This window comes from Chitinophaga sp. RAB17 (assembly GCF_052114225.1).
GTDB lineage: Bacteria > Bacteroidota > Bacteroidia > Chitinophagales > Chitinophagaceae > Chitinophaga.
The window spans coordinates 346,029-403,699 of the sequence record NZ_JBFREI010000006.1; the positions used below are offsets into that span (position 1 = coordinate 346,029).

Sequence of the window (57,671 nt, forward strand, 5' to 3'; positions counted from 1 at the left end):
TGATCTGGGGTATACCACCAAAGCTGCCGCTGTATTGTATCCGCGGCTGAACAGGCCTGTAGCCCCCAACGATATCCCAGATAAAGTATGGGATGAACAGCGACAGCTGCATATTACCTACAATGAAACCGCATATACGACAGATGTGATAGGGGATGATACCTATCGCCTCCGTGAGCTATGTGAATCGAAAGCATATGAAATAGCAGGTATTTCTCTCCCTCCCGGTTTTTATCTGCATAAAATAAATCTGGCAGGTGCTCCGGGGGCTACCGTCATCCAATATGAAGAAGAATTTACGGGCGGTGTTCAGAAAAGATTATCCGCTCATGGGCGGATCTATTATCTGAAAGATGATCTCTCGGGTCCATTGGCGTTGGGAACGCTTGCGGCCTTGGGTTTTGTACATAAAAAATACCAACTCACGTTTACCCAAAACCTGGTCACCAAATATTATGGTACGGAAGTAACGCCGGTGATGCTGGCAGATGCTGGCTACACACATACGGAAGCTGATGCACATTGGTGGGCGCCTTCCGGGATAGATCTTTTTTCTGGTACACCGGCAGCCGATTTTTATATCCCGGTGGGAACAAAAGATGTATTCGGACGTGAACATCACATACAGTATGATGCGCTGCATATACTGGTGGAAAGCAGCACAGATGCTATCGGTAACACGGTGACAGCAGATAATGATTACCGGGTACTGAAGCCGTGGCTACTGACAGATGTCAACGGAAACCGCTCTGCGGTGGAAACAGATGAATTGGGCTTTGTTGTTAAAATAGCTGTCATGGGGAAGGCGGGTAGCAGTGATGGGGATACCCTGGCAGATCCTACCAACCGCATGGAGTATGATCTTTTTAACTGGGTAAATAATGGAAAACCCAATTATGTACACTGTTTCAGCAGGGAACAACATGGTGCCTCCAATCCGCGGTGGCAGGAAAGTTACGTTTATTCCAATGGCAACGGCGGTGTGATCATGACTAAAAATCAGGTGAACCCTGGTAAAGCCAAAGTCTGGAATCCTGTTACCCACACCGTAGATGAAGTAGCCGCCAATCCCCGCTGGATCGGCAACGGCCGCACGATCTATAACAATAAGGGTAATGTGGTAAAAAAATATGAACCTTATTTCAGCACCACTTCTGATTACGAATCTGAAAGTGAACTGGTGGAAACCGGTGCAACGGCAACACGATATTACGATCCTACCGGCCGGTTAATAAAAACGGTATTTCCCAATGGCACTTTTTCCAATATTGAATTTAATCCCTGGTATTTTAGCTCTTTCGATGTAAATGATAACGTGGTGGCCAGCCAATGGTACAGTGATCGTGGTAGTCCTTTACCGGCAGACCCGGAACCATCTGATCCGGAAACAAGGGCAGCATGGTTAACGGCCCGGCATAACCATACACCAGCTACTTTTCATGCAGACTCTATTGGCCGGCCTTTGATGACGATATCAGATTACGGTGGTGGTAAAACAACGGCTGTATGGGTAGAAACAGATGCATTGGGCAGGTATTCTAAGTCCTTTGATCAGCTGAACCGCCTCGTTAGTCATGGTGTGAGCAACCTGGCCGGTGCACCTATGTATTCCAATACTGCTGAGAAAGGAGACAAATGGGTATTCCAGGATGTACAGGGCCGCATTTATAAAATGTGGAATACCGCTGGTCAGTATTACCGCTTTGACTTTGATGCATTGGACCGGCCAGTGAGCAGTTACCTGAAAGTAGGTGCTATTGAATGGTTGTTTGCGCGTGTGGTGTATGGTGATCTGTTTCCCGATGCACAGGCTAAATTACTGAACATGAAGGGAAAGGTATACCAGGTATATGATCAGAGCGGTGTAAGCACTGTTAAGCAGATTGATTTTAAAGGTAATATCACCGAGGCGGAGAAAAGGTTAACCAAAGATTATAAACAACTCATAGACTGGACCCCTTTAAAAGGGCTCATCGTTATAGCGGATATTCTCACTGCCGCTGAGCCACTGCTGGAAACAGCCACTTATTCTTCCACCGGAACATTTGATGCGCTGAATCGCCCTGTTACGGCTACTTTGCCAGATCACTCTGTAGTACAGCCAACGTATAATGAAGCTAATTTTATTGCCACCCTGAACGTAAAAATTGGTGGCACCGGTGCTTTTATTCCATTCCTGAAAAGCCAGGATTATGATGCAAGAGGACAACGGCAAATGGCACAATATGGTAATGGTACGGTGACAAAATATTTCTATGATCCGCTGACCTTCCGTTTAACGGACCTGTTAACACTGCAGAAAGATACGGATACCACTCCGGCAGCCCTGCAAAACATTTCGTTCACATACGATCCGGTGGGTAATATCACCCAGATCAGGGATGATGCGCAGCAAACCCACTTTTTTAAAAATACCGTGGTATATCCCGAGTCGCTGTTTGAATACGATGCTATTTATCAGCTGACTAAAGCCAGTGGAAGAGAGCACTCGGGATTGTCGATGGATACGCAGCGTAATAATACAGATATAGCCTTCATTCCGCAATTGCCGGAAATGAATAACAGTACAGCGGTGCGGATATATACAGAGCAGTATGCTTTTGATGATTGCGGTAATATTCAGTCGCTGAAACACAGCGCTACCGGGGCTACCTGGCAACAACGTTATCGCTATGAATATGAAGATGATCCTTCCAATGTCACGAATCGGTTGAAGGCGACCAGTATGCCGGGAGATGCACCGGGGGTATTCTCTGGTACCTATGTGCATAACGCCGGAGGCAATATGACTTCCATGCCGCATTTACCTGGTGCCAACAGCATCACCTGGAATTTCCAGTCGCAGCTAAGTGAGGTGAACCTGGGAGGCGGTGGTCATGCATATTATGTGTATGGTTCCGGAGGACAACGGGCGCGGAAAATTATTGAGCGTATTGGTGGAAGAAAACTGGAGCGTATTTACTTCGGTGCTGTAGAGATCTACCGTGAAAGCACAGGTATGGGAGCGCCTGATTTTGAGCGCTACACTTTGCGGGTGGCCGATAATGCCGGTGTTATTGCCCAGGTGGATACCAAAACCATTGATACATTGGGTAGCGATCCGGGTTCGGCGCTAAATGTGCCGGTGATACGTTATCAGTATGGCAACCTTATTGGTTCAGCCGTGATGGAAACCAATGCTGCCGGGGAAGTGATTTCCTATGAAGAATATCATCCTTTTGGTACTTCGGCCTACCGCATTGCGAAACCGGGGGCTGACCTCAGTATGAAACGTTACCGGTTCTGTGGTAAGGAAAGAGATGAGGAAACCGGCTTTTATTATGTAGGCGCGCGCTACTATGCGGCCTGGCTGGGGCGCTGGACCAGCAGTGATCCGGCGGGATTTGTGGATGGTCTGAATTTGTATTGTTATTGTACCAATAATCCTGTGATGAAACATGATCCTACCGGCATGGACGGGGTAACGATTCGCGGTCATGCCACGGGTCATGAAACGGAAGCTGATATTGCCCGGGTTTTAAGAAGACAGGGCTACGGTTTCCGGCGAATGCCTACCTGGGTACCAAATGCCAGTGGTACTGGTGGAAGATGGAATTTCGGTGATGACAATCTTTACCGGTTGCCACGTGGACGTCGCAGCAGTTCTCATAGCTCAGGCGCCACTCACCCAGGTGGAAGCGGGGCCGGCTCCGGCTCTGGTGGTGGTACTACGCCGCCGCCAACAGGAGGTTCTTCCGGAGGTGCGCCAGGAGCGCCTCCTCCGGATACGAACCCACAAAGTGGTTCCACCGGCACACCAGGTGGTGCGGCTGGCGGATCTCCGGGTGGATCTCCAGGCGGTAGCCCTGGTGGCAGTCCAGGTGGTAGCCCAGGCGGTAGTCCTGGTGGCAGCCCAACGGGAAGTCCCGGCGGTAGCCCGCAGGGAACGCCGGGAGGTAGCTCCAGCGGTACGCCCGGAGGTACCGGCAGCGGTGGAGGCGGCGGAGGAGAACGTTCTTTCTGGAGCCGCGGTGGTGCCACATTACTCACTGGTTTGTTATTGCTGGGCGCAGGCTTGCTGACCATCTTTACTGCCGGTGCAGCCACACCTTTGCTGGTGCTGGCGGCTGGTGCCATGGCCACAGCCGGAGGTATTGCAGTAACTACTGCCAGTGCCGTACAACTGGGCGTTTCCTACAGTGGTGGTACTACTGCTGCGCAGGACCAGGAAATGTCGCATGCACTGAGTACGGTGTCTTCCCTCAGTTCTCCGGGTGGACTGGTAGGCGGTACAGTAGGTGCGGCAGTAGATGGAGAGAGAGGGCTGGAAAGAGGCGCATTGATCGGCAATGTAGCAGAGCTGGGAACAGGCGTCGCCAGGTTTGGTATATCCAGGTTCTCCGGAGGATCTTATCGGATGCTATCTCCCGATCCGGCGCTCGCAGGACAGGCAAGCACTTTTGCCCCCACTGTGCCAAGAGGTGTGCAGGTGTTAAGTACACATGGCATACCCGGAATGGTGGATGTAGGAGGTACTATGGTACCGCTGGCAGAGCTGGCGCCTACCATACAAAGTACTGCAGGAGGCCGAGCGGTAGTACTTGCCTGTAACGTAGCACATGACCCTGCAGCAGTGCAGGCACTGGCAAATGAAACCGGACGGAGTATCACTGCTTACACCAACTTTGTAGGTGCTAATGATTATAGCAATATTGTGAGCTTTGCGGGCACACATCTCACAGGCCCGGTATTACCGCCTGTTGTGACAGGACTCGCTACTCCAACAGTATTCAATCCAACTTACCTGAGTCCATTTCTTAGCCTGACACCTAATGTGGTTGCTCCCGCAGCCGCCACGGTAGGAGGCGTACAGGCGCAGCAATAAAAACGTATAGTCGGTACCGTGGTAGCCAACAGGCTGCCACGGTACACTGTAAATCCATCTTCATTGTTCTAATTCCAAAAAAATGAAAGCAAACCTCATCAAAGGGCACATTAAAAGTTCCCGAACAGGTCACCCCCTCCAAGGATTGAGGATTGAGGCCTGGAGCACAGAAGCACTCATCAATGTGCCGCTCGCCAAAGGAATGACCGACGAAAATGGCCGGTTTCTGCTGACTTTCAACGAAGGCCTGGTGCAGGAATTACTCCGGCATAATCCGCAGATCTATTTCCGGATCTGGCATGAAGAAATTATACTCTCCGGCAGCCACGATACCAAAAGCTGGAATGTTCATGAAGCAGTGGAAGAAATAGTACTGGAGGTAGAAGCGAAAGGTAGTCGCGCGAACGTACAAAGCGCCATCGTAACAGGCACCGTTTTTCAACCCGATAATACACCGGCCCCCGGCCTTACGGTGAAAGCATTTGATAAAGACCTCCGCTCTGAAACTGCTTTAGGAGAAGCGATCACCGACTCCGACGGAAAATACAGTATTCCCTACGATCAAAAGGTGGTGGAAAAAAATGAGTATGAAAGCGCAGATATATTGATGAGAGTATATCAGAAAAAACAACTACTATTTGAAACAGGGATTAACGATGTTGTATTCAACGCGCCCAGTAGAGTGAATATCGATATTCACCTGAAAGAAAGAGCCGGACGTACGCTCAGTGAATACGAAAACTACCTGCAGATACTATCTCCCGTAACAGGCAAAATAACACTGGATACCCTGGAAGAAACAACGGCGCACCCGGATGTAACTTTCCTGAGCAGGGAAACAGGTATCGACTATAACCGCATCGAATACCTGGCGCTGTCCTTTAAAATTCAGGAACAGTTTCAGTTTGAACCGGCCTTCTTCTATGGCTTGTTCAGGGAAGGTACCTTACTGAAGAATGATCTGCAGCAATGGTTGACCACACGTGTGGCCATCAGCATTTCCTCCGATGTGAAAGCATTGGTGTATGAAACGGCATTGATAGATTCCGATATCATCAAGGCAGCTATTGCGGATGCTATCGCTGCCAATATCATCCCCGACATCAGTAAAACGTTGCCCCGTCTGCTGCGCCAGTTACTTGACCTGCGGGAAGAAGCAAAGAAATATATACAGGAAGAAAGACCACAGCAGTGGGCTAACCTGATTATGGGTAGTATCAGGAACGGATCTTACCAAAGCCTGGTAGAGCTGATCAGTAAAAATGCCTTTGGCAATCTGCCGCAACTGCTGAACAACCTGGTAGCTGCCAATCCTTTTCTGAATGCCACCGCAGCACAGGGAGCAACGGTAGATATTAATATCGCCAGTTTGCTGGGTACCGATGAAACCCTGATACAGCACGTGAAAGAGACAGCTAATATAAAAGAAGAAAAAGACGTATCTCAACTGGCGGCACTATCTACCGAAGAGTGGAAAGATTTGCTGAACCGTCTTCCCAATCAGCAACTAAGATCCAGCATGACCGCCAGTAAAGATGCATTACACACGCATGCTACTATACTGCAAAGCCGGTTCCGGCAAAAATATCCGCATGTAGCGTTCATGGCTGATTTCAAAAGAGATCAACCTGTGGCAACGGATCAACTGAAACAGTTGCCGGATGTAGATCTTGGCGGTAAATCCATAGATGCACAATTGAAAGATACCCAGGTGTCTGACAACGACAAAGCACAACTGCGCTCCCTGCAAAGACTGTATAAGCTCACACCTGATTATAGTAAAGCAAAAAAATTGCAGGATGATCAGTTAACAGCAGCTTATCATATAGTAGGACTGGGGCAGAAACAATTCGTTACCAGGTATAGTAAAGACCAGACGTTTACCGAAAAGGAAGCAGCCGACGTTTATCAGAAAGCGGTGAACATCCATACCGCCGCCATAACACTCGGCGCTGAACTGAAGGAATATGCGGGTGCAGGTAAACTGAAAGCGCTGAATGGAGAGGCATTGTCGTTGAAGATAGAACAGATATCGAAAGATTTCCCTAACCTGAAAAGCCTGTTCCAGGAAATAGATCTTTGCGAATGCATGGATTGCAGATCGGTATACGGCCCGGCTGCTTATCTGGCAGATGTATTGCAGTTCCTGAAGAATCGCTTACTGGCCAATGGCACCAAAACAGCTAAAGACGTATTGTTTGCCAGACGTCCGGACATCGGCGATATCGATCTCAATTGTGATAATGCCAATACCCCTATTCCTTATATAGATCTCGTATGCGAAGTATTGGAAGATGCAGTGAATCCCGACTTAGGTATATTACTCGACAATACTTTTACCGCCGACATGGTAAAAGGAAAAATCAATGCCCACCTGCTGAAAGGCCTTACAGATAATGGTATAAAGAATGTGACTGATGAGGCCTTGCTGTATCCGAAATATTCTGCTGCCGGTGTAGATACTTATATGTTGCGGGATGCAAAAAGTACGACCAAAATATCCGCAGAAGGCACGGGCTGGCGGGTAAGACAATTGCGGCAAACACACCTGAGTGCTGCAGAACTAAATGCTGCGCCGGAATATGTAAATGGGGATGCGTATGATACGCTTGCTGTCTCACACATTTCCTTCGGGCTTCCTTTTGATATCTACCAGGAAAGAGGCAATAGCCTGCTGGAAATTGTAGGTATTGAACGGGCTGATCTGATGAACACCCTGGGTAATACCGCAGGTCCGGATGCTCCTTCCAAAGCAGCTGTGTACCTGAAAATATCGCCGGCAGAAAGAACCCTGATCGTTACCTCCGATACCACTACCGCGGGACAGGCTGTCTACTGGAGCACAGGCGCTCTTCCACTGCTGTCTACCCTGCAGGAGGTAGATGTGTTTTTAAAGAAAAGCGGATTGAGTTATGTAGACCTGCAACAATTGCTGAATCAATCTTTCATTAATCCCGGTAACACCCTCTTTATCCAGCACCTGGATAATACCTGTGATACGGCAAAGAAAATAATTGCCAACCTCGATGAAGCGGCATTGGATCGCATGCATCGTTTCCTGCGGTTATACCGGAAAGCAGGAGTTAGCATGGATAACCTGAACAGTATGATCATGTATACTGCGTTGGGTAATCAACAACTCAATGATGCCACGTTGGTGGTGATAGTAGATCTATTCAAACTGCAAAACAGTCTTGGTATTACACTGGAACAGGCATTGTCTTTTTATGGACAGCAACCAGCTGCATTATATACCTCCGTGTACCTGAACAGGATCGCGACCAATCCCATAGATGAAGCATTTACAATTAAAAATATCGCGGCTAATGAGCTGTTGCCCTTGGGTACCCGTGATACGTTAAATGCACATCTTACTACCCTGAGATTAAGCCTGAAGGCGAAGGCGGATGATATTACTTTTCTCATTAGCCGGTTAAACCCGGCAGATACAACGCTGACGCGCGACAACCTGGCCTTCCTGTATCGTCATGCGTTGCTGGCCAACCTGCTGGGATTGAAGTTGCCGGATATGTTTACATTCAGTACGTTGTCTGCTTTACCGTTATTTACCACACCTGCTGATACGAGCGCTTTTGTGGCCAGTGTACGGTTTATGCAGACGGCAGGTTTCACGGTGAGTGAATTGCAATGGTTCCTGCAGAATAGTGATCCCAGCGGTTTATTAGCGATGCAGGATGCTACCATTACCACCTGGCTGACTGCTTTACAGACGGCGTATCAACAGGCCTTCAATGCTACCCGGTCGGGATTTAATGCTGCATTGTCTCCTGATGAAAACAAGAATGGACTCAAACAACAAATGAGCCTGTTACCCGGTCTGTCTGCTGCTGCGGTAGATAAGATCATGGCTATCATCAGCAGTGCTTTCGCGGATACACTAACTCCACAGGCGTATGTAGATGCCAACCTGGGAGGTTATTTCAGTACCCTTGATATCCAGGCTAAAATTACCGCGTTACTGGCGTTGTTGCCGGGGGATCCTGGTCTGCCTGCCGCACAGAACGCATTGATACAATCATTCAGTACCCCCATCTCCGTTTACCTTTTTCATGCCGGTAAACAAACAGCTTTGTACAATGCGGTGCAGGGTACATTTGGTACAACGGATGTGATCACCCAGGTACTGCTGCAATATGGGTCACTGAAATTCCCCGGCCCTGCTGCATTGCTTGGAGACATCCTGTCGGACGACTCGCTGATTGATGCCTTAAATACACCGCCTGTTCCGCCGGTGATAACACCAGCTGCATTTGATGCACAATACCGGGCCACCCGCCTGCTGAAGTTGATGGTCAGTTATCTCAGTAAGATCAGCATTTCCGCGAAAGACCTGCAATGGTTCCTTCAAAATAATGCTACTATGGGCTGGCTGGAACCTGATACGCTTCGGTATACGGGAGATGTGCCGGCGGCTGATTTTGGTAAATGGGTAAAATGGCAGGAAGCACTGTTGCTGATGCAAAATTATGGAACGGTACAAAGCCCTGTTGATGCCAATGTGGTATTATCCTGGACGGACGTATGGGGACAGGTGGCATCGGGCGCTTCACAGCCGGATACTTTCCAGGCGCTCACGTTGTTCACAGGATGGGATCCTGCAGACATCAGCGACCTTACTACCTGGTACGGCTATACGTACCCGGCGGATTTTAAACTTCCGGCTACGTATCTGCGACTGGAAGCTGCTACGGCAGCATTAAGGTTGCTGGGCGTGCCAACAGCCACGGCTACACAGTTCATCCAGCCTGTACTCACGGAAGTGGAAGCAGGTCTGATCACACAGGCGCTGCGTAATAAATATGATGACAAACAATGGCTGAACGTTATTCAGCCGGTGGAAGATGCATTGCGCCCGCGGAAAAGAGATGCACTAGTTGCCTACCTGCTGGCATCCAACCCTGACCTGAACGGATCCAATGATCTGTACGACTATTTCCTGATGGACGTATTGATGCAACCCGGGCAGCCAAGTTCCCGTATCGTCATGGCACACGGCATACTTCAACTATTCATACAACGCTGCCTGATGGCACTGGAGCCCGATGCTATTGCAGATGTAACGAATGATGACGGTTGGAGCCAATGGATTTGGATGAAGAATTTCCAGGTATGGGTAGCCAACCGGAAAATTTTCCTGTACCCGGAAAACTGGATACAGCCTGAACTACGTGCCGACCAATCCTATTTCTTTGCCGACCTGATCTCTGAACTGCAACAAAATGAAGTGACAGATGACAACGTAGAAACAGCGGCCATACATTACCTGGAAAAACTGGATGATGTAGCCACCCTCGATGTAAGGGCCTGCTATTATGATGTAAGCAGTTATACCATGCACGTTATTGCACGGGTGCGCGGAGGCAGTACCTACTACTATCGCACAGGGGTGAAAGAACGCAAGTGGGAGCCATGGACCAAAGTTGATGTAGATATTTCCGGTGACCACCTGCTGGCGTACATGCTTAACAACCGCCTGTTCCTGGCCTGGCATCTGCCCACCGAAGAAATACAACAGGGCCAGAGCGTGTCTATTCCCAGCACACCTATCAACCAGGCAGCGCCAGCGCCATTGAAGCGGTATAAAATACAGCTGGCCACCAGTGAATGTATCAATGGGGTATGGCAACCCAAACGGACTTCGCAGGATGTATTGCACACAAACTATTATGCTGATCTCAATCCGGTGAAAGATACCTTCCGTATGCTGGATTTCGACATGGGGGCAGTGGGCTATGGTATTCTCTGCACTTTTGATAACCATGCCATTGGTATGTTCAATCTTACCGGATGTAAAGGTTATCCTGAAGTGGCCTACTGGGGCGAACAGTCGCTTCCTTATCTCGATTTTATCCCGGATTTTATGGACACCAAATTCCTGCAGATGCAGTACCGGGAAAACGATAGCAGATCGCTTGATACCCTCTCGATGAGGAGCATATTAAGTCCTTACAACTTCGATCCTGTTCTTAATGCTACCCCGGGTATCTTCCGGATCACTTATCCACACGAGTTCTCACTGATCGACTGGATTTATGTAGCACTCGAGCTGATGTCAGCTAAGAATAGCTACCCTACCAATAACGAGTTCGGTGGTCATAGGAGATTGGTGCTGCCGATGGCTAGTTTTATGCCGTTCTTTTATGCCGATGGATCCAGGGAGTATGTGATCATACCTGGCTTCTTCGGTGAAGATGGCACCAATGCACGCACCTTCAGTGATATCTACAAATTTGTTACTGACCTCATTGCGTTGGTAGTCAAGTATGTTAAAATCCTGATAGCAGATCCTGCGCATGACTTCAATAAAATGTTGCAGCAGTTGCACGCAGATACAGAATATATCCGGCTCACAGCGGAATGGGATTTTTATAAGAAACATAAGCCACAGCTGATGTTCCGCAACTTCTATCACCCATTGGTATGTTATATCAAGAGTACCGTGTACAAGGGTGGATTGCCGGCTATCATGACGTATGATGTACAATCGAAGGTGAACAGCTTTAAATTTGATACCACCTATCAGCCGCAATCGCCGGTAGCAACCCCTTACCCCGTAGAAAATATCGACTTCGATGCGGACGGAAGTTATTCATCCTACAACTGGGAATTATTTTATCACCTGCCTTTCTTCATAGGCAACCAGTTGAGTCAGAATCAGCGGTTTGAAGAAGCACGTAAATGGTATCACTACATCTTTAATCCTATTGGCGGCGCAGGTGGCAGTGCTCCGCAGAAATACTGGATCACCAAGCCTTTCCATGAATTCTTTGATTACGTGGATCAACGTATCGATACCATCATGAATGATATTGCGAGCGACCCTACGGGTACGGTCTACAAGGATCTGGTTAATGCAGTGGAGAGCTGGCGGGAAAATCCGTTTATGCCACATGAAGTAGCCCGCACCCGGCCACTGGCCTATCAAAAGGCGCTGCTCATGAAGTACCTCGATAACCTGATCGCCTGGGGTGACAACCTGTTTATGCAGAATACCATGGAATCACTCGTACAGGCGACACAGTTATATATCCTGGCAGATAAGCTGCTCGGACCAAAGCCAATGATCATTCCTCCTGCGGTACCCGTTCCGGATGAAACCTACAATCAGCTGGAGGTGAAGTTGGACGCTTTCAGTAACGCCATAGTAGACCTGGAAAACCTGGTCCCCGACCTGAATGTGTTGCCGCATAAGGGAGCAGAATTACCTACTCCGCATAATACGGTGTCTTCCCTTTACTTCTGCATACCTGCCAACGAGCAATTGTTGTCTTACTGGGATACGATAGATGACAGGTTGTACAAGATACGGAACAGTGAAGATATCAACGGCGTACACCGTGTACTGGCATTGTTTGCACCGCCGATAGATCCCGGTATGCTGGTGCGCGCTGCCGCCGCCGGTTTGGATATCAGTACTGTTACCAGTATGCTCAATGCACCATTGCCGTTATACCGTTTCCGTGTAATACTGCAGAAAGCCACTGAACTGGCAGAACAGGTGAAAGCCACTGGCGCAGCCTTGTTGTCTGCTTTGGAAAAGAAAGACAATGAAGCGTTGGCGCTGTTAAGAGCGGGAGAAGAAATAAAATTACAACAGCAGTTACTGTTGATCCGACAAACGCAGGTGGAAGAGGCTACACAGTCGATCGAAGCATTAAGGAAAACCAAAGCGATTTCCCAGAAAAAATACGATTACTATAGCAGCCGCGATTTTATGAATGGTTGGGAAATAGCACAGGCAGGTATTTCGGCAGGTGCTATTATATCTGAAATAGTAGCCACCGTACTGGATGCCACTTCCGGCGGCACCCATATGATACCGATTATCACCGGTGGTGGTGCAGGTTTTGGAGGCTCACCAGTGGTGACCGTCTCTTTTGGTGGTAATAATGTGGGTAGTTCTACCGGGCAATTCGGTACCCTCTTCCGTGGCATCGCCGGCATCCTGCATTCTACCTCCAGCCTTATCGGTAACATAGGTGCTTATCAGCGTAGAATGGACGACTGGGGCCTGCAGAAAGACATGGCTTCCCTGGAACTGGAACAAATGGACCAGCAAATAGTAGTGGCGGATATCCGCAAGGACATTGCCGTCAAGGAAACAACTACCCAACAGCTAAGGATACAACAGGCACAGGAAGTAAATACATTCATGACCAGTAAGTATACCAATAGAGACCTGTATGCATGGATGACAGGGCAAATCAGTACGCTCTACTTCCAGTCATATCAGCTGGCATTTGCCATGGCCAAACAAGCGGAACAATGTTATCAGTTTGAACTGGCGGCAGACAGCAATGTGATTCAGTATAACTACTGGGATACTATGAAAAAAGGACTCCTGTCCGGTGACCGGCTCCTGCTCGATGTGAAACGGCTGGAATCCAACTATCTTCATAATAACCAACGTGAATTTGAACTGACCAAAAATATCTCAGTAGCAGCATTGTCACCAGAAGCCCTGTTGCAGCTACGTAATACAGGTCAGTGCGATATCAATATTCCGGAAATGTTATTCGACATGGACTATCCGGGTCATTATCTGCGTCGCATTAAAGCCATTTCTGTGAGTATACCTTGTATCAGTGGACCACTGGTATCAATATCCTGTACATTGTCGCAGGTTAGCAACAAATACCGCAGGAATACACAGCTGAACCCTGCAGGAGCAGATGCGTATGATAAATACGTGGAAAAAGCAGGAGGAGACGACCGGTTTACATATAACCTTGGCGCTATCCAATCTATTGGCACCAGCCATGCGCAGAATGATACAGGATTGTTTGAACTAAGTTTCCATGACGACCGATACCTGCCTTTTGAAGGGACCGGTGCCATCAGTTCCTGGCACCTGGAAATGAATGATCCATCCTCGCTGGCACAATTCGATTACCAGAGTATCACGGATGTGATTATACAGATAAGTTATACATCCCGGCAGGGTGGTGGATTGTTCAAAAAGGAAACAACCGACTATCTGAAGATACTGTTTAAGAAAATTGTAGATAGCGTGCCGGCGGCTGGTCTCTTCCGCATGTTTGACCTGCGGCATGAAATGTCGGATAACTGGTATGCATTTATGAATGGCAGTGGTACCTTCAGTGGCAGCTTAACAAAAGCAGTATTACCTTACTTCACACAAAACAGTGCGATCAAAGTAACGGTACAGAGCGTAGCATTATTTGTACTCACCAGTAACAGTGGCAACCTGATGGTGTCTGTCAATGGCGCCCCTGCCCAGGCTATGACGAAGAACGCCGGTAAATTTGGTACGCAGATTCAGTTGATAGATCCGGTTAGTGCGATTACAGGTAATGTAAAACTGGCCAGTGATCACATCGACTATAGCTTTGCAGTACAGAATTTTGCTACGGTAAAAGGTACGATTGCAGGTGCGTGGATGGTAGTGAATTATACGATGGAATAGTCGTGAAGTCGCTGCCACCCGATTTTTCATTTGAGGTAGCGTAGCGAAGTCAGTGCATTCTTTTGCTCCAGACAGAACGAAGACCTGGACGGATAATAAAACAAGACCAGATGGTAGTAATACCACCTGGTCTTGTTTTAGTTTATCAGGTCAGTCAATTATTCGGCTTTACAGAATAGAGAACAGAAAATCCCTGTTTTTTTATATTTTCGCCCCATGAAATGGCTGCTCCTGTTGTTTTCATTGTATGTAGTGATACTTTCCGGCATCCCTTGCGATTGCCAGGAAGATAACTTCATGTGTACAACGGGTGAGGCGACGAGCGGTCATCATCAACATGAGACGGACCACCAGAAGCAGGATTGCCCATGCTCTCCATTCTTCGCCTGTAGCACCTGCCACGGAATAGTATTGCCAGAGGCCACCATCTGGACTACAAAGCCGGTATATACCACGAAACAATCCGTCTTTCGCCCATTTAAGGAAAACGCGATCTCTCAATCCCGCCTGCCCATCTTCCAGCCGCCCCGGTTGTTATAGTTGCAGTGACCGATGCAATAACGATAAGGGATCACCAGCGAATGGTGAAATATATTTTATTTACTATCAAACAAAGAATGAAACATATATCTTTCTTAGCAGTTTTGCTATGCTCATTTGTCATGGGCCTGGCACAACATAAAATAATTGTGTCTGTTAGAGATGCAGATTCCAGAGCGCCATTGGCTGGTGCTACTGTACTTATAAAGGGCAACAACGGAACACAAACGGATGCAAAAGGAATAGCTGTATTCGCAGATATCAAAGATGAACAGCATCAGTTAATAGTGCGTTTTGTAGGTTACAGGGAATATGATCAGCCGCTTCATTTTCCACTTTCAACAGATACGCTCACGGTATTGCTGGAGCATGAAGGAGAAGACATAGAAGAAGTGGTTATTTCTTCCACCCGCAGTACAAGAACCATTCAGAATATTCCTACAAGAGTAGAGTTTATAGGAGGGGAGGAGCTGGAAGAAAAAGGAAATATGAAACCCGGGGATATCAGAATGATGCTGAATGAGAGCACCGGTATTCAAACACAACAGGTATCCGCCACCTCTGCCAACGCGAGCATACGCATTCAGGGACTGGATGGGCGATATACACAGGTATTGAAAGACGGATTTCCTTTGTATGCAGGTTTTTCCGGAGGGTTAGGATTGTTGCAAACACCACCACTGGATTTAAAACAGGTAGAAGTAATAAAGGGCGCTGCCTCAACTTTGTATGGTGGCGGTGCTATAGCCGGGCTTGTGAACCTGGTGTCAAAGGCGCCAACGGCAGAAAGGGAGCTACGTTTCTTTCTAAATGGTACTTCTGCCGGCGGACTAGATTTGAGTGGTTACTACGGGCAGAAATTTGAGAAGGTTGGTGTAACAGTCTTTGCTTCCCGCAACAGTAATCAACCATATGCCCCGGGGAACACGCCATTCACCGCTATCCCGAAATTCAACAGATACGTTATTAATCCAAAGCTGTTTATATATTTCAGCCCTAAAACGAAATTGAATATAGGTGTAAACGGTGTGTTTGAAGACAGGACCGGTGGAGATATCAAATATATCAAAGGGCGTGGCGACAGTACACATAGTTATTTTGAAAGAAATAAAAGTACAAGACTTTCTACCCAGCTTGCATTAGAACACCAGTTGAATGAACATAGTACACTGACGGTAAAAAATTCGTTCAATAATTTCCAGCGCACTATCACCATTCCGGACTACGTCTTTGATGGTAAACAACTTTCGTCCTACTCGGAAGCAACCTATAGTAATCAGCATGAAAATGTGGAGTGGATCGGGGGATTAAATTATTATACAGATAATTTTAAAGAGCATTCCATAGATTCATTTCCCAAAAGGAATTATAATCAGCAAACGGTAGGAGCATTTATTCAAAACACCTGGAAGGCTAACCAGTGGCTGCAGCTGGAAACCGGCATCCGGGGCGATTATGTGATAGACTATGGTTTTGTATTGCTCCCACGGATCTCTGCGCTTTTCAAAATTTCGCCGAAAGTTAATTCACGCATTGGCGGGGGCTTAGGATATAAAACGCCTACTATTTTCACAGAAGAAACAGAACGGATTCAGTTCAGGAATGTATTCCCGGTCAATGCAAACAACAATGCCCTTGAAAAATCATACGGTGGAAACTTCGACATCAATTATCGTACGGCGTTCTTTGCTGATAAATTAAGTTTAAGTATTAATCAGCTGTTTTTTTATACGCGGATAAATAATCCGTTATTAATGGGAGCCGCCACGGTTAACACATATCACCTGGTGAATGTGAATGGCTATATGGATACCAAAGGCTGGGAAACCAATGTAAAGCTGGGATACGGAGATTTCAAACTATTTATTGGATATACTTTTACAGATGCACAGATAACGGAGCAGGGAGTAAAACGTGACAATCCTTTAACGGCCCGTCACCGGCTGAACAATGTGCTGATGTATGAAATAGAAGATAAATGGAAAGTTGGACTGGAGGCATACTATTACAGTAAGCAGCCATTGAGTGATGGTACTACGGGAAAACAATACTGGTTATGTGGGTTTATGGCTGAAAAATTATGGGAGCGGTTTTCAATATTCGTGAATTTTGAAAATATGCTGGATACCCGGCAAACGCGCTTTGATAGCATTTATACGGGCACGGTAACCCATCCCGTATTCAGAGACATTTACGCCCCGCTGGATGGGTTTGTAGTGAATGGTGGATTGAAATTAAAACTATAAAGTAGGGGGCATAGCGCCCCCTGCTTTTAAATGATTACTGTGACATATTTGCAGTGAGTTACTTTACTTTAGTAATAACCCAATCAACCGTTTCTCTCTTAATCATTTTTTTAACCCAACCCTGTTTTATGAGCAAATACATTCTCTCCTTTCTATTGTTGAGTACTACCATATTCACTGCATGTAAGAAAGAGCAATCCGGCACCTCAGCCGATAACGCAGTCGCACCTGCCGATAAAGTGCAAACAACCAGTCACCAGGACGAAGTACTTACACCTGCAGGCTGGGTGCATAAGTCACTGGTACATCATGTTGAAACCGGCGAATATCTGAGTGGAGATGGCAACAGGCTTCGTAAGTATGACCGCCTGGGTAAAGTGGTAGCCGATTACGGTGCTATTGAACAAACAAGTGGGAACACGCCTTTTTTCCCTGGTAATGCAAAGAAATCCGGAAAGGATATATTCCCACTCGGTTCCGGCTGGATCACCTACACTTACTGGACGAACACTTCGGCTACGCCTATTTCTTATTTTAATACTAACTGGACAGTTCCGCCTGCACCGGCGGTAAATTCCGGTCAAACGATCTTCCTCTTTAATGGTTTACAGAATGCCAACAACATCCTGCAACCTGTATTGCAGTGGGGACCGTCTGCCGCCGGTGGTGGTAACTATTGGGCGATCGCCAACTGGTATGTAGGTAATAATTCCGTATTCAGCAACCTGATACGGGTAGCTCCTGGTACTAATCTGCAGGGTATCATGAGTCTTATTGGAGGAAGTGGTAGCACTTATAGCTACACTTCTGCTTTTGCAGGTTATCCCTCCATTACGCTTACCGTTAACAACATTCCCAAGCTTTACTGGGCTGCTGAATCATTGGAAGCCTATGGCGTTGCAACTTGCTCCAACTATCCGAATACGGCTAAAACAAGGCTCAGTGCAATTGAGCTGAAGGTAGGCAGTGCACAGGCGCCGTTGTCGTGGAGCGTGGCCAATGCGGTCACCGATTGTGGACAACACGCTACTGTTGTTACACCGGGTACCCCTAACGGTATCGTGGATATTTATTATTGATAATGACTTAAAACGGTTCCGGGCCATGAAACCTTGCGGGCCTTATGCCGGCAAGGTTTCATTTCTATCATAACACATCATCATTACAGGGCCGGCGGAGCTTTCAGGCGGATCAGGCATCTGGTATTTCAGGCTCAACCAGCTTCGCTAATTTCTCCAGTGACTCCTGCCATCCCAGGTAGCACATTTCTGCGGGTATGGCAACAGGAATGCCTGTTTGTGTAATTTTTATTTCTGTACCTACTAACGTTTTCCGAAGCAAAACGGTGGTGACCATTTCACCGGGCAGGTTCGGGTCATCAAATTTATCGGTGTACCTGAGCGACTCGTTGGGTTTGAGTTCCAGGTATTCTCCACCGAATGAATGACCGTTGCCGGTGGTGAAATTTTGAAATGACATCTTAAAGGTACCTCCCGGTTTTACGTTCATTTCGTGAACGGTACAAAGAAAGCCATATGGAGGCAGCCAGGAAGCAATGGCCAGCGCTTCGGTGAATGCGCGGTATACCTTTTCCGGAGATGCTTTGAGAACCCGGTGCAAAGAAACATTATTGTCTGACATAACATCATATTTTCATTTCCTACTCGTCTGGCTTTTCGGTTCCGCCCGTTTTTGTAGTGGTCGCTGCTCCACTTAGTTTTACCTGTTCATTTCAGTGTTGTAAAGATGGAAGGAAAATTTGATTTCGACAGAGGCTAAATACGACAGTCTGCGGGTTATTTGCGACCATATTTCAGAAGCATTTCTCATAACGGTTATAGCCCCCAAATTTCTATCTCCTGAAAATTTAAAAAAAAATTTGAGAAACCAATCAGTTGCGCATATATTTGCAACCGATTAGTTGCGTAATTAAAATAATAACGATGAAAAGTAAAATTCTCTTTATTTTATGTCTATTGACCGGCCTTCTCTTTATTAATGCAGGCCTGGATAAATTCTTTCACTATATGCCGGTTCCCAAAGACATGCCTGATAAAATGGTGAAAGCAGGGATGGCGTTTATGGAAATAGGCTGGCTCATGCCATTGGTTGGCGCCATAGAAGTGCTCGGTGGCTTGTTATTGATACCCGGGAGGACCAGGGCGCTTGGCGCAATTGTGATCTTACCTGTTTTAACAGGCATTCTCCTTGCCTGCATCAGTATGGCTCCATCAGCTTTGCCTATTGCATTTGCGTTGATAGCAGTCATTTTTTGGGTAATAATTGATAACAGGGGAAAGTACCTGCCCATGATAGGAAAGTAATTTGATGGTACCAGGCCTGATGCCCACAATCGGGCCCCGGTACATAAACGATACTTTAATGAGAAGAGATATTTTCCAGGCCATAGCCGACCCTACACGAAGGGCAATCATCGCTTTGATTGCAGTACATGCAATGACACCTAATGCTATCGCTGAGCATTTTGATACCACGCGGCAGGCAATTTCCAAGCATTTGAAAATATTGACCGAATGCGAACTGGTAAAACAGGCATATCAGGGAAGGGAAATTTTCTATCAGCTTGAAATTGATAAAATGAAGGAGATTGACAAATGGCTGGAACAATTCAGGAAGATTTGGGAGAGCCGTTTCGATCAACTCGATCAACTATTGGCAACGATTAAAAAACAAAAGAAATGAAAAACAATTTGCAATTCGACTTCCTCGTAGATAAGAAAGAAAATACGCTGACCATCAGACGTGAGTTTTTAGCCGACAGGCAATTGATCTGGGATTGCTATACCAAAAGTGAATTGCTTGACAAGTGGTTTGCGCCCGCTCCACTCACCACAAAAACTAAATCAATGGACTTCCGTGAAGGGGGGCACTGGCATTACGCTATGGTAGAACCCAACGGTACAGAATATTGGGGATATACAACGTATCTGAAAATAAAGCCGATTGACTACTACACTTCCTTAGATGCTTTCTCTAATGCCGAAGGTGAAATAAATAAAGACCTGCCCAGCGCCGAGTGGCTGGTGACTTTTATTGACAAAGGTGAAAACGCTCTGGTAGAAACAATCGTCACCTACAAATCTTTAACAGATCTGGAACAGGTGGTGCAGATGGGCATGGAACAAGGGATGCTGGCAACCCTGGAAAAATTAGACCAATTATTATTAACGATAAACAAGTAAAAATATGAGCAATAAGGTTACAGTTACCGCCAGCATAAATGCAGATACTCATAAAGTCTGGGATTATTATACCCAACCGGAACACATTACAAAATGGAATTTTGCAGACCCTTCCTGGCAATGCCCGGCAGCTGCAAATGATATGCGCATAGGCGGTAAATATTCGGCAAGAATGGAGGCGAAAGACGGGAGTTTTGGCTTTGACTTTGAAGCTACTTATAATGAAATTGTTGACGGTGAAAAATTTACCTATACTATGCCGGATGGCAGACAGGTAACCGTTAACTTTAACAAGGAGGGAGATAAAACCGAAGTTGTTGTAACATTTGACGCGGAACAGGAAAATCCGATTGAGATGCAAAAGGGTGGCTGGCAGGCAATTCTCAACAATTTCAAAACATATACGGAATCAAACTAAAGCAGATATTCAGTGTAACCTGATATGCAGCATAAGCCAAAAAGCCGGCAGATATTGTATCTGCCGGCTTTTTGGCTTATGTCGTAATAAAGCGTCGTAATCCTAAAACATGTTCGGCATTGCGATAAGTTATTTTTTCCAGATCGTATCCATGTAGGCCACATACATACCGTTGAATTTAAAATTAAAAAAGTGACTGATGGTGATATTATAACGCCGGGACGATATGTTTTTCCTACGCTTTTTTCATATTTTTTGATTTAAAAAAGGGTGATGTAAAGGGAAATGTACCGGGTGTGCGGAAAGATATCTTTCCTTAAAGAGTAATATGATGGCAGCAGCAGTCAGCAAAAGCGTGGATGGAAAAGCGGCGCCCGCCCCAAGCGGGGTTATTGCCAGCAGAAAAATTATTCCGGCAATTAATCCCAGTTTCAGCAGTGCATCCCTGGCAGCAATGAAAATGCCTGTTGCCAGCTGACATAAAGAAATAGACACGACAATAGCGGTGGTATTATCACGAAATGCGCCATAAATGAACTGTTCGTAAGCGGCTGAAACAGTCATTGCTCCATATGCCATAAACAGTTCTGGTGACCGGATCGCCATGAAGGCATTGAAGAGTCCCGCACCAATAAAGAGCACTGCCAGCAGGAGCCGGGCGATAAGAGGCCAGAAAATAGCAGTTATCAGTATCGCCAGGCTGACGGTATTGGCTATCAGGTAGGTGAGGGAGAAAATATTTGCATGCATGATATTAATTTTAAAATATGATCAATGGAAATCAGTTCTCTTGTTTGATATTAAAATTAAAGGAAAAATAGCCGTGGATAAATGATGCCGGTCATATCTATTCTTGATTCACATCATCATTCGGGTGATGACGAGAATCATGGTTTGCCCTAATTGGGATCATAATTCATTTTTCTTTCCAGCGGTAGATTTGAATAAAATAAGATGACCATGCAGAAGATAGCCGCCATATTTGATGGACTCAGATTTTCAGAGAGTACCCTCCACTATTCCATACTGATTGCGAAACGGCAGCAGGCCCACCTGACTGGGGTTTTCTGCCAGGATTTTACTTATAATAGTTTCAGTTTGTACCAATTGTTGAAAGCAGGAACAGCCGAGGCGACCATCAGACAACTTGAAGCCGCTGACAATGAGAAGCGCGAAGCGGCTGCAGGCATATTTGAGGCAGCCTGCCAGAAAGCAGGAATTGTTTACAGTGTTCATCGCAATAGAAATATTTCGCTCCTGGCTGCGCTGGAAGAGAGTATTTATGCAGATTTGCTGATTGTGGATGCCCGTGAAGCATTTGTGCACGATGATATGAAGCCGCCTACCCGTTTTATAAGAGATCTGCTGGCAGATGTGCAATGTCCTGTACTTATTGTGCCTACCCAGGTAATGGTGCCTCCGGTTTTCAGTGATATCAATAATGTAGTGTTGTTGTATGATGGGGAGCCATCGTCCGTATATGCTATAAAAATGTATAACTACCTGCTGACTTCTTTGCAAACATTGCCCACCACTGTGTTATCCGTGAATCCTGAAGGAAATCATCTGGAGAATAAGCATCTTATAAAAGAATTTATTAAAAGACATTTCCCGGATGCCGGGTATAAGGTAATGGAAGGCATTCCGGAAGAGGAGATTGTAAGCTATATGTTAGGGGAGGCGAAAGGGACCATCGCAGTACTGGGAGCCTATAGACGCAGTACTGTTTCCCGGTGGTTCAGGGAAAGTATGGCAGACGTATTGATGCAAACATTACCATTTCCACTGTTTATCGCTCATAATAAATAATAACTATGATCATAAATAGTAAAAATACTGATCGTGGTCATGTTCTGCCGATCAGGTTGACAATAACTTAGACAATTTAATATTAAACAATAAGATGATACAAGATAATTTGGATGGGCATTTACTACCACACGAATCCTGGAAGTATTTACTAAGGGTGATGGAGGATGAAACCATTATTTTTAAGACACAATTGGCCGATATCCTGTCTAATGATTTTGATAAAAGACATCTGGGGCATCTGGAAGTTTTTCAGCACAGATTTCTGAAGATAGATGAACAGATAGGGTTGTTGAGGCATGAAGTCAGAGAATTGCAGGAGGCGATGCAACATGATAGCAGGGCAGCAATTTATCCCGCGCGTGTTAGGGCACTGCAGGAGATGCTGGCCGCAAAAATTGATACTTTGCAGGATAGCTTTGAGACCCTGGCGATGGACTTTAAAAGGTATCTGCATGCATATTTTCCTGCCGTCTAGTATATCATATTAGCCAGTTTCTTTTCATCAAGAATAATTACTGCACCTTCTTTTATATCTATAAGTTTCTCATCACGAAAATCACTTAAAGTACGAATAAGAGATTCTGTAGCAGTTCCAGCAATATTAGCAAGATTTTCCCTGCTGATTTTTACGATGAATGGTGGCTCGTTCTTAGGGTTATATTTTTTATGGAGATTTAATAATGCTTCGGCTACTTTTTTTCTGAGGGAATTGTACGCCAGCCCCAGCAACTGTTGCTCTCTGGATGCCACATTTTTTGCCAGCATCCGGATAAACTGGAGCGCAACTTCATAATTGTTATGAAGCAACTCCTCAAAGTCTTTTAATGGGATCACTGCAATTTCAGTATCTTCCATTGCGACGGCGGAGTCTTTATAAATAGATCCTTCCAATAAGGCCGTATATCCTAAAAAGTCCCCATCGCTATAAAGCTCTGTTACCAGTTCTTTCCCCAGATCATTGCTTTTGCAGGTTTTTACTTTTCCTTTCTGAACAAAAAATAACCTGGAAGGATGATTGCCTTCCGTATAAATGGCTTGCTTTTTTTTATATTTATCAATATTCCTTCCTTCTGCCAGTGCTTTAAGAGATTCTTTCCCGGTGGCTTCATACATAAGTTTGTTTAAACCTTGCAGATTGGGTGGGAACTGCTGGTTTTTAATGGCCGCTTTCCTTAGCCTGCTGGCTATGGCGTCCCATAGTTCCGTTCCGGTGAAGGGTTTTGTTATGTAGTCATCTGCCCCCATACCCATTCCTTTCCTGAAATCGGCCCTTTCTGTTTTTGCTGTCAGAAAAATGAATGGTGTGTCTTTTACGGCTTCATGCTGTTGCATGAGCTGTAATACGCCGAAACCATCGAGTACCGGCATCATAATATCGCAGATCACCAGGTCGGGTTGGTGCTGTAATATCATTTCCACACCCGTTTTCCCATTATCAGCAGTCAGTACGTTGTAGCCGGCAATGGATAAAATATCCACTGTGTTTTCGCGCAGTTGTTCATTGTCTTCAATCAACAGTATTCTTTTCATATTGCTATAGGACGTTTTCTTTGTCAATAGGGAAAATGATAGTAAAGGTAGTGCCTTTGTTTAACTCACTGGTACATAAAATATTTCCATTCATCATCTCACTGTATCTGTGAACGATATGAAGGCCCAGGCCCGTTCCCTGGATGTTACTGACATTGGCGCCCCGGTAGAATCGTTCAAACAGGTGTTCCTGATCTTCCTCCGACATACCAATTCCATTATCTTTCACCAGGAGTGTGAATTCATCCTCTTTTTTGTGGGTCTCAATTTCTATAAGGCTACCGGATTTCGAAAATTTGATGGCATTACCCAGCAGATTCATGACAATATGCTTTATCAGCGAAGGGTCCAATACGAGGTTTTTCTCACCGGTATGTTTGTATTTAATGATCTGATTGTCTTTTACAATACCCTGCATTTCCTGGATGATCGTATTGAAATGTTCTTCAATTTCAAATTCCGCGCTTCGTACCTGTATCTTTCCTTCTTCAATTTTTCCAACTGAAAGGAAGTCATTCAGGGTATCCGTTAACAGGCTGACATTATTGACAATTCGTTGTAAGTGTTTATTGCGAATGGGCTGATCCTGATCGGTATCGTAGTGTTTTACAAGAAATGCGGAAGAAAGAATAGTGCTCAGCGGTGTACGGAATTCATGGGAAGCCATGGAAACAAAGCGGGATTTCAGATCTCCCAGTTCTTTTTCTTTACCTAATGCAATGGTAAGTTCTTCTTTGGATGCTTCCAGTTCTTCTAATGCTTTGCGCAGCTGCATGGTACGGTCTTCCACCATTTCTTCGAGTTCATTGTAAAGCTTTTCTACCCGTTCTTCTGCTTTTTTTCTTTCTGTAATATTGCTGATATAGGCAATGACAAAATTACCTTCTTCATTGGAATAATGACTTAGACTGATTTCTACCGGAAATTCCGTTCCATCTTTCCGAACAGCATAAAGATCAAGACCTATACCCATTGGCCTGCTTTGTGGATCGGCATTATATCTTTCCCTATGTCCAATGTGGCGCTGGTGAACGCGCTGAGGAATTAAAATTTCGACCTTCTTTCCTAACAGCATTTCCCGGTTGTAACCAAACTGCTGCAGGGCAAAATCATTGATAAGGACAATCTCTCCCTGTTTGTTGGCAACAAGAATTCCAATACTTGCAAAATCGAATAATGCCCCAAAACGCTCTAATTCCTTATTGAGTTGTTGTTTATGACGTCGGTCAGATAAGATATCTGTGATCCTGCAAAAGCAATAATCTCTATCATTATGCTTAAGAAAAAGTTCTTCATATACTCCCGTAAAGGTTTCTCCTTTTACGTTTTTGTATGCCCGTTCCTTCACGATTAAATCCCCCGGGGTAGTATCTCCCGTTGTATCAATGACGCCTATTTTATTTTGTTCCATAATGAGTTCCAGCGATGGATAATCGTCTGTTCCCAGCATTTTAATGCCAGTATCATTAATATAAATCAACCTGCCGTTTTCCAATTCTCTTACAGCTACCAGACCGGGGATGCGTTCCAGGATAGCCGCAAAAATGCTTAATTGAAAGTTTATATCCAGGTCGCCAATAGATAAGCTCATAATGTTAGTCAGTAATGTTATATAATGGTAAGTAATTTTTTATTCTCCCAGAAGTGCAAAGCGACGAAATTCCTTTCTGCGTTTTACATGGTATTGGGCTACGGCATATTTTTGAAGATGTTCCATGGCTTCTTCAATTGAATCCGTTAGTAGTATGTATTGCAGATCGGTGGGGGCTATCATATAATTTTCAATCATTTTGTGAAACATGGGCATCAGTGGTTCCCAATAACCGCGGTTCATCAGGACCAACGGAAAGTTAAGGATTTTATGGGTCTGTATCAAAGTAAGTGCCTCCGAGAACTCATCGAGGGTGCCAATACCACCTGGTAAGATCACGAATCCATACGAGTATTTGAACATCAGTACTTTACGCACGAAGAAATACTTGCAGTTGAATTGCAGGTCAAGGTACTTATTTGCGGTTTGTTCTCTTGGCAAGCTGATATTACATCCTACAGATTTACCACCGGCCTCTTTGGCGCCCCGGTTTGCCGCTTCCATAATACCGGGGCCGCCCCCGGTCATGACCCCAAAACCAAGTTTAGCGATTCCTGCTCCTGTTTTTCGTCCCAGCTCATAATAGTCGGATCCTGGTTGTACCCTTGCCGAGCCAAATACGGCGATGCAGGGGCCTGCAAAATGTAAGATCCTGAATCCACGGATAAATTCAATCAGTACTTTTAGCGAAAAGAGAAACTCCTTCGCCCTGGAGCGGGGACCTTCCAGGAAATATTTTTCTTCATGACCCGGCAGTTCCTTTACTGTATTGGACTTCTGTCGGTTTATATTTACTACTGACATGGTGAAGTATTGAGTACTCAATGTCCAACTATCCCTGGTCAGCGTGTATGACCGCTGTCATATGACAGGCTGATTATGCTCATTTTCCTATCAGGTGAACTATACTAAACTTGTATTAACTAAAACACTTTTTATGCAGATATATATTAGCGAAGAAGCAGTGGTAAGGGATATACAGGAGAAGTTCCAAACGATGTATCCCTATCTGAAACTTGAGTTTTTCAGAAAACCACATACAAAAGGGGCATGTTCTCCGGAAGCAGAGAAAATATCATCTGATACGCCAATTGAAAAAATAAGAATGATACATAGCTTCGGATGGCTGGATATCAGCTATTACAGGACCGCCGCCGCGGTGGAGCATGATTTTGGCTATCTTTTCGGATTGAGTGCACAGATACTCCGCAAAGCTGGAAATTTGTGGCTGGAAACTACCATAACAGATAATTGGACATTGGAAGAGCTGAATAATGCGGGAAGACCAGTAAAGCGCGCCAGGTTACAGTTCCCGGATAATTCGGGTGATGACTGAAGTCGTTACCGGCAGACTGATTACTCTTTTTCAAATCTGCCGGTTTTTTCATGGATACGAATTCTGTAAAGTACAGGCCGGATAATATTAATAGAAGTTTGTTGTATACCCATTTCCTGTGTCATCTGTGATACACCGGCCGTTTCACTTACATGCTGCCGGGACAGGCGGCCCACCAGGAATTTCATCGCATAGTATTTTTCCCTGGGGTCCATCACTTCTTCATAATCTCCCCAAACGATGACACTGCGCCAATTGGCAGGGCTGATAATTTCATCTACCTGGAAACAGATGTGTGGGTGTTTTCTCATCATTTCTACTTTCATTCCTTCCTGGGAATGTACGGTAATATAAGTATCGTTGAACGCATAGTTAACAGGTACAATGTATACTTTTTCTTTATCCGTACATCCGATACGGCCCATAATATTGCTTGCCAGAACCTGGTCAATTTCGTCATTATTAAGTTTACCTAACATTAGCGTATATTAAGAAGATCAAAAAAAGAAGGATTAATACCGGTACTGGATAAGGATCTCATAGAACACGAGGAGCAGTTGTTTTATAAGTTGTATTGAAATAGGAAATCCAATAATCAGCAGTAGCATGCTAACTCCCCAGGAAATTATGGTGGTGCCGTATTCCCTGATAGCATATCTTCCGGGTGTATGAGATAACCTGTGTAACATAACCGTAAGTTGATGTAAATGAAACCGACAATCAATAATGTGTTATGAAAAGCGGATAAGCCAGTTTTTTAATCAACAAATYGGCATGGCTATGTTTGAACAACCTGGACACTATACTTCTGCCGTATGCTCCCATTACCACCAGTGCTTGTTGTTTTTTGAGGAGATAATCAAATAGTGCCTGATCTGTTTTTCCTTTCAGTGTAACAAAATCTGAATTTTCGAAATGTCTGCTCATCCATGTTGTAATGCGTTTTTTTTCATCGGCATGAATATCTTCTTCGCTGATCTGAATTACGGTGGCTTTCGATTCTCCCAGTTCTGGCAGCAGGTAAGTCAGTTGCTTCATCGCAAAAATAGCAGATGGGCTGCCATCGTAACAGAAAACTACTTCGTTAACAGGCGTAAAAGAAGAAGAAGGTGCTATTATTATGGGACATTGTGCGGCGGCCAGAAGATGTTGTAGTAACGCTGAGGGCGTCTCCTGTGTTTTTGAAATATAGGAAACCGCTGCATCTGCTATAATCAGGTCCGCAAACCTGCTTTCATTGATGAGGCTTTCAATGATATTATCCTCCAGGTATCTTATAGAGGCTGGTATTCCTTTGCTTTCACAGGTATATTCAAATAACCGCATATGGTCTTCTATTCTTTCTGCTTTCAGATAGTGTTCCGGAAGCCCGCCGCTGGTAACACTTTCCACATAAGGCATACCGTATACCTGTTTTAATGCCGGTTCAGAAGTATAGTGTTCCTTCTCAAAGAAGAAGCCTGTCAGTCGTGAGCGGGTCATATCGGCCAGATAGCAGGCGAAATTCAGGGCGCTTTGGGTGGGGGCTGCACCGCACATTACCAGTAATATCTTTTCCATCTTTTTTTGTTTAAAGATAGCCCCGATGGAATCGCTTAAATATGACCATAGTCATAGCTGGATATGATTTTGGATACATTACGGGTTTTATGATTTCAATCATCAGGTGGGGTGAGAACCATCATTTTTTTCAGCTACCAGAGAAGGTAGCTTAGCATGAAAGTTATTTACTAAGCAAAAAGATCGACAGGCAGGTTTATCAAACCCGGTCAGCAGCGTTGAAAGGAGTTTATAAATTCAAAAATATTATTTATGGAAAAGATATTATTTATATCAGATGCAGTTACCATGAGCAGGGAGTGTCTTGATTTTTCCTGTTACCTGGGTAACCTGACGCATTCAAAAGTGACAGGTATTTTTCTTGAAAACCAGGAGTTGGAACTCAGGTCCAGTGAAGATATCCAGGAAATAGCTGTTTGTGCGCCGGTTCCGGGTGTGTCACTTGATGTACAGAAACAGCTTTACAGGGATGAGAATATCTCTTTGTTTAAAAATATCTGTGAAGCAAATGGCGTCAATTGTGACATACATAAGAATTTGGGAATGCCGGTGGCAGAAGTATTGAAGGAAAGCAGATATGCAGACCTGCTTGTAGTTGATGCCGCTACCAGCTTTTCGTGGCGACCGGAGAGCAGCCCTACTGCCTTTGTAAAAGAAATATTGGAAAAGTCGGAATGCCCGGTTATTATCGCGCCATCAAATTTTGATGGAATTGATGAAGTAATCTTCACCTTTAATGGCAGCAGTTCGTCTATGTTTGCTATGAAGCAGTTTGCTCATTTATTTCCTGCATTGAGGCATAGTAAGGTAACTGTATTGAGTGTTACAGAAACGGCCAACCAGATAAAGGGTGACAGAGCAAGGCTGGAAGAGTGGTTGAGCGTACACTTCGAAAATGCAAAGCTGATTGTGCTGGAAGATACCAATGTAAGCGGACGATTGATGGAATACCTGCTTTGTAAAGAGAATGTATTTATTGTGATGGGGGCTTATGGACGGAGTTTATTGTCAAAAGTTGTATTTCAAAATCCGGCGGATCCGGTAGTGAAATTAGTTACTCAACCAATATTTATTTCACATCACTAACCAATAATTTATGAAAAAGATTATAGCGGCCATTGATGCCTTAAATTTTTCTGATGATCAGATGGAGGGTTTCAAATATTTTGCACGAGAAGCCAACAGTGCACTGACAGTTGTTTGTATGGACAATCTAACCACGGGTACTATTCCTGTGGCGAGTACATTTCCGGAAGCCTACGCGGTCACCTATGATCAGATCAGTGTTGAAGGACGGGCAGCGCTCCAATGGCAACGAAATAAGAATATCAAGCAGCTGCATCAGATCTGTGATAACGATCATATCGGTATTGAAATCAAAGAATCAGTTAGTTTTCCTGTGGAAGAAGTAGTGGCTGCGAGCCGCTTTGCAGATCTGCTAATGATCAGTAACAGCACGTCTTTCAAGGCGCTGTCAGATAGTCATTCGCCACGTTTTGTAAAGGACGTACTGGTGGAAGCAGAATGCCCCGTGATGGTATTGCCGGATGTACTTTCACCGATTAAAGAAATAATATTTTCCTATAACGGCACCTATTCATCTATTTATGCCATCCGGCAGTTCACGCTGCTCTTCCCGGGTTTTAAAGATATGCCGGTAAAAGTAGTCTATGTAGCGGAAGACAACGAGAAGGTGATGCCGTTTGAATATCATCTGCGGAGCTATCTGAAAACGCATTATGACAGGGTAGAATTTGTTATTATGAATGGAGAGCCGGCAACGGCCTTTCTCGCATTATTGATCCGGCGAAACGACTGTATAGTTACCTATGGTGCTTTTGGGCGGAGTAATGTGTCCCGGTTTTTCCATCATAGTGATGCCGAAAATATATTGCGTACTACTAATATCCCTGTCTTTATCACGCACCCTTAAAGCATTTTTTTATGAGAGGCATCATTATTTATAAAGGAAAATATGGGGCTACCCGTCAGTATGCCATTTGGTTAGGCAATATCCTCAATATTCCGGCAATATTGGCTGGGATTGAGATGAACGAACAACTGAAAGCGGCTGATTATATAATTATGGGAACGAGTGTTTACATTGGAAAATTGCAGTTACGCAAATGGATAGAGAAACACCGTGAGCTGCTGGTAAGTAAAAGGCTGTTTCTCTTCCTGGTAGCAGGTACACCCGTTTCAGAAAAGGAGAAGTTACAGGAATACATTACTGCTAATATTGCGGCTGACATCAGAACCAGGTGTAACTTCTTTTTCTTTCCGGGTAAGCTGGAGTTCAATAAGCTATCCCTTTCGGATAAGATTTTGCTGAGGATAGGGTCCAGTCTGGCGAAAAGCCGCGGTGAAAATATTGCAACTACAGATTATAATGATGTGAAAAGAGAATTGCTTTTCGGAATTGTTGATATGCTGGGCAAACTAAATGAGGTAGCTGTTAAATGAAAAGCTTCATTTTAATATTACCGTTACTGTGAGGCCCTGGATGCTGTCTTTCAGGATAATCAATAAAAAATACGGGCAACAGCATCTGTTGCCCGTATTTTTTATTAGAAGATATATGGATTGGTGCACCATTGAGGAAAACATCCGTTGAATTTGTTTGCCTGGTATTTTATTTCAGTTTTACAGGCTGCTTTTCGCAGCCTGTAAAACTGAAATAAAGCGTTATAAGTATTATGCTGCCTTCCCGATGGCAACCAGTTTGTCCTTTTTGAATTTCTCAATGTCCTCCCAGTTGCRGGTATTAAGGATGTCGGCCTTACCGCAACCACCTCTTCTCGCTACCCATATTCCCAGTTGCATAAAATCAAATTGTGTTAATTCATGTGCATCTGTATCGATCACCAGTTTTACGCTTTGTGCTATCGCTTTTTTTACCAGGGTATCATCGAGGTCCAGTCGGTTGGGACGGGCATTGATTTCAAAGGCTGTTCCGGTGGCAGCCGCTTTGTTAAATAACTGATCCCAGTCAACAGGATAGGGGCTTCTGCTGCCAATAAGGCGGCCACTGGGATGCCCGATACAATGAACATAAGGGTTTTCGCACGCTTTCATTAACCTGGAGGTGTTGTCTTTTGCAAAATGGCTGTGGATAGAGGCGATTACCCAATCGAACTGTTTTAGGAGTTCATCGGGCAAGCTCAGTTGACCATCTTCCAGGATATCTACTTCAACACCTTTTTTTACGTAGTCATATCCCAGTTGTTCGTTAACACTTTTAATTTCTGCAGCCTGACGGGCAATATCAGCTGGCTGTAATACATGACCAGTTCTTTCATCAGATGCATGATCTGTAATAACAATGTATTGATAGTGAGGGAATATATCAAACGCGTAACGGGCAATATGTGCAATGCTTTCATGTCCATCGCTCCAGTTACTGTGTATCTGCATGTCCCCTTTTAGCTGACCAAACGTTACAAGAGACGGTAATGTGTGTGCTGCGGCTGCCGCAATAATATCGTGTTCCTCTCTCAGTTCGGGAGGCACATAATCCAGCAGCATCTGCTGAAATATTTCTTCTTCTTTTTCTGCGGCAATGTATTGGCGGTTTTTAACATCATATAGGCCATTCGGGTCAAGCCGGTATCCTTTATTGGCTGCCACATTTTCCATAAGGATATTGTAGCTTTTGGAACCGGTGTAGTACAACAGCGTGTCTCCGTAATGTTTGGCATCTGTGAGGTAAAAATAGACCAACAGCTGATTACGCAATACGATGCCTATCCTGTTTTTTCCGGCAGTAAAAATGCYTTCCGTTAACGGCATACGAATAATTTTGTATAGTAGCTTTTTTCTGTCGGGACCATTTATTTGTACGACTATGTCAATATCTCCAATCGTATCTTTGCCTCTTCTGAGGCTACCGGCCAAAGCCGCTTTTTGTACTTCCGGAAACTGGCAGATCGTCTGTAGTACTTCTTTCCCCTGCCGCAGTGCTTCCCGCAATTGGATGCGGCTGTCTGCATCTTTATAAAGCTTTAAAGCCCGCTTAATATTTTTTCTGTTCTCCGGTGTTAATACCTGGATGCTGTCGAGTTGTTCCATTGTTACAGCAGTGGTAAGTTCGCGGAGATTTTTTATGTCAAGTGTTTTACAGATAACACCTACCTTATCGGATGTAATTCCCCTGATATCCAGGAGTTCCAATAATGTAGCCGGAATTGTTTTGGTATTTACATGCGTTTTCATATTACTTGAGTTTTATGATGAAACAGTAATCAGGTCCATTCCAGCGTGACTATATTTTCACAGAGATGCCTGGCTTCTGCAATGGCCAGGTCGTACCGGGGACTAATAATATTATTATTGGTAAGAAGGTCTGGCTTCTCTATCAGGGTACGACATAATACCACCCCTTTTTCCAGTAGCATATATTTTTCATGGCGGCTCAATGTAGAAAGACAGGTGATAGGATAAAGGCCGGTTTTATCGACAATATCTTTAAGCCCCTTACCAGCGGGATAATCCCATGATAACATCTTTAACCCCATGCAGGCAGCATATTGGGTACCGTCCGGAGTGATACGCGTATTAGTCACCAGCCATCCCTGGTATTCCTGTTGGCTTTGGTTATCGGTATCCTTCATTTTCCATGCTATATCCTCAAATCGGGATTGTACATACAATGGAATCTTTACATCACAGTGTGTGCCCTGAAGTTGATGATATTTACATTCGATGATATAAGTATGTTTGTTTTTAACGGCATAGATGTCTACTTCATGTGTAATACAGTGTCCTGTCATTAGTTCGTTGGTGATAGTGGTATATCCGGCCTGCCTGAAAAGTTCTGCTATGTAGTGTTCAAATGGAAAGCCGGAGGGCCCCAGTTCAAAGATGGCTTGCTTTAACCGGTATTTTCCGGCCACCTGCCGGGATGATTTTTTTAATAAATCATATGCCATCTTATAGATCATGCGTGTTGGCATGTTTGGGTATAGGTGTTTATACAACTCAGGGAGTATTTTCTCAATTAATTCAGGGGTGGCTCCTGACCGCTTCAGGGACTGTTTCAGCTTTTCTGATGAGAATGGTGCTTTAATACCACCGGACTTTGTGACAAATATTGATGGTGTTGATTCCATAGCAAAAGTATTTCTGTTGCTAATGTATGCTTATGTGGATCTTCATTATCTGATGCTCATTAACCTTTTTAGTGATTGTGGTCATAATTATATAAGCGATATGAAATCCCTGATAATAATCAGGAATATCAATGAGCGGGATCATTTTTTGCCATGATGGGAGAATATAATTTGGATACTAAATCAGGGAGAAGGCTGGCTTACAGCATTTATTGTCTGAAATTTTTTCAAAATCCCGTATATGAGAATAGTAATGAAAATTATAAATGGAATATTTATTACTGTCATTCTTCTATGGACAGGAGCTTTAGCATTATATGTTTTTTCACCTATAGACCTGTTATCTTTTCAGCAATGGGAAGATGTGAAACTGGTGGGACATCCCCATAAGGCAGTGATATCGCCGGTAGGAACACCTGTCGGTATTGATCGCGATATGGATGACACTATTGATATGGTCCGGTATAATAAATTCAGGGAATCATCCATATTTATACCCGGACGAAAAACGGATGGCGCAAAATAATGATAAAAAAAGCGGATGTTTTACATCCGCTTTTTTTATCATTAATATTCCCATTGCCAGTTGCTTATTTCAGGCATATCTTCTCCATTCGCTTTTATATATTGTTTATGTTCCACCAGTTTGTCCTGCAGCAGCTGTTTCAGATAAACGCCTCTGCTACCGGTTTGAGGTAAGCGATCTATCACATCCATTACCAGGTGGAAGCGGTCCATTTCATTCAATACAGTCATGTCAAAGGCCGTGGTAACCGTGCCTTCTTCTTTGTACCCTCTTACATGGATATTGTTATTATTGACTCTGCTGTAAGTTAACCGGTGAATGAGCCAGGGATAGCCATGAAAGGCAAAGATGACAGGTTTGGAAGTAGTAAAAAGCGCATTGAAATCCTTGTCGCTTAATCCGTGTGGGTGTTCTGTTTGTCTTTCCAGCTTCAGGAGATCCACTACATTGATCACCCTGATCTTCACTTCGGGCAGGTGTTCCCGGAGGATAGAAACGGCAGCAAGGGTTTCCAATGTTGGCACATCGCCACTACAGGCCATCACTACATCCGGTTCGCATTCCTGGTCGTTGCTCGCCCAGCCCCATATACTTAATCCACGACTGCAATGCTGAATAGCTTCTTCCATATTGAGCCATTGAGGAGAGGGGTGTTTTCCTGCAACGATGACATTCACGTAATGCATACTGCGGAGGCAATGATCCATTACGGATAACAGGCAGTTTGAATCAGGCGGAAGGTATACCCTTACAATCTCTGCTTTCTTGTTAATAACGTGATCAATAAAGCCGGGATCCTGATGAGTGAATCCATTATGATCCTGCCGCCATACGGTGGACGTCAGCAGTATGTTCAGTGACGGAATATTTCTGCGCCAGGGAATTTCGCGGGTCATTTTTAACCATTTCGCGTGTTGGTTAAACATGGAGTCAACAATATGAATAAAGGCTTCGTAACAGTTGAATATCCCATGTCTGCCTGTCAGCAGATAGCCTTCCAGCCAGCCTTCACATTGGTGTTCACTCAGCATCTCCATCACTTTTCCGGTGGGAGCGAGGAACTCATCGTTTTTTTCGGTGTCGGTGTTCCATTGACGGCTGGTGACTTCAAACACTGCCTCCAGGCGGTTGGATACTGTTTCATCGGGACCAAAGATCCGGAAGTTGTTATTGTCTTCGTTCAACTGAATGATATCCCGTAAGAAGCGTCCGCTAACATGAACATCTCCTTCGCCCGGTTTTCCCCGTTCAATGGGGCTAACTGCATAATTACAAAAATCAGGCATTCTGAGTGTTTTTGTCAGAAGGCCACCATTAGCATGAAGGTTAGCTCCCATCCTTTTTTCTCCTTTAGGCGCCAATGCTGCTATCTCTTTTTTTAGCTGTCCTTTTTCGTCAAAGAGTTCTTCGGGTTTATAGCTTTTTAACCAGGCTTCCAGCATGGGGAGATGGTCTGCGGGGCTATTGGCAGAAACAGCCAGCGGTATCTGGTGAGAACGGAAATTACCTTCTATCTTATATCCATCTACTATTTTAGGTCCGGTCCAGCCTTTGGGAGACCTGAGGATGATCATTGGCCACCGCGGACGATCTGTTTTTATATGAGCTGCAGCATCCTGTTTTATATGGCTGATCTGGTGGATCGCACTATCCAATGCCGCCGCCATAGCCTGATGCATATCTGCCGGATCTGAACCTTCTACGAAAATAGGTGTCCAGCCATAACCCGAAAACAGCTGTTCTAATTCGGCATGTGAAATTCTGGCTAATACCGTTGGGTTGGAAATCTTATATCCGTTCAGATGTAAAATTGGCAATACCACTCCGTCTGTAACAGGGTGCAGGAATTTATTGGAATGCCAGGCAGTAGCCAGTGGACCTGTTTCAGCTTCTCCATCTCCCACAACACAAGCTACAATGAGAGAGGGATTGTCTAAAACAGCGCCAAATGAATGGCTGAGAGAGTAGCCCAATTCACCTCCTTCATGAATAGAGCCGGGTGTTTGTGGGGAAGCATGGCTGGAAATGCCTCCAGGATAGGAAAACTGCGTAAATAGTTTTCTTAGCCCGTCTTCGTCCTGCGTAACAGCCGGATATACTTCGCTGTAAGTACCCTCCAGGTAAGTTCCGGCTACCACAGCGGGTCCTCCATGTCCGGGGCCGGATACATAGAGCATATTAAGATCGTATTTGCTGATGACCCTGTTGAGATGCGTATAGATGAAATTTTGACCCGGAGTTGTCCCCCAGTGGCCTAATTGCATTTTTTTTATGTGCGCCAGTTGCAATGGTTCGCGCAGCAGCGGATTATCCCGGAGATAGAGTTGACCCACTGATATATAATTAGCGGCACGCCAATAGGCATGTATTTTATCCAGTAACGCCGGGGATAAAGGCGTTTCTTTGATGACGGTTTCTGTTAGATTATTCATTATGACAAATTTTTCCTGATAATGATATTATTCAATGACTGACCATGCTATTCACTATTTGTGCCATCATCCATTCTTCGTCAGTTGGTATTACTCTTACAGCCACTTTTCCGTTATCAACGGAGATGAGGCTGTTATTCTCCTGATTATGTTGGTGGTCCAATTCGATGCCCAGGAACTTTAAATGCTCACATACACGTTGTCTGATAACTGGCGCGTTCTCTCCAATCCCGCCGGAGAATACCAGCGTATCAATCCCGCCCAGCGCGGCAGCATAAGCACCAATCTTTTTTCTGACTTCATAGCAGAATACGCTAATGGCCTCACAGGCCCTGATATCAGAGCTTTCCTGTATAAGCAAGTCTGCTATATCACCACTCGTTTCTGACATTCCCAGTAGCCCGGATTCATGATTAATAAGATGATTAAACTGGTCAGCAGAGAGATGCTCAGATTTCATGATATACCAGGCCACACCGGGATCAATATCGCCACTTCTGCTGCTCATGGGAATACCAGCTGCGGGTGTAAAGGACATACTGGTGTCCATACTTTGTCCCTGGTGCACAGCAGCCAGACTGGCGCCATTTCCAAGATGGGCCAGCACCACACGGCCATTGGCATTCTCTTTTCCGGCTATTTTTTCTAGTGCCAGCATCAGATACTGATAGGATAAGCCATGGAAGCCATACCTGACGATTCCCTGTTTTTCAAATCTTCTGGGTATCGGTAACAACCTGGCTACACGAGGTATCGTCTGGTGAAAAGCAGTATCGAAACAGGCAATGTGAATTTTATCCGGATAATGTTGCCGGAAAATTTCCATCAGATTGATTTCATTGGGAAGATGATCGGGATCATAAGGAATGATCTGTTTTAAGGATGCAAGCAAAGCATCTGTGACAATGGCAGGGGCGGTATGTTGCTCACCATGAACTACTCTGTGAGCAATAGCGGTTACCTCATAAAAATCTATATGATTTTCCAGCCATTTTACCAGGTAATGAATGGAAGAAGAATAGTCAGTGACAGCATCCAGCGGAATGGCCGCTGCTACCTTATTGCTCGCTTCCAGCGTTTTAAAGCTGATGCCAGTTTTGCCAATATTATCAATCTGCCCGGAAAGAACTTTTTCCGGCTGCTCCGTTTGTTTAAAAATGGCAAATTTGATGCTGGACGAACCACCATTAATGATTAACAGCATAATAGGGTATTAAAGTGCAGTAAACAGTTCCAAAGCTCCTGCTTTAGTAGCTGTATTACTATGACAGCCGTCATGTAAATCTTTGATAGTAATCATTATCACCGCTTTGGAGCGGGACGAATGGGCTTTTTGCCTGTTGAAACAGGAGTGCAGGGTATTTGTATACGGTTGTTTGGGGACAACAAAAAAATCATGTAAATGGCAGTAGCGCTAAATGCTTTATTAATAGGGCACTTAGCGCTATTGTGTTTATATCGGAACTACTCTTTTTTTAACAACAAAACTATCAGCAGGATACTTCTCCTTCATCATGCTGCGTATTCCTTCGCACCAGTCGCTGAAAAGTTTCTTTTCAGTGGCCGTTAACCTGGCATTGGAGTGAATAATGGTATAAGACGATAATGGCATTTCTCCCTCATTTACCATCTCGGCACTTTCGCCCAGTTTTTTATACTGCCGGGAAATCCGGTTGTTCGTAAATTCATTGAAATTAAGATGACGTTTTCCATCTGCCACATGTTTGTTCATCCACCAGGCCACGGGCTGAATTTCTGCATACCAGGGATAGACGGTATTGTTGCTATGGCAGTCATTACAGGCTCTTTTTAAAATATCCTTTACTTCAGCAGAAGTATTGTAAGTAGTGGTGATGTCATAAGGCTGTACCGAAGCTGATATATTTCTTGCAGGGCGATAAAACTGTATCAACACAGCCAGCAATAATACTATCCATAGGAGGATCTTCTTTCTTTTCATATGAATTCAGTCTTGAATAACTACTTAAATTTTAATGCCAGGGTTACGATGTCACTGTTTAAGCCTGTGGAACGCATATAGTGCCCATACCTCAGCTCTAACGAGTTAAAATGCTGCCAGCCTAAGACACCTTTGGGAGGCGACAACCGAAGCTCACCGTCGCTGCGCTTTTATCAATGCGAATCAGCAATTCATTATTGTTATGTTTTTTTAACAGTTGGTAAACAGCAGCGGCAGGTAAATGAGAATTTATTTTTATGCGCTATAACCGGGGGCAAAGTAGCTCCGGATTTTGGAGAGATTCTGTAGTTCAAATTCTACTGTCATCGGTGGATCAGACCCAGGCTCCAACTGTTAACGTATCCTGCAAAAGTGTTAATGAGTGTTAATAATCTTTTGGCTGGTGTCGGGCATCACTTACATTTGCGGTATGGACACTATTATCAGGCGCATCTGGTGGATTGTAATACCCACCGCTCTGGCAGTACTGGCATTTCAGCTATACTGGTTGCGGACCTCTTATCTCAGCCAGGATAAGAGTTTCCGGCAGGTAGCAACAGATGCCCTGCAGAAAGCCCATGATGTGACATTGGTAGAATCCGTGAAACGGTTTGACCCGGGAAGTAAAAACGATAGCACCGGGAAATTTGAGGTGCGAAGCAGTGTAAAGATCAGCGATGGAGATAGCAGTTTTTTTGACTCATTGTTGAATAAAAGCAAAAACAAGCCGGGTATCAAGATCGTCCCGAAATTCCCCAATGCAAGGAAGTATAGCAGCAGCGATACCATTATTGAAAGAGAAATAAGGGCAGAAGGCAGTGGCCTGGATGTGACGAAACTGATTGCCAATGTATTTTCATTGTCTAACCTCGTTGAAATAGATACAACACTACTGGCCGTTAATTATAAGAAGGAACTGAAGAAGAGACAGATTACGCTGCCATTTAAGATCTCCCTGTCACCGCCAGATAGCCAATGGGAAAACATTCCCGGTATTGTAACATTACCTGTTGTCAGGCAAAATAAGTCGGAGATGCTCCTGGTGCGATTTGAAGGTATCAACAGCTTATTACTGTTTAAAATTCTCTGGCCAATTATACTTTCATTTTTCCTGGTATTGCTGATCATCGGCTGTATCTGGTTATTGTGGCGCATTATTGTCAGGCAGAAGAAGCTGGAGGTGATGAAAAATGATTTTATCAGTAATATTACCCACGAGCTAAAAACGCCGGTTGCCATTCTGAGCGCCACCAACGAGGCCTTGCTCGCTTTCGGTGGCATGAATGATCCGGAGAAAACGGAGCGCTATCTCCGCCTAGGGCAAGATGAAATCCGCAAATTGCAGGGGCTTGTCGACAATATTATGGCCTTGACAAGACTGGAACATGACGATGATGATATGGCCGGCACCGGGGAAACGGTATCCCTCACCGCCCTGCTGAAAGCAATTACATCGCGGTTTTTAGGTTTGCCGGGCGTAGATATTGAGCTGGATATTCAAACCGGGAATGATTTGCTGCATACTTATCCGGCTGCTCTGAAAACAGTTTTTTCCAACCTGCTGGACAATGCCATCAAGTACACTATCACACCAGAAAAACGTATATCTATACAGGTGAGGGAGAACGAACAAAATTATCTCTTCTTTATAGCAGATGAAGGCGTGGGAATTGAAAAACAACACCTGCCTTATATCTTCGATAAATTCTATCGTGTACCTCATGGAGATATTCATGAGGTCAAAGGGCACGGGCTGGGGCTCAGTCATGTGAAGCGCCTGATAGAACGCATGAATGGCACGATCAGCGCAGAGAGTACACCGGGAAAAGGAACTGTATTTACCATACAAATGAAAAAGTTATGAGTCAACCGATCCGTTTGTTATTGGTAGAAGATGAGGAAATACTCGCCGGCGTGTTGGCAGAAACGCTGGAAATGAAAGGTTTTGAGGTAGTCAAAGCCTTTAACGGTGTGCAGGGGCTGGAACTATACCGCAGCTTCAGACCAGACGTATGCGTAATAGATGTAATGATGCCGAAGAAGGATGGTATTACACTGGTACAGGAGATCAGGACAACAGACAATAAAACGCCACTTGTATTCCTTACTGCCAAAGGAGAAATACAGGATGTACTGAAAGGCTTCCGTGCAGGAGCTGATGACTACATCAAGAAACCATTCAGCATGGAAGAGCTGATACTCCGTATTCATGCCCTGCTGAAAAGAACGATGACGATGCAGGAACAGGCACCCGCCACTGGTCAACTCCGCCTCGGTGAATATGTGTTCGATTATAACCGGCAAGAGCTTCACCATGGAAGTGCTGTTCAGCGCTTATCTCAGCGGGAGGCCGATATGCTGAAAATGCTGGCAGATAATCTCGGTAACATCACCTCCCGGAAAGATATACTGCTGGAGTTATGGGGAGATGACAGTTTCTTTAATGCCCGTAACATGGACGTATATATTACCCGGCTACGGAAATACCTGCGCCTGGATAATAATATACAAATCATCAACGTGCGTGCGCGTGGATTTAAACTCATCACATAAGCGAAAAGTTTTAACACTCATTAAGACTATATACATACCCGTTAACCCATTCAGAAAAAGCATCACTATAGCTTTGCAAGAGATTAATGCAAACGACTATGATAAGGATGCTACCCATCATTTTATTTTTATGTTTCCTGCTACCAGGCGTTGTCGTGGCACAGGAATCATTTCATACATCCGTTCATGATGCCGTCAACGGCAAGCCGCTGCCGGGAGCAACTTTAAGCCTCCGTACCGCGGGAGATACTACCGTGATCCGTTCCGGTACCACTGACCAGCAAGGAAAAGTTTCTTTCGTCCATATTCAGACAGGTAAATACGATCTGCTCATACACAGTTTGGGTTACCAGGATCAGAAACGCCGTATAAGCGTACCCGGTATATGGCCCGATAGTATTGCGCTCACGCCGGGAGTGACACTTAAAGAAGTAACGATTACAGAAGACATTCCACCGGTGCGGATGAAAGGCGATACGGTAGAATATAATGCAGCAAAGTTCAAAACCAAAGAGAATGCCGTAGTAGAAGATCTGCTGCGTAAATTACCCGGTGTGAAAGTGGAGCGTGATGGCTCCGTCAAAGCACAGGGAGAGGAAGTACAACGCATCCTTGTAGATGGTAAAGAGTTTTTCGGAAGCGATCCCACCATTGCTACACGCAATCTTCCTGCAGATATGATCGATAAGGTACAGGTGCTGGACAAACAGAGCGATATGGCCGAATTCACCGGCGTGGCAGACGGACAGCAGACGAAGACAATTAACCTGGTGACCAAAAAGAACAGGAAGCGTGGTTTCTTCGGCAATGCCAGTGCCGGCGCAGGAACCAACGGTCGATATGAAGGAGGTATCAACGGCAACAGCTTTGCAGGGGATATGCAGTTCTCCGGATTGCTCAAAGGCAATAACGTCAATAAGTCGGGCTTTAGCGCATCAGAGCTGCTGAAACTGGTGATGAAAGATAATGACATGCTGAAGAATCTGCCACCAGCCGCCTTGTCAGAACTGGCGCGTATGAAAGGAGTGAAGATAGAAGGCAATGAAGGTGCTATCGCTGAAATAGCGCGCCCGGTCGGACTTACAGATACTAAGTTCGGTGGTCTCAACTTCAATAACGATTGGGATAATTTCAAATTACGCAGCAGCTATTTCTTCAATAACAATAATACCCACAATAGCTATGACTATGCGCGGCAGTATCGTTTGCAGGATACTGCCTACAATTATCTTCAGGCAGGTAACACCGCCGGTGATAATACCAATCAGCGTATAGATATGAGCGGGGACATTAAATTCAATGCACACACCTCGCTGAAAATATCCCCTCATATGAGCCTCAACGGCGGTAACAACCGGGAGGACCGCAATTACCGCTCTTTCACCGCAGATGGTGTAAAGCTGCTGAATGAAGGCGCCCAGCAAACCAGCAGTAATAATAAACAACAATTGTTCACCACCGATATATTCCTGCGTCACCGCCTGAATAAGCCGGGACGTACGCTGGTACTGAATGTAAAGCCGGAGTATTATCACAATAATGGTGAAACATTCAATAAGGCTACCAGCAGTTTTTATAATCTGCCCGGAGGGCAAAAACAAGATGTCACAGATCAGCAACGAACAGATAAAGCAGATGTATACAGTGTAAACACCAACATCGTATATACGGAGCCGTTATCACATACCATTAGCTTACAGGCCGGACAAATGCTCTACTACAGCGAGGGGAATTATAGCAGGCAGGTACGCAACCGGGATGCAATAGGCCACTATACCGGACCTGATGCGCTGCTCAGTGATGTTTATGATGCCCATACCTGGCAATACACGGGTAAATTATCGCTGGCAGGAAATCATAAACGCCTGTTATATACTGTTGGAGCAGGATGGCAGCAGTATAACATCCGCGGAAGCTCCGATATGAAAGGTTACCAGGTAAATGGCAACTACCGGGCGCTGTTGCCGGAGGCTTATGCAGAATGGAAGCGTAGTAAAACATCAAAATTCATTCTCCGGTACAATATGGAAGCAATCGCTCCGTCAGTGGGGGATCTTCAGCCTCTGGAAGATAACAGCGATCCACTTTATATTCGACAGGGAAATCCTTTGCTGCAACAGAAAAAGACCCAGCACCTGCGTCTTTCCTATAATTCTTTTAAACTTAAAGGAGATCATAGCTTTTACGCCAACGCTGATTTTACCTACTACAACAGGGATATAACAGACAGCAGCAGTATAGAAACAGGCAGCGGCAAACAACGGATCATACCAGTGAATGTTGCCGGTAATTTTAACGCGTCGTTTTCCGTGGGTAAAAGTATCGGTATTGGACACAATGGGTCTTCCTTTACCGCAGGCATCAGTACCGGGTACGCGCGCCGTATTACGTTTACGAATGATCTGCCCAACATTAACCGGACATTATCTATTACGCCGGATATGAACTTTAATTATTACCTGGGAGATCATATCAATATATCGGCGCGCGGTAGCGCCGCCTGGAATATGCGCCGGTTCTCAGGTACACCGCTGCTGCCGGAAAAAAACTGGCTGCTGATGTATGGTGTGGAGTCCATCGTAACACTACCGTGGAATACTTCACTGGAAGCCGGAACGGATGGTTTCAGTTCATTGGGGATGGCCTCCGGGTACAACAATACCATACTATTGCTGAATGCCGCGGTAGTCAAAGGAATTGGTAAATCATTCTCCCTGCGCGCAGAAGCCCGCGATCTGCTTAACCGTAATACCAGCATCAACCGCATTAACGGTAACGGATATATAGAAGACCGGAAGAATAATGCACTGGGAAGATATTTTCTGCTCAGTGCCGTGTACAAATTCAGACATTTTCCAAAATCACAGCATAAATAAAGTATATGAAAAAGATGATGTTACTGCTGGCTATTGCCAGCATCACCACTGCTACCTGCATGGCGCAGGATAAAAGTCAGGGTAAAATTGACTATGAGGTAACGCTGAACCTTCATGCAGCGATGAAACCCGATCAGCTACAGTATAAGGACCTGGTACCGGAGAAAGTAGTGAATAAGGAAGTCCTGTATTTTAACGGGAGCAAAACACGTTTATCCCGTAAAGATCCCGATGAGATAACCTCTGATGAGGGCGCAAAAGTAAAAATCGTGACCAACGAAGGGCAGCTGGCTGTTTACACGGATGGAACTACGGGGCAGTCCTGGTCGCTGATGGAAGAAGATGGCAGGAAGACATTGGTATTATCTGAAAAAGGGAAAGGTGAGAAGAAGGGAAATAAGCCAGGTACAAGAACGAAAGAAATACTCGGTTTTACCTGCAGGGAACTGATGATAAAAAGTAAGGATGATGAGCCGATGACATTATGGATAACAGACGCGCTGCCCTTCAGCGCAGGTCCGATGGGGATTTCAGCAGACAAGGGGCTTGTGCTGGGTGTAGATAGCAAAAAGGTCAGCATCATTGCTACTGCTATTAACTATTCTCCTGTTAGCATAAGTGAAGTAAGTGTACCCGCTGATATTTCGGTAAAGAGTGAAGGAAAATAGCCTGAGCTATTTCCATAAAAAAAGGAGCCTGCTTCGTGCAGGCTTTTTTTGCAGCTATTCATCCTCCCCGTTATTAATGATTATTTAATATGCGCATAATATTGATCATTTAATTTTGTTGCTGTCGAATTCGGTACAGTAATGCTCCCAGAAATAAAAAACTTATCAGATAAACACCTGTTGAAACAATGTGAGAAAGGCGATGATATTGCCTTTAACGAATTGTTTCGCCGCTATTTTAATAAGCTGTATCAATATACGCTCAGCTTTACAAAGGATAGCCTGGTAGCAGAGGAGCTGGTGATGGATGTAATGCTTAACCTATGGCTTAGAAAGGGAAATATTACGGTAGAGGATAGCCTGAATCCTTACCTGTTCCGAGCGATGAAAAATACGCTCATCAACTATTGGCGGAAAAAGATCATTCAGACTACCTCGCTGCATATCTCTGAAGAGGTGGATGTTGCTGACTCCCGGTCGGCGGATCATACTATTTTAACCAGTGAACTTGATAACTTGTATAGTCAGCATCTGGAGGCGCTCAGCCCCCAGCGTAAAAAAGTATTCGAGTTGAGTCGCCATGAAAACCTTACTTACCCCGAAATTGCCAGCCGGTTGAATCTCTCTGTCAGAACGGTTGAACATCACATGAGTGCCTCGCTGGTTTTCCTACGGAAAAAGCTGAAGCCTCTTTCAGATTCGGCGATCATTATTATTATCCTGCTCTATTAATACCTGTAAGCAACGCCGTCAGGCTCACAAATTTTTTTTAGGATGCATTAGGGGTACCGTTACTTTTTTGTGTTTTATAGAGCATAAGCACAAAAATGGAAAAGCCAGTAGATAAAATACTGATCAAAAAATTTATTCTTAATAATTGTACGCCGGAAGAGATAGCCCGCATCAGCAGATTCCTGGCCCAGCCTGGCGCTGACCGGATTTTTGAGGAGATCCTGAACGAGCAATGGGAGGAGGGTAGCAGCGATGTACCGGTGGATGAAATGCAGATGAAGGATTGGGAAGATAAGTTTCGCCGGAGGGTGGCACAAATCAGCCCGCCGCCTCAAAAAAGGTTTAAACTTTCTACGTACCTGAAGTATGCTGCGGTATTGGCCATGCTCATCACGGTGGCTGGCCTGGGCAGGTATTTTATAATTAAAGGTAAAGGTGATCATCCGGCTGCTATGGCTATGCTTAATAGCAGCACCACCGCAGGAAAATTGCTGAAGGTCCGGTTATCTGACAGCACCATCGTCTACTTAAATGCATCCAGCAGTCTGCAATACCCCGAAACATTTACAGGAGATGACAGAACAGTAACGCTCCGGGGAGAGGCTTTTTTTGAAGTAAAACGTGACGACCGGCATCCCTTTTTTGTCAATACAGATAAGCTTCGGGTACAGGTACTGGGTACTTCTTTTAATATCAGGTCATACCACGATGATGAGGATATTGCCGTAACCGTTGCTACCGGAAAAGTAGGAGTGACCCTTCCGGAGCTCCCCAATGTCCCTGCCCGCATTTTACTGCCAGATAACGAGTTAACCTATACGCGGCATTCTGCCAGCTTGAAAACGATCACGGTAAACGCCGCCGATAGCAGGGCCTGGGAGAAAGGCAGTTTTATATTCGACTACGAAACACTGGAAAATATTACCAGACGCCTTTCCAGGTGGTACGATGTAAAGTTTGTATGTACCAACCACACACTGCTGCAAAAGCGCTTTAAGCTGAAGCTGAAGAACGAAAATCTCAAAAATGTAATGGAGGCCCTCAGCACAGCCGGCGATGGATTTGAGTATCAGTTCAAAGAAAAACAAGTCATAATTAAATAAGTCCGAAACCTAAAACAGCCAGTATGATGACCAGGTAGGTAATTACCATCAAAGGAAGAGAAGATCAGAAAAGAAAAAGAAGCGGAGGGTTCGAGGCCTCCACTTCCGTGTAGCTTTTCAGATCAATTGTCAATTCGTGTAACAAATACTTAAAAAGCATGTACAATTCTACGAAAAAAAAGAATGTAATTAAACACCTATGTGCAATGACCAGGTTTGCGTTTAATGTACTCGTCATTATTTTAACGATGGCAGGTGCGGGTTTCGCCGAAACGGTAAAGTCTCAGGACATGAACGATGTCAGGGTGACTGCCACTTTTAAAGGTGCGGCGCTTGATCAGGTCCTGGATGCACTGGAGCAGCAGTCCGGCTTTGCTTTTGCCTATCCTAAGGAAATCGGGAAATTAGGCCCCATCAGCATCAGCGTTAAAAATGAAACGCTTTCCGCTACTCTTCAAACGCTGGCATCCCGCCATCGCCTGATTTTTAAACCAGTGGGTAACCTGGTATCGGTGAGTCAGCAGGCAAAGCCAGGCCGGCTTTACGGGAAAATAGCAGATGAGAAGAACGAACCGCTTCCCGGCGCCACTATCAGGGTATTACAAACAGGCCAGGTGATACCAGGTGGTACGGATGGCGCTTACCAGTTAACCCTGCAGCCAGGTACCTACACCATAGAAGTAAGTTATATCTCCTTCCGGACAAAGCGCATCACCGAAATTGTCATTACAGAAGACCGGGCCACTAAGCTGGATGTGATTATGACGCTATCGACCAGCACCCTGAGCCAGGTGGTGATTACCTCAAAATATAAAACTGAAAGTACCGCAGCGTTGTATGTTCGCCAGAAGAATGAAGCAGGTATCATCAACGGTATGAGCCGCGAACAAATGGAGGCTCTCCCGGATAAAAACATCGGGGAAACACTGAAGAGAATTTCAGGGGTTTCTACAAATGACAACAGAACGGTGGTCGTGCGGGGTATTGCCGAACGTTATAACCTGGCCATGATGGATGGCGCCATACTGCCCAGCACAGATGTACAGGTACGTGACTTTGAGTTTGATATCGTACCCAGTAACCTGATCGATAACGTAGTTGTTTCCAAAACAGCCACTCCTGATATGAGCTTCGGTTTCGGTGGAGGGCTGGTGCAGATCAACACCCTGGCTATTCCGGATAACAACTTTACCACTTTAAGTTTTGGTAGCAAATATATCGAAGGCAGTACCGGCAGGGAGTTCCTGGGCTATGGCCGCGGTAAGAATGACTATCTGGGTTTTGATGATGGCAGCAGGGAACATTTCCCTAAAAACCTGATGATATTTACGAATGATAACTACCAGCCCACAGACCCCTATGCTACACCTGCGGCAGGTATAAAGCCCATCACACCGGCCATGATCGCCGAACAGAATAAAAGAATAGGGGGACTGGAGCGCATGGGGACGCGGACTTATAAAGCGATGCCCGGTCAGAACTACCAGTTCAGCCTGGGCCGGAGTTATGACCTTAAAAACAGCCGTATTGGTTTTGTAGGTTCATTGAGCTACCGTAATGAACAGTCTATTGATGATATTCCCTACTTCGGGCGTGGTAACTGGGAGAAGCCAGGAAGGCCTGGTTACGATGTAGCCACCGGACAACCAGTGGAGCCAACTTTTGCCAACCAGTACAATTTTAATACAAGCTGGGGAGCCTTGTTCAACTTGGGATGGACCAGGAAAAATCATAAAATTACAGTAAGGAATTTTTATTCCCGGATGTTCAATAACCAATTTTCGCGCATTGTAGGTTTTGGTAATGACATTGGTTACGAAGGCTTGCCAGCTATCCGGGAATACGATCGCCCTAAATTTATCGACTTGCTGCAAAATCGCATCAATGGTGAGCATACTTTTGGTGCTTTTCGTTTGGACTGGAACGTATCCCGCAATAAGCTCACTAACCTGGAGAAAGATGCCATTGAGGCATGGCTGGCTCCCGTAAATACCCTTAATGGCAAGGTTTACAATGTAATGCCCAACGCGATTACGAACCCGGGAAGCGGCACTTTCAACCGGGGACAATACAAGTATGAAGAAACAAACAGCATAGCAGAAGGCGCATTAAGTTATCACTTCAAAGCGTTGGGACAAAAGCAGACGATAAAAGCCGGTTATCAATACATGGAACGCCATGGCATTTACGACTGGACGATATTGCCAATTGGTACTGTACAGACCGCCGGCAATATATACGGTTATGTGCCGGTGCAGGAGTGGCAGCAATTTATGGCGTTCAATGACCCTTTGAAAGATCTGTTATACTTTCCCGCCGCCTTCTCTCAAAATTCATATGAGGGAAGAAATATCAACCAGGGAACCTATGTTATGATGGATAATCGCTTCAACAACTGGCTGCGTTTGGTATGGGGAATACGCGCGGAATATTATAAATATGAAAGATTGGAAAACTCGGCTAACGACTATCTGATCAGCAAACTGATAGAACAGGAAGAAAAAAAGAAATTTGTAGATCCGGCAACCGGAAAAATAGTAACGCCTTTTGCAGATCCGGCAACAGAAGAAAAAAACTGGCGCTATCTCCCCTCTGCCAGCTTAACGATAACACCCTTCCGGGATTTTAATATCCGGGCTGCTTATTCCCAATCAGTAGTAAGGCCTGCGTTGATCGAAAACTCGCGCATGATCCGTTACGATCCTGCCATCGGCGCTTACCGCCGTAATGAGGGCGTATTATCCACCACCATTGATCACTTTGATTTGAGGGTAGAATGGTATCCAAAACCGGGTGAAGTGATTTCCGTTGGTGCTTTCCACAAATATTTCGATAAACCGGTGGAATTGTATCGTTCTCAAATAGATGCCAGCCAGCGCATATACGTGACCACCCAGAATTCTGAATGGGCGAAGGTGAGTGGATTGGAGTTTGACATGCGTAAGAGCCTCGGGTTTATAAAACCCGACTGGAAATTGCTGAACAATATATTCCTGAGCAGCAACCTGACCCTCCAGCGTTCGGAAGTACAGGCCAGCTCGTTCGTAGGAAAGGGTATGAGTGAAGATAAATACGGCAACACCTATGAATATCGCACGAAGGCATTGCAGAAAGAAAAAAGACCATTATACGGGCAGGTGCCGGTACTCTACAATGCAGGACTGCAATATACCGGCAACCGTTTAGGTGTCAATGTTGCGTTTAATCATATGGGTTACAAAACCTTTTCTACTGGTATGGCACCGGATATCGTAGAGTACGAACGTCCCCGCAGCCAGATGGATGCTCAATTGAGCTACCACTTTTTAAAGAAGAAAAATTTAGCGGTGAAAATGAATATTTCCAACCTGCTGAATAATCCTTACAGGTTTTATATCAATAGCAGCGATACGTATAAACTATTGGATAAATGGAAAGGGATGGATATTTCAGCGATCCCGGCAACCGAATGGAGTGAAATCTACGAATGGAAATATGGTTTTTCCCAGAAGTATGAAAATGGGTATTATGAAACATCGGAAGACGGAAAGACGAAAAGAAGGGTAGGGGATAAAGACACTTTTATCCGTAAAACAGGTACTTCTTTCAGCCTGTCCGCATCCTATTCTTTCTAAATCCTACAAAAAAAATGATACAAATGAAGATTTTATATACGATCTGCGCCCTGGTGGCAGGCATGCTGGTACTGTCTTCCTGCAGCAAAAAAGATGATTTCTATTATAAGGAAAATGTGGTCACTGTTAAACTAAAAGGGTACAACGGCAGTGATGAGTATCTGGATGTAAAACTGGATACGTTCAGCTTTGTGTATTATCCAAATTCAGCCGTCAATGAGACCATGCCCTATTCATTTACAGGCAGTCAGGAAAGTGTGAAGCTGCGTATCACTGAACAGGGTACAGGAAAACTGGTGTTGGAAAAAATATTGAAAAAAAATGATGGCCTTGTCAAAATCGGTCTTTTATACCTGGATGGAAAAGCAGCGGACCTGCCACAAGTACCTGCTATAGAAGAAGGAAAGATTAAGATAAGGTACATTTTCCGTCCAATCCAGACCAACTACAGTGAGCCGGTGGACATTGCATTGGTGAAGTATTATTTCACACCGAAAGTGTCTGAGGAAATAGGGAGAATAAAAAATGTAAAGCCTAATGAGCTTAGTGAGCCAATATCTATTTCCACTTTTTCCACTTCCGGACAGGTGTATAACGGGCAGAAAACGCCGGTGCTTTTTAGAGCTTATATCTACAAAGCCGGTACTAATGAGTTTTATACAGATGGAACGGCATATACCTGGAATACCATCTCGTCCGCTGTTCCGCTGCCATCGCCATCAGCTACAGCTGCCAGGGTGTATATCTTTAGTGAGGAAGCTTCAGATGATATCATGGGATTTACTAAAAACCTGGAATTATAAAAGCAACAGATCATGATGTTAATAATAAATTATCGAAAATTACCAGTGCTGCTGATGTGTGTATTGTTCGCATTTACCGCGTGTAATAAAGAAGCGCTGGTCGCTGAAAAAGCGACACATATCATCATTAGTGGATACAATGGAAGCAGTGAACAACTGGAGATCAGTATAGATACTACAAGATATGATGCCACCATCTTGAATGGGAAATATATTTTGAAGCCTGTGTCATTGTTCGAATTTAGCGCGGTGTATACTTACAGGCCGGGAGCCGTTCCTCCCGTATTACGCATTAAAAACCCGGTGAATGACAGCGTCTGGTATAGCGGTGCCCTACCTGTTTCAGGTACGAAAGCCTTTTTAAATTTCATTTACATAGATGGAAAGATACAAGCGCTGCATCCACCCGAAGTAAATGAGACGACCAACAAGCTGGGATTTTATGTACAGTACACAGAAAGTGAATCGCCTTTTGATATTTTTCTGTACAGGCTGGATGCGAATACCGGTATGGAATACCGCTACTATCTGGCAAAAAATGTACATCCGGGAACCTGGACCTACATTGATTATTTGCCGGCGAAGGACTTTGACAATAAAAATGATTTGAATAAATCAAGCCTTTGTTTTACCAAAGCAGGTACCATCGATCAATGGGCTTTCCTGGATGACGAAACGCAGAGCAAAGTAGATGCACAAGGTTTGTTTTTCCCTTTGCCTGGTGACAAAGGCTTTGTACAACCCTATTTGATTGTCCCCGGGGGATGGAGGTTGGGCTATACGCGTTTATTTTTTTATCCGGACAGAATCCAGTGAGAATAATATTTTAGCGTACTCATTACCCGACCTTTGGGGCCGGGTAATGAGTGGGTGAATGGCTCCATGTCCAGATAGATTCCCATGTTATCGGCACATCTTTCCAGCATGTCTACTTTCTATAAATCGCTATCCGGTAGGGGACTAGTTTTGTGTAACAAACATTTTTTATGAAAGCAGCTACAGAACGTAAGATCATCCGCTGGTTACACATTATACTCAGCATTCCCATCCTGGGATATATCTATGGGCCGATAGCGGACAATCCACCTGCTGCCAATGCCGTACGTTGGGTGTTTTTGCCGGTAGTGGTATTAAGTGGTCTTTGGATGTGGAAGAGGCATTTGCTAAAGAAGAAGTTAAACAGACAGCGATAGCATTTTTTGAGCAGCCTAAACTCACCTGTGCCCCTGGCGATGCCACTTACTTATATTGCCTGTACAAATCCGGAACTCCGTGCCATAGGCCATTTGCATACGAAGCAAAGGCCAGTGACGACAGGAAGCACCTGGAGCTGAAAAGAGGGTACGATACCATGATGACCTCGCCGGTTGAACCTGCCCCAATCCCGGAGTCCTTAAATGAGCCCAGCCAGGGCCTCAGGGCCACCAAAGCCGCGGTGGTTACGGTAAAATCTGATTTGCACCGGGTAATTCCAAAATGTAACAATTAGGTAATAATATGCATGCAATTTACAGGTATGCGGAAACAATTGGTATTTGCATTATATTTATACCTCTTTTGAAAGTCATGCATAAAAACTCAAGAAGTGCAAACCATCAAGGAAACAACCCACAACACACTGTTATTTGATCGTGACTATTGGAATAGTCAGCTCCCAGTGCTAAGCAGCGAATACCAGGGAGCCAGCCCTTATCCGCATATTGTATTAGAAAACTTCCTGAACCCGGATGTATTGGACAAGTGTGTCCAGGAGTTTGATAAATTGAATGAAGCGGATGGCTGGATCAATTATGTTCATTATAATGAGAACAAGGCAGGGCTGAATAAGCTCGATCTCTTGCCGGCGTCTATTAAACGGACCATTAATGAACTGAATTCTCCGGAATTCCTTGAATTCCTCAGCACCCTGACCGGAATAAAAGGTCTTATGAAAGATGACCTCCTCGAAGGGGGCGGTATACATCAGTCGAAAAGAGGTGGCTATCTTAATATCCATGCCGATTTTACGGTACACCCGCATCATCGTCGCTGGCAGCGGCGGGTAAATGTGCTCGTATACCTGAACAAGGACTGGGAGGAAGAATGGGGAGGCAAACTGGAACTTTGGGATACAAAAATGGAAGCTTGCGAAAAGAAAGTGCTGCCTGTTTTTAATCGCTGTGTTATTTTTAATACAGATGCAGATTCCTTCCATGGACACCCGGAACCAACTACCTGCCCTGAGGACCGGTACAGAAGATCTATCGCTTTGTATTATTATACGGAGGAAGCCCAACCTTTTCGCAGAGCGACCCATTACATGGTACGCCCCGGAGAAGAAAAGAAAAAATTTATGGTGAAACTGGATAATGCCATGGTGGCTGTTTATACAGAGATCAAGGGCATGCTGGGATCAAACGATAAAATTATAAGTAAAGTGCTGCGGTTCTTTTCCCGTAAAAAGTAAAAGAATACCAGCTAAAAAACAATAATAGTAAAGGCGTTGGATACATTCCAACGCCTTTACTATTATTGTTTACTTTCGAATAGTCCGGTTACTTAGATGGCACCTCCCTCTTCAAAAACACAAATCCATTTTTACGATATAGCTCTTTCAGTGAACTATTCTCTTTATATTGATCGACCCTGTCAATTTTTGTTACAAAATAAGCCGGTTTATCAATATCTCCCTTCAACAACCAGGCTTCATCATAAGAATTCTGATTTACCGGTTTTTCTTTATGTGTATAAAAGAAAGGTGCATAGCTCCAATAGCCTAATGTGGTTACATAACAATCTTCCCCTTGCCTTTGCTCAAAAAACTCAATAGCAGCGGCTTGTGAATACTTTTCTACCTTGGGAACAATGATCGCTGCCGCCAGGAAAATAACAAGGCCTGTTCCAACAAAATAAGTGGTAGCTGCATTGATGAATGCACGCTTTTTCAATTGCCTTATTCCCACGATAATAGTTACGACCATCAGGATACCCACTATACCTTCCCAACCGCTCCAGGTTACATCAGCGGCCATATTTGCCTGGGCAAATGTATCGTGAACATAAGGGATCAGTTGCCTGATATTTAATGCGATCAGCGCAACAGCCAGCAATACCAATGCGATGATTCCGCCCAGTATTGTTGTCAATACGCCCACATATTTTTTATAATCCATTTCCTTTCTGTCCCATTTATAAAATGAATAGGCTGCCAGGAAAGTAATCGGAAACCAGGCCAAAGAGGAATAATGAATAATGCGCGATTGTACAATCGTGAATAAAAGCGTTACTACCCAGAACAACAGCAGCATCCAAATCTTAAAATCTTTATCAAACCTGCTGCTATAGCGTGCTTTAAAGAAAGCAGGGATGGCAAAAAGAGAGGCCGGGAAACATCCGATGAGCAGCACTACATAGTGATACCCGAAAAAGCCCGCCTGCCCTGCATCATGGGTAGTAAAGAGACGATACTGGTACTTTAAAAACTCTGTAATGAACCAGGAGCCGTTCTTGGCCGTTTCATATCCGTACCAGGATGAGGTTACCAAAGAAGCGACTACCAGAAACAAGAGAGCATGCCACCAGTTAAAAAAGAACCTGAACCTGTTATAAATAAAATAACACCCTAACACCATCAGGAAAACCATCAAAGCTACCTGTCCTTTAGTGAGAATGGCAAGTCCCATAAAAACACCTGCCCAAACAGCATAGTACACCGGTTTTTTGTCTATACCCTCCTTATCAAATCCATTCTGCTTCCAGTTATACAAGATGAAATAGTATAAGGAGAGGAAGGTAAACAGGTTAAACCATGGATCAATAATACCGGATTTGAAGTACATATTAGGGAAAAGCGATCCTCCGAAAGCCAGCGCCCAGAGGACTCCAAACTTTTTATCATACAATCTTGAACCACAAAGAAAAAGAACAATAAGGGTAACGATCCCGCAGAGTGCATTGGGGAAACGTGCTGCAAATTCATTGATTCCAAATATTTTCATGGACAGACTTTGCATCCAGAAGAACATCGGTGGTTTTTCCCAGAAGGGCTTGAAATTGACATAGATCCTGGTATAATCATCCAGCTTTAACATTTCCCTGGAACACTCCGCAAAATTTATTTCATCCCAATCAAATAAATGCACCCGGCCCAGGAAAGGAATGAAAAAAAGCGCTGCAATCACTGCCAATAATAGGATACTTGATAGTTTAGTTGTACGCATATGCACCGTATGTAAATGGTTGTATTGAACAAATATATGTTCATATACTATCATTTACAAATTATGAATTCTTTTTCGGCATACTGGTAATGATTAATGATGCATATAATTAGCGCTGCCAAATGTACCCTCAATAGACTCAGGCAACAGCCCATATTTGTTACGCATATCCACCCGGCCCAGCATTTCACCGGTATCTACATCTACCACATCAATTGTTCCGGAGTTTAAGTCCGGAAGGTTTAGCAGGTTGTTCTGAATGGCAACAACCGATTTTCCTGATCTCGTTTTAAAGAAAGCCATGTGGTGGGCGCCTCTGTTGGCGGGTAACGTTTTCAGGAGCTTCATTTGCGGGAGCTGGCTGATATCGAAGACAAGTACTTTTCCTGGTTGAGCAAATGATACGTATAAACGTTTATCATCTGCGATATAAAATTCCAGCGCCCAGCCGAGGCCCATGGTAGCTCCTTTCAATACACGGTAAAAACCGTTATAGGTATTCCGGCTGGCATCGTAGGATGATATCCAGATGTCTCCTCCAAGCATGGTGTTAGCCAGTGCATATGGTGGAAACCCATTTCTCAATAATAACACTTCTACGGGGCTGGAAAGGTCTCTGGCGCTATCCGCGACCTGATATGTTTTAAGGATCTGATAAGTTTTCATGTCTATCAGGGTACAGGTATTGCCAACACCAGAGGTGAGATCAGGGTGAATAGTGCTGGTCACCATGGCGAGTTTTTTATCTTCATAAATAGAAATACCATGAGGATACATAATAAATTTATCAGGATGTGCATCGATAGACCCACTGATTGTTTTCACCAATTCATTTGTTTGAGCGTTAAACACACCTACACTTCCATCGCGTAAACCTCCGTGTCCTCCCATGAAGGTAACCCAGTATTCGCCGCTTTTTGTAAAGAAGATATCTTCCCCCACCATATTTCCATGCGTATTGACTGGTGTTACTGTATGAATGATAGGATAGCCATCCTTGTCCCACTCCATTTTTAATTCGTAGAGATAGTCTCCTCCTAAAGCGGTGGTGAAGAGGCGTTTTTCATCTCTGTTAAAGTAGAGATGGTGAGGGAGTACGCCTATACCGATTTCTGTTTTAGAAAGTATATTTCCAAAATACGGAGATTCAGGATCCAGTTCCATTGTCAGAACGCCATCTTTTCCTGCTCCAAGATGTCGATAGTCAATAAAGAAAAGTGTTTTTTGTTTTAAGGATGGATCCACTGTTTTTTTACAGGAGGGGCACATGGTGATAATGCCCAGGAGTATAATTATGGTAATACGTATGGGAGTTTTCATATGTTGGCAGGTTATGAAACAAATTTATTATTCCCGCCACGAACGGTGGTTGCAGTCGGTTTATTTTGATTGTATACTGATATCATTATTCACTATTGAGTATTAATTTTAACATGGTTAGCACTGCTAAGTAATATTTTTAGCCTTATTTATTCTTACGAAGAGTGAACCATGAAATAGTAATTCCACGATCATTTATCATTTAATTATTACGTTTAAAAAATGTTTATCGGAAACTATGAAAGGAGCTTGTATTCATTGTAGCCAGCGTATGTAATATTCCTGTAATTCAATTTGCATTATTTAAAACTAAAATTAACCCACCATGAGTACCGGCTTATCTGCCCAGGAATACTGGGATAAAAACTCATATGGCAGAAAGAAATGGGAGTCAGTCATTAATTTCTTCCTTAGTCCTGTGAGCAAAAAATTAATTGAAAATCTTCATTTAACTTCTTCGATGAACGTGTTGGATGTGGCAACAGGAACTGGTGAGCCAGGGCTGACTATTGCAGCAATGCAACCGGATTTGCTGGTAACAGGTACCGATATTTCTGAAAAGATGATAGAAATTGCCAATGAAAGCGCAAAGGAGAAAGGGTTATATAATTATAGGGCAATCAGGTTTGATGCATCATTTATGCCATTCCCGGATGATCTTTTTGATGCGATTGTCTGCCGTAACGGGGTCATGTTTTTTCCCCATGTATCTGCTGGCCTGAAAGAAATGCATCGTGTGCTGAAAGTAAACGGTTGGGTTTCGGTATCTACCTGGGGCGTTTTGGAGAAAAATCTCTGGATCAGCAATGTGCTGGACGCCATCACAGAATTAACACATCATAAGTCTTATAACAGGCACAAGCCAGGTATGTTTTATTGTATGCAACCAGGAACAATGACCGATTGGTTTGAAACGGCGAACTTTGAAGATATCACAGAAGAAGAGATAACAGGAGTCGTGGAATTCAGTTCCATAGACGACTACTGGCTATATGTAACTACGGTAAGTGCTGATGTAATGAACGCACTAAAAGGTATTCCTGACAATATGGTGGATATGATCAGGGAAAATGTACTTGATAAGATTCGCAATCACGCCATTAGTGATAAAATATATTTTCAGTGGAGTATGCGTGTTACCAGCGCAACAAAACATTGAATAAGTCCTATGGAAAGCTGAAGCTCCCCTTATAGCTTTAAAAAAAAGAGACCATCTTTCATCGTTACCC

General features: G+C 44.5%; 43 protein-coding genes (1 of these 43 only partly in view). 28 read left to right on the top strand and 15 right to left on the bottom strand.

What is annotated here, in order from left to right:
• On the top strand, positions 1-4,864 hold the 3' portion of the coding sequence (locus tag AB4Z08_RS21120; RefSeq protein WP_441575765.1) for a SpvB/TcaC N-terminal domain-containing protein. Its footprint begins 2,966 nt before the window's first position; the window shows 4,864 of its 7,830 coding nt (coding positions 2,967-7,830); the start codon falls outside the window, past its left edge; the stop codon is at positions 4,862-4,864.
• A gap of 82 nt (positions 4,865-4,946) precedes the next feature.
• The gene (locus AB4Z08_RS21125) at positions 4,947-14,312 is read left to right on the top strand and encodes a neuraminidase-like domain-containing protein (RefSeq protein WP_441575766.1); all 9,366 of its coding nucleotides are present in this window, start codon (positions 4,947-4,949) and stop codon (positions 14,310-14,312) included.
• A 240-nt stretch (positions 14,313-14,552) separates the two neighbouring features.
• On the opposite strand, the gene AB4Z08_RS21130 is transcribed toward AB4Z08_RS21125, so the two are convergent.
• Positions 14,553-14,813: a hypothetical protein gene (locus AB4Z08_RS21130; RefSeq protein WP_441575767.1), complete on the bottom strand. Its 261-nt coding sequence runs from the start codon at positions 14,811-14,813 to the stop codon at positions 14,553-14,555.
• A 116-nt stretch (positions 14,814-14,929) separates the two neighbouring features.
• Here AB4Z08_RS21130 and AB4Z08_RS21135 point away from each other — a divergent pair, with 116 nt between their 5' ends.
• Entirely contained in the window at positions 14,930-17,098 is a 2,169-nt protein-coding gene (locus AB4Z08_RS21135; RefSeq protein WP_441575768.1) for a TonB-dependent receptor, read from the top strand.
• A 128-nt stretch (positions 17,099-17,226) separates the two neighbouring features.
• On the top strand, positions 17,227-18,177 hold the full coding sequence (locus AB4Z08_RS21140; RefSeq protein WP_441575769.1) for a hypothetical protein: 951 nt from the start codon (positions 17,227-17,229) through the stop codon (positions 18,175-18,177).
• Between the two features lie 112 nt (positions 18,178-18,289).
• Here AB4Z08_RS21140 and AB4Z08_RS21145 read toward each other — a convergent pair whose 3' ends face one another.
• The gene (locus AB4Z08_RS21145) at positions 18,290-18,739 is read right to left on the bottom strand and encodes an SRPBCC family protein (RefSeq protein WP_441575770.1); all 450 of its coding nucleotides are present in this window, start codon (positions 18,737-18,739) and stop codon (positions 18,290-18,292) included.
• Positions 18,740-19,041: 302 nt separating this feature from the next.
• On the opposite strand from AB4Z08_RS21145, the gene AB4Z08_RS21150 reads away from it, so the two are divergent.
• The 4 genes from AB4Z08_RS21150 to AB4Z08_RS21165 are packed head-to-tail and all read left to right on the top strand — an operon-like array spanning position 19,042 to position 20,719.
• Positions 19,042-19,422 (top strand): DoxX family membrane protein, encoded by a 381-nt coding sequence (locus tag AB4Z08_RS21150; protein ID WP_441575771.1) that lies wholly within the window; start codon positions 19,042-19,044, stop codon positions 19,420-19,422.
• 58 nt (positions 19,423-19,480) lie between these two features.
• The gene (locus AB4Z08_RS21155) at positions 19,481-19,801 is read left to right on the top strand and encodes an ArsR/SmtB family transcription factor (RefSeq protein ID WP_441575772.1); all 321 of its coding nucleotides are present in this window, start codon (positions 19,481-19,483) and stop codon (positions 19,799-19,801) included.
• Positions 19,798-20,301, top strand: a complete 504-nt coding sequence (locus tag AB4Z08_RS21160) for an SRPBCC family protein (RefSeq protein ID WP_441575773.1) — start codon at positions 19,798-19,800, stop codon at positions 20,299-20,301. The genes AB4Z08_RS21155 and AB4Z08_RS21160 overlap by 4 nt, the downstream gene beginning before the upstream one ends.
• Before the next feature lie 4 nt (positions 20,302-20,305).
• Positions 20,306-20,719: an SRPBCC family protein gene (locus tag AB4Z08_RS21165; RefSeq protein WP_441575774.1), complete on the top strand. Its 414-nt coding sequence runs from the start codon at positions 20,306-20,308 to the stop codon at positions 20,717-20,719.
• A gap of 246 nt (positions 20,720-20,965) precedes the next feature.
• Here the strand turns inward: AB4Z08_RS21165 and AB4Z08_RS21170 are convergent, their stop codons facing one another.
• Positions 20,966-21,469 carry a hypothetical protein gene (locus tag AB4Z08_RS21170; RefSeq protein ID WP_441575775.1) on the bottom strand — a complete coding sequence of 168 codons (504 nt, stop codon included), beginning with the start codon at positions 21,467-21,469 and terminating at the stop codon, positions 20,966-20,968.
• A 210-nt stretch (positions 21,470-21,679) separates the two neighbouring features.
• Between AB4Z08_RS21170 and AB4Z08_RS21175 the strand changes: the two genes are divergently transcribed.
• Together AB4Z08_RS21175 and AB4Z08_RS21180 are read left to right on the top strand one after the other, a co-directional pair.
• Positions 21,680-22,528 carry a universal stress protein gene (locus AB4Z08_RS21175; RefSeq protein WP_441575776.1) on the top strand — a complete coding sequence of 283 codons (849 nt, stop codon included), beginning with the start codon at positions 21,680-21,682 and terminating at the stop codon, positions 22,526-22,528.
• Positions 22,529-22,622: 94 nt separating this feature from the next.
• A complete protein-coding gene (locus tag AB4Z08_RS21180; protein ID WP_441575777.1) occupies positions 22,623-23,006 on the top strand; it encodes a hypothetical protein in 384 nt (127 codons plus the stop codon).
• Here AB4Z08_RS21180 and AB4Z08_RS21185 read toward each other — a convergent pair.
• From AB4Z08_RS21185 to AB4Z08_RS21195, 3 genes are read right to left on the bottom strand one after another with little or no spacing between them, the layout of a single operon-like run.
• On the bottom strand, positions 23,003-24,061 hold the full coding sequence (locus AB4Z08_RS21185; protein ID WP_441575778.1) for a response regulator: 1,059 nt from the start codon (positions 24,059-24,061) through the stop codon (positions 23,003-23,005). The genes AB4Z08_RS21180 and AB4Z08_RS21185 overlap by 4 nt on opposite strands.
• 4 nt (positions 24,062-24,065) lie before the next feature.
• Entirely contained in the window at positions 24,066-25,652 is a 1,587-nt protein-coding gene (locus AB4Z08_RS21190; protein ID WP_441575779.1) for a PAS domain-containing sensor histidine kinase, read from the bottom strand.
• Positions 25,653-25,691: 39 nt separating this feature from the next.
• A complete protein-coding gene (locus tag AB4Z08_RS21195; protein WP_441575780.1) occupies positions 25,692-26,456 on the bottom strand; it encodes a TIGR00730 family Rossman fold protein in 765 nt (254 codons plus the stop codon).
• A 133-nt stretch (positions 26,457-26,589) separates the two neighbouring features.
• On the opposite strand from AB4Z08_RS21195, the gene AB4Z08_RS21200 reads away from it, so the two are divergent.
• Entirely contained in the window at positions 26,590-26,988 is a 399-nt protein-coding gene (locus AB4Z08_RS21200) for a hypothetical protein (protein WP_441575781.1), read from the top strand.
• A gap of 20 nt (positions 26,989-27,008) precedes the next feature.
• Here the strand turns inward: AB4Z08_RS21200 and AB4Z08_RS21205 are convergent, their stop codons facing one another.
• Complete coding sequence (locus AB4Z08_RS21205; RefSeq protein ID WP_441575782.1) at positions 27,009-27,467, bottom strand: pyridoxamine 5'-phosphate oxidase family protein; 459 nt, start codon at positions 27,465-27,467, stop codon at positions 27,009-27,011.
• Positions 27,468-27,708: 241 nt separating this feature from the next.
• Positions 27,709-28,548: a hypothetical protein gene (locus AB4Z08_RS21210; RefSeq protein WP_441575783.1), complete on the bottom strand. Its 840-nt coding sequence runs from the start codon at positions 28,546-28,548 to the stop codon at positions 27,709-27,711.
• Positions 28,549-28,800: 252 nt separating this feature from the next.
• Between AB4Z08_RS21210 and AB4Z08_RS21215 the strand changes: the two genes are divergently transcribed.
• From AB4Z08_RS21215 to AB4Z08_RS21225, 3 genes are read left to right on the top strand one after another with little or no spacing between them, the layout of a single operon-like run.
• Positions 28,801-29,634, top strand: coding sequence for a hypothetical protein (locus tag AB4Z08_RS21215; RefSeq protein ID WP_441575784.1), 834 nt, complete (start codon positions 28,801-28,803; stop codon positions 29,632-29,634).
• A 10-nt stretch (positions 29,635-29,644) separates the two neighbouring features.
• Positions 29,645-30,481 (top strand): hypothetical protein, encoded by an 837-nt coding sequence (locus AB4Z08_RS21220; protein WP_441575785.1) that lies wholly within the window; start codon positions 29,645-29,647, stop codon positions 30,479-30,481.
• 11 nt (positions 30,482-30,492) lie between these two features.
• Positions 30,493-31,011 (top strand): flavodoxin domain-containing protein, encoded by a 519-nt coding sequence (locus AB4Z08_RS21225; protein ID WP_441575786.1) that lies wholly within the window; start codon positions 30,493-30,495, stop codon positions 31,009-31,011.
• Positions 31,012-31,242: 231 nt separating this feature from the next.
• On the opposite strand, the gene AB4Z08_RS21230 is transcribed toward AB4Z08_RS21225, so the two are convergent.
• Together AB4Z08_RS21230 and AB4Z08_RS21235 are read right to left on the bottom strand one after the other, a co-directional pair.
• Positions 31,243-32,760: a DNA polymerase III gene (locus AB4Z08_RS21230; protein ID WP_441575787.1), complete on the bottom strand. Its 1,518-nt coding sequence runs from the start codon at positions 32,758-32,760 to the stop codon at positions 31,243-31,245.
• A 29-nt stretch (positions 32,761-32,789) separates the two neighbouring features.
• Positions 32,790-33,656 carry a restriction endonuclease gene (locus tag AB4Z08_RS21235; RefSeq protein ID WP_441575788.1) on the bottom strand — a complete coding sequence of 289 codons (867 nt, stop codon included), beginning with the start codon at positions 33,654-33,656 and terminating at the stop codon, positions 32,790-32,792.
• A 241-nt stretch (positions 33,657-33,897) separates the two neighbouring features.
• Between AB4Z08_RS21235 and AB4Z08_RS21240 the strand changes: the two genes are divergently transcribed.
• Positions 33,898-34,182 carry a hypothetical protein gene (locus tag AB4Z08_RS21240; RefSeq protein WP_441575789.1) on the top strand — a complete coding sequence of 95 codons (285 nt, stop codon included), beginning with the start codon at positions 33,898-33,900 and terminating at the stop codon, positions 34,180-34,182.
• Positions 34,183-34,223: 41 nt separating this feature from the next.
• Here AB4Z08_RS21240 and AB4Z08_RS21245 read toward each other — a convergent pair whose 3' ends face one another.
• The 3 genes from AB4Z08_RS21245 to AB4Z08_RS21255 form a co-directional block, all read right to left on the bottom strand.
• The gene (locus tag AB4Z08_RS21245; protein WP_441575790.1) at positions 34,224-36,614 is read right to left on the bottom strand and encodes a phosphoketolase family protein; all 2,391 of its coding nucleotides are present in this window, start codon (positions 36,612-36,614) and stop codon (positions 34,224-34,226) included.
• Between the two features lie 31 nt (positions 36,615-36,645).
• Positions 36,646-37,818, bottom strand: a complete 1,173-nt coding sequence (locus AB4Z08_RS21250) for an acetate/propionate family kinase (protein WP_441575791.1) — start codon at positions 37,816-37,818, stop codon at positions 36,646-36,648.
• Between the two features lie 249 nt (positions 37,819-38,067).
• The gene (locus AB4Z08_RS21255) at positions 38,068-38,574 is read right to left on the bottom strand and encodes a heme-binding domain-containing protein (protein WP_441575792.1); all 507 of its coding nucleotides are present in this window, start codon (positions 38,572-38,574) and stop codon (positions 38,068-38,070) included.
• Positions 38,575-39,004: 430 nt separating this feature from the next.
• Here AB4Z08_RS21255 and AB4Z08_RS21260 point away from each other — a divergent pair, with 430 nt between their 5' ends.
• From AB4Z08_RS21260 to AB4Z08_RS21315, 12 genes are all read left to right on the top strand, one after another.
• Positions 39,005-40,438, top strand: a complete 1,434-nt coding sequence (locus AB4Z08_RS21260; RefSeq protein ID WP_441575793.1) for a sensor histidine kinase — start codon at positions 39,005-39,007, stop codon at positions 40,436-40,438.
• A complete protein-coding gene (locus AB4Z08_RS21265) occupies positions 40,435-41,127 on the top strand; it encodes a response regulator transcription factor (RefSeq protein ID WP_441575794.1) in 693 nt (230 codons plus the stop codon). The genes AB4Z08_RS21260 and AB4Z08_RS21265 overlap by 4 nt, the downstream gene beginning before the upstream one ends.
• 98 nt (positions 41,128-41,225) lie before the next feature.
• On the top strand, positions 41,226-44,003 hold the full coding sequence (locus AB4Z08_RS21270) for an outer membrane beta-barrel protein (protein WP_441575795.1): 2,778 nt from the start codon (positions 41,226-41,228) through the stop codon (positions 44,001-44,003).
• Positions 44,004-44,008: 5 nt separating this feature from the next.
• The gene (locus AB4Z08_RS21275; protein WP_441575796.1) at positions 44,009-44,671 is read left to right on the top strand and encodes a hypothetical protein; all 663 of its coding nucleotides are present in this window, start codon (positions 44,009-44,011) and stop codon (positions 44,669-44,671) included.
• A gap of 141 nt (positions 44,672-44,812) precedes the next feature.
• Positions 44,813-45,403 (top strand): RNA polymerase sigma-70 factor, encoded by a 591-nt coding sequence (locus AB4Z08_RS21280; RefSeq protein ID WP_441575797.1) that lies wholly within the window; start codon positions 44,813-44,815, stop codon positions 45,401-45,403.
• 95 nt (positions 45,404-45,498) lie between these two features.
• Positions 45,499-46,506, top strand: coding sequence for a FecR family protein (locus AB4Z08_RS21285; protein WP_441575798.1), 1,008 nt, complete (start codon positions 45,499-45,501; stop codon positions 46,504-46,506).
• Positions 46,507-46,712: 206 nt separating this feature from the next.
• The gene (locus AB4Z08_RS21290; RefSeq protein WP_441575799.1) at positions 46,713-50,120 is read left to right on the top strand and encodes a carboxypeptidase regulatory-like domain-containing protein; all 3,408 of its coding nucleotides are present in this window, start codon (positions 46,713-46,715) and stop codon (positions 50,118-50,120) included.
• Between the two features lie 23 nt (positions 50,121-50,143).
• Positions 50,144-50,923, top strand: coding sequence for a hypothetical protein (locus AB4Z08_RS21295; protein WP_441575800.1), 780 nt, complete (start codon positions 50,144-50,146; stop codon positions 50,921-50,923).
• A gap of 12 nt (positions 50,924-50,935) precedes the next feature.
• The gene (locus tag AB4Z08_RS21300) at positions 50,936-51,739 is read left to right on the top strand and encodes a hypothetical protein (protein WP_441575801.1); all 804 of its coding nucleotides are present in this window, start codon (positions 50,936-50,938) and stop codon (positions 51,737-51,739) included.
• 170 nt (positions 51,740-51,909) lie between these two features.
• Positions 51,910-52,116 (top strand): hypothetical protein, encoded by a 207-nt coding sequence (locus AB4Z08_RS21305; protein WP_441575802.1) that lies wholly within the window; start codon positions 51,910-51,912, stop codon positions 52,114-52,116.
• A complete protein-coding gene (locus tag AB4Z08_RS21310; protein WP_441575803.1) occupies positions 52,071-52,412 on the top strand; it encodes a hypothetical protein in 342 nt (113 codons plus the stop codon). The genes AB4Z08_RS21305 and AB4Z08_RS21310 overlap by 46 nt, the downstream gene beginning before the upstream one ends.
• A gap of 96 nt (positions 52,413-52,508) precedes the next feature.
• Positions 52,509-53,369 carry a 2OG-Fe(II) oxygenase gene (locus tag AB4Z08_RS21315; RefSeq protein ID WP_441575804.1) on the top strand — a complete coding sequence of 287 codons (861 nt, stop codon included), beginning with the start codon at positions 52,509-52,511 and terminating at the stop codon, positions 53,367-53,369.
• An 88-nt stretch (positions 53,370-53,457) separates the two neighbouring features.
• On the opposite strand, the gene AB4Z08_RS21320 is transcribed toward AB4Z08_RS21315, so the two are convergent.
• Positions 53,458-55,122 carry an ArnT family glycosyltransferase gene (locus AB4Z08_RS21320; protein WP_441575805.1) on the bottom strand — a complete coding sequence of 555 codons (1,665 nt, stop codon included), beginning with the start codon at positions 55,120-55,122 and terminating at the stop codon, positions 53,458-53,460.
• Between the two features lie 93 nt (positions 55,123-55,215).
• The gene (locus AB4Z08_RS21325) at positions 55,216-56,442 is read right to left on the bottom strand and encodes a YncE family protein (protein ID WP_441575806.1); all 1,227 of its coding nucleotides are present in this window, start codon (positions 56,440-56,442) and stop codon (positions 55,216-55,218) included.
• A 325-nt stretch (positions 56,443-56,767) separates the two neighbouring features.
• On the opposite strand from AB4Z08_RS21325, the gene AB4Z08_RS21330 reads away from it, so the two are divergent.
• Positions 56,768-57,601 (top strand): class I SAM-dependent methyltransferase, encoded by an 834-nt coding sequence (locus AB4Z08_RS21330; RefSeq protein WP_441575807.1) that lies wholly within the window; start codon positions 56,768-56,770, stop codon positions 57,599-57,601.
• The last annotated feature ends 70 nt before the right edge of the window (positions 57,602-57,671 follow it).

Excerpts from the sequence above, each read along its gene's own strand:
- AB4Z08_RS21125 (WP_441575766.1), top strand. The coding sequence starts at position 4,947 with ATGAAAGCAAACCTCATCAAAGGGCACATTAAAAGTTCCCGAACAGGT.
- AB4Z08_RS21135 (WP_441575768.1), top strand. The coding sequence starts at position 14,930 with ATGAAACATATATCTTTCTTAGCAGTTTTGCTATGCTCATTTGTCATG.
- AB4Z08_RS21140 (WP_441575769.1), top strand. The coding sequence starts at position 17,227 with ATGAGCAAATACATTCTCTCCTTTCTATTGTTGAGTACTACCATATTC.
- AB4Z08_RS21145 (WP_441575770.1), bottom strand. The coding sequence starts at position 18,739 with ATGTCAGACAATAATGTTTCTTTGCACCGGGTTCTCAAAGCATCTCCG.
- AB4Z08_RS21150 (WP_441575771.1), top strand. The coding sequence starts at position 19,042 with ATGAAAAGTAAAATTCTCTTTATTTTATGTCTATTGACCGGCCTTCTC.
- AB4Z08_RS21155 (WP_441575772.1), top strand. The coding sequence starts at position 19,481 with ATGAGAAGAGATATTTTCCAGGCCATAGCCGACCCTACACGAAGGGCA.
- AB4Z08_RS21160 (WP_441575773.1), top strand. The coding sequence starts at position 19,798 with ATGAAAAACAATTTGCAATTCGACTTCCTCGTAGATAAGAAAGAAAAT.
- AB4Z08_RS21165 (WP_441575774.1), top strand. The coding sequence starts at position 20,306 with ATGAGCAATAAGGTTACAGTTACCGCCAGCATAAATGCAGATACTCAT.
- AB4Z08_RS21170 (WP_441575775.1), bottom strand. The coding sequence starts at position 21,469 with ATGCATGCAAATATTTTCTCCCTCACCTACCTGATAGCCAATACCGTC.
- AB4Z08_RS21175 (WP_441575776.1), top strand. The coding sequence starts at position 21,680 with ATGCAGAAGATAGCCGCCATATTTGATGGACTCAGATTTTCAGAGAGT.
- AB4Z08_RS21180 (WP_441575777.1), top strand. The coding sequence starts at position 22,623 with ATGATACAAGATAATTTGGATGGGCATTTACTACCACACGAATCCTGG.
- AB4Z08_RS21185 (WP_441575778.1), bottom strand. The coding sequence starts at position 24,061 with ATGAAAAGAATACTGTTGATTGAAGACAATGAACAACTGCGCGAAAAC.
- AB4Z08_RS21190 (WP_441575779.1), bottom strand. The coding sequence starts at position 25,652 with ATGAGCTTATCTATTGGCGACCTGGATATAAACTTTCAATTAAGCATT.
- AB4Z08_RS21195 (WP_441575780.1), bottom strand. The coding sequence starts at position 26,456 with ATGTCAGTAGTAAATATAAACCGACAGAAGTCCAATACAGTAAAGGAA.
- AB4Z08_RS21200 (WP_441575781.1), top strand. The coding sequence starts at position 26,590 with ATGCAGATATATATTAGCGAAGAAGCAGTGGTAAGGGATATACAGGAG.
- AB4Z08_RS21205 (WP_441575782.1), bottom strand. The coding sequence starts at position 27,467 with ATGTTAGGTAAACTTAATAATGACGAAATTGACCAGGTTCTGGCAAGC.
- AB4Z08_RS21215 (WP_441575784.1), top strand. The coding sequence starts at position 28,801 with ATGGAAAAGATATTATTTATATCAGATGCAGTTACCATGAGCAGGGAG.
- AB4Z08_RS21220 (WP_441575785.1), top strand. The coding sequence starts at position 29,645 with ATGAAAAAGATTATAGCGGCCATTGATGCCTTAAATTTTTCTGATGAT.
- AB4Z08_RS21225 (WP_441575786.1), top strand. The coding sequence starts at position 30,493 with ATGAGAGGCATCATTATTTATAAAGGAAAATATGGGGCTACCCGTCAG.
- AB4Z08_RS21235 (WP_441575788.1), bottom strand. The coding sequence starts at position 33,656 with ATGGAATCAACACCATCAATATTTGTCACAAAGTCCGGTGGTATTAAA.
- AB4Z08_RS21240 (WP_441575789.1), top strand. The coding sequence starts at position 33,898 with ATGAGAATAGTAATGAAAATTATAAATGGAATATTTATTACTGTCATT.
- AB4Z08_RS21245 (WP_441575790.1), bottom strand. The coding sequence starts at position 36,614 with ATGAATAATCTAACAGAAACCGTCATCAAAGAAACGCCTTTATCCCCG.
- AB4Z08_RS21250 (WP_441575791.1), bottom strand. The coding sequence starts at position 37,818 with ATGCTGTTAATCATTAATGGTGGTTCGTCCAGCATCAAATTTGCCATT.
- AB4Z08_RS21255 (WP_441575792.1), bottom strand. The coding sequence starts at position 38,574 with ATGAAAAGAAAGAAGATCCTCCTATGGATAGTATTATTGCTGGCTGTG.
- AB4Z08_RS21260 (WP_441575793.1), top strand. The coding sequence starts at position 39,005 with ATGGACACTATTATCAGGCGCATCTGGTGGATTGTAATACCCACCGCT.
- AB4Z08_RS21265 (WP_441575794.1), top strand. The coding sequence starts at position 40,435 with ATGAGTCAACCGATCCGTTTGTTATTGGTAGAAGATGAGGAAATACTC.
- AB4Z08_RS21270 (WP_441575795.1), top strand. The coding sequence starts at position 41,226 with ATGATAAGGATGCTACCCATCATTTTATTTTTATGTTTCCTGCTACCA.
- AB4Z08_RS21275 (WP_441575796.1), top strand. The coding sequence starts at position 44,009 with ATGAAAAAGATGATGTTACTGCTGGCTATTGCCAGCATCACCACTGCT.
- AB4Z08_RS21280 (WP_441575797.1), top strand. The coding sequence starts at position 44,813 with ATGCTCCCAGAAATAAAAAACTTATCAGATAAACACCTGTTGAAACAA.
- AB4Z08_RS21285 (WP_441575798.1), top strand. The coding sequence starts at position 45,499 with ATGGAAAAGCCAGTAGATAAAATACTGATCAAAAAATTTATTCTTAAT.
- AB4Z08_RS21290 (WP_441575799.1), top strand. The coding sequence starts at position 46,713 with ATGACCAGGTTTGCGTTTAATGTACTCGTCATTATTTTAACGATGGCA.
- AB4Z08_RS21295 (WP_441575800.1), top strand. The coding sequence starts at position 50,144 with ATGAAGATTTTATATACGATCTGCGCCCTGGTGGCAGGCATGCTGGTA.
- AB4Z08_RS21300 (WP_441575801.1), top strand. The coding sequence starts at position 50,936 with ATGATGTTAATAATAAATTATCGAAAATTACCAGTGCTGCTGATGTGT.
- AB4Z08_RS21305 (WP_441575802.1), top strand. The coding sequence starts at position 51,910 with ATGAAAGCAGCTACAGAACGTAAGATCATCCGCTGGTTACACATTATA.
- AB4Z08_RS21320 (WP_441575805.1), bottom strand. The coding sequence starts at position 55,122 with ATGCGTACAACTAAACTATCAAGTATCCTATTATTGGCAGTGATTGCA.
- AB4Z08_RS21325 (WP_441575806.1), bottom strand. The coding sequence starts at position 56,442 with ATGAAAACTCCCATACGTATTACCATAATTATACTCCTGGGCATTATC.
- AB4Z08_RS21330 (WP_441575807.1), top strand. The coding sequence starts at position 56,768 with ATGAGTACCGGCTTATCTGCCCAGGAATACTGGGATAAAAACTCATAT.